Source organism: Streptosporangium sp. NPDC000563 (assembly GCF_040299985.1).
GTDB lineage: Bacteria > Actinomycetota > Actinomycetes > Streptosporangiales > Streptosporangiaceae > Streptosporangium.
Map to the genome: position 1 here is coordinate 1 of NZ_JBEPDA010000003.1, position 57671 is coordinate 57671.

Annotated in this window: 45 protein-coding genes (1 of these 45 running past the window's edge); 24 read left to right on the forward strand and 21 right to left on the reverse strand. The window is 71.0% G+C overall.

Going from position 1 to position 57671, the window contains the following annotated elements:
* Window positions 1–101: 101 nt before the first annotated feature.
* From araA to ABT352_RS10730, 4 genes are all read right to left on the reverse strand, one after another.
* A complete protein-coding gene (gene araA, locus ABT352_RS10715) occupies window positions 102–1598 on the reverse strand; it encodes an L-arabinose isomerase (RefSeq protein WP_350944264.1) in 1497 nt (498 codons plus the stop codon).
* Entirely contained in the window at window positions 1595–2263 is a 669-nt protein-coding gene (locus ABT352_RS10720; protein ID WP_350944266.1) for an L-ribulose-5-phosphate 4-epimerase, read from the reverse strand. The genes araA and ABT352_RS10720 overlap by 4 nt, the downstream gene beginning before the upstream one ends.
* A 109-nt stretch (window positions 2264–2372) precedes the next feature.
* Window positions 2373–4076 carry a ribulokinase gene (gene araB / locus ABT352_RS10725; RefSeq protein ID WP_350944268.1) on the reverse strand — a complete coding sequence of 568 codons (1704 nt, stop codon included), beginning with the start codon at window positions 4074–4076 and terminating at the stop codon, window positions 2373–2375.
* 170 nt (window positions 4077–4246) lie between these two features.
* Window positions 4247–5236 (reverse strand): LacI family DNA-binding transcriptional regulator, encoded by a 990-nt coding sequence (locus ABT352_RS10730; RefSeq protein ID WP_350944824.1) that lies wholly within the window; start codon window positions 5234–5236, stop codon window positions 4247–4249.
* Between the two features lie 688 nt (window positions 5237–5924).
* Between ABT352_RS10730 and chvE the strand changes: the two genes are divergently transcribed.
* From chvE to ABT352_RS10750, 4 genes are all read left to right on the forward strand, one after another.
* On the forward strand, window positions 5925–7067 hold the full coding sequence (gene chvE / locus ABT352_RS10735) for a multiple monosaccharide ABC transporter substrate-binding protein (RefSeq protein ID WP_350944270.1): 1143 nt from the start codon (window positions 5925–5927) through the stop codon (window positions 7065–7067).
* Between the two features lie 100 nt (window positions 7068–7167).
* Window positions 7168–8697 (forward strand): multiple monosaccharide ABC transporter ATP-binding protein, encoded by a 1530-nt coding sequence (gene mmsA / locus ABT352_RS10740; RefSeq protein WP_350944271.1) that lies wholly within the window; start codon window positions 7168–7170, stop codon window positions 8695–8697.
* A gap of 8 nt (window positions 8698–8705) precedes the next feature.
* On the forward strand, window positions 8706–9989 hold the full coding sequence (gene mmsB, locus ABT352_RS10745) for a multiple monosaccharide ABC transporter permease (RefSeq protein ID WP_350944273.1): 1284 nt from the start codon (window positions 8706–8708) through the stop codon (window positions 9987–9989).
* 144 nt (window positions 9990–10133) lie between these two features.
* Complete coding sequence (locus ABT352_RS10750; protein ID WP_350944274.1) at window positions 10134–11189, forward strand: TerC family protein; 1056 nt, start codon at window positions 10134–10136, stop codon at window positions 11187–11189.
* Window positions 11190–11277: 88 nt separating this feature from the next.
* Here the strand turns inward: ABT352_RS10750 and ABT352_RS10755 are convergent, their stop codons facing one another.
* From ABT352_RS10755 to ABT352_RS10770, 4 genes are all read right to left on the reverse strand, one after another.
* Window positions 11278–12006 carry a maleylpyruvate isomerase family mycothiol-dependent enzyme gene (locus tag ABT352_RS10755; protein WP_350944276.1) on the reverse strand — a complete coding sequence of 243 codons (729 nt, stop codon included), beginning with the start codon at window positions 12004–12006 and terminating at the stop codon, window positions 11278–11280.
* A 224-nt stretch (window positions 12007–12230) separates the two neighbouring features.
* A complete protein-coding gene (locus ABT352_RS10760) occupies window positions 12231–13865 on the reverse strand; it encodes a serine/threonine-protein kinase (RefSeq protein ID WP_350944278.1) in 1635 nt (544 codons plus the stop codon).
* 324 nt (window positions 13866–14189) lie between these two features.
* Window positions 14190–14759: a dihydrofolate reductase family protein gene (locus ABT352_RS10765; RefSeq protein ID WP_350944279.1), complete on the reverse strand. Its 570-nt coding sequence runs from the start codon at window positions 14757–14759 to the stop codon at window positions 14190–14192.
* A gap of 73 nt (window positions 14760–14832) precedes the next feature.
* Window positions 14833–15420 (reverse strand): NADPH-dependent FMN reductase, encoded by a 588-nt coding sequence (locus tag ABT352_RS10770; protein WP_350944280.1) that lies wholly within the window; start codon window positions 15418–15420, stop codon window positions 14833–14835.
* Window positions 15421–15582: 162 nt separating this feature from the next.
* Between ABT352_RS10770 and ABT352_RS10775 the strand changes: the two genes are divergently transcribed.
* The 3 genes from ABT352_RS10775 to ABT352_RS10785 all read left to right on the forward strand — a co-directional run bounded on the left by ABT352_RS10775 (window position 15583) and on the right by ABT352_RS10785 (window position 22120).
* Window positions 15583–18876, forward strand: a complete 3294-nt coding sequence (locus ABT352_RS10775) for an AfsR/SARP family transcriptional regulator (protein WP_350944281.1) — start codon at window positions 15583–15585, stop codon at window positions 18874–18876.
* A 68-nt stretch (window positions 18877–18944) separates the two neighbouring features.
* Window positions 18945–19694, forward strand: coding sequence for a TetR/AcrR family transcriptional regulator (locus tag ABT352_RS10780; protein WP_350944283.1), 750 nt, complete (start codon window positions 18945–18947; stop codon window positions 19692–19694).
* Between the two features lie 35 nt (window positions 19695–19729).
* Window positions 19730–22120, forward strand: coding sequence for an SDR family NAD(P)-dependent oxidoreductase (locus ABT352_RS10785; protein WP_350944285.1), 2391 nt, complete (start codon window positions 19730–19732; stop codon window positions 22118–22120).
* Window positions 22121–22242: 122 nt separating this feature from the next.
* Here ABT352_RS10785 and ABT352_RS10790 read toward each other — a convergent pair whose 3' ends face one another.
* Together ABT352_RS10790 and ABT352_RS10795 are read right to left on the reverse strand one after the other, a co-directional pair.
* On the reverse strand, window positions 22243–23340 hold the full coding sequence (locus tag ABT352_RS10790) for a glycoside hydrolase family 12 protein (RefSeq protein WP_350944286.1): 1098 nt from the start codon (window positions 23338–23340) through the stop codon (window positions 22243–22245).
* A 239-nt stretch (window positions 23341–23579) separates the two neighbouring features.
* Window positions 23580–24500, reverse strand: a complete 921-nt coding sequence (locus ABT352_RS10795; protein WP_350944287.1) for a nucleoside hydrolase — start codon at window positions 24498–24500, stop codon at window positions 23580–23582.
* Between the two features lie 214 nt (window positions 24501–24714).
* Here ABT352_RS10795 and ABT352_RS10800 point away from each other — a divergent pair, with 214 nt between their 5' ends.
* The 5 genes from ABT352_RS10800 to ABT352_RS10820 all read left to right on the forward strand — a co-directional run bounded on the left by ABT352_RS10800 (window position 24715) and on the right by ABT352_RS10820 (window position 28465).
* Window positions 24715–25242 carry an RNA polymerase sigma factor gene (locus ABT352_RS10800; protein WP_350944289.1) on the forward strand — a complete coding sequence of 176 codons (528 nt, stop codon included), beginning with the start codon at window positions 24715–24717 and terminating at the stop codon, window positions 25240–25242.
* A complete protein-coding gene (locus ABT352_RS10805) occupies window positions 25239–26042 on the forward strand; it encodes an anti-sigma factor family protein (protein WP_350944291.1) in 804 nt (267 codons plus the stop codon). Before ABT352_RS10800 ends, ABT352_RS10805 begins: the two co-directional genes overlap by 4 nt.
* Window positions 26039–26878 carry an ABC transporter ATP-binding protein gene (locus tag ABT352_RS10810; protein ID WP_350944293.1) on the forward strand — a complete coding sequence of 280 codons (840 nt, stop codon included), beginning with the start codon at window positions 26039–26041 and terminating at the stop codon, window positions 26876–26878. The genes ABT352_RS10805 and ABT352_RS10810 overlap by 4 nt, the downstream gene beginning before the upstream one ends.
* 130 nt (window positions 26879–27008) lie before the next feature.
* Window positions 27009–27812: a hypothetical protein gene (locus ABT352_RS10815; RefSeq protein WP_350944295.1), complete on the forward strand. Its 804-nt coding sequence runs from the start codon at window positions 27009–27011 to the stop codon at window positions 27810–27812.
* Complete coding sequence (locus ABT352_RS10820; protein WP_350944297.1) at window positions 27809–28465, forward strand: sensor histidine kinase; 657 nt, start codon at window positions 27809–27811, stop codon at window positions 28463–28465. The genes ABT352_RS10815 and ABT352_RS10820 overlap by 4 nt, the downstream gene beginning before the upstream one ends.
* Before the next feature lie 38 nt (window positions 28466–28503).
* On the opposite strand, the gene ABT352_RS10825 is transcribed toward ABT352_RS10820, so the two are convergent.
* The 3 genes from ABT352_RS10825 to ABT352_RS10835 all read right to left on the reverse strand — a co-directional run bounded on the left by ABT352_RS10825 (window position 28504) and on the right by ABT352_RS10835 (window position 29959).
* The gene (locus ABT352_RS10825) at window positions 28504–29181 is read right to left on the reverse strand and encodes an ArsR/SmtB family transcription factor (protein ID WP_350944299.1); all 678 of its coding nucleotides are present in this window, start codon (window positions 29179–29181) and stop codon (window positions 28504–28506) included.
* Window positions 29182–29186: 5 nt separating this feature from the next.
* Window positions 29187–29675 carry a cupin domain-containing protein gene (locus ABT352_RS10830; protein WP_350944300.1) on the reverse strand — a complete coding sequence of 163 codons (489 nt, stop codon included), beginning with the start codon at window positions 29673–29675 and terminating at the stop codon, window positions 29187–29189.
* Window positions 29676–29836: 161 nt separating this feature from the next.
* Entirely contained in the window at window positions 29837–29959 is a 123-nt protein-coding gene (locus tag ABT352_RS10835) for a hypothetical protein (protein WP_350944302.1), read from the reverse strand.
* Between the two features lie 173 nt (window positions 29960–30132).
* Here ABT352_RS10835 and ABT352_RS10840 point away from each other — a divergent pair, with 173 nt between their 5' ends.
* Both ABT352_RS10840 and ABT352_RS10845 read left to right on the forward strand, forming a co-directional pair.
* Window positions 30133–31086 carry an ATP-binding cassette domain-containing protein gene (locus ABT352_RS10840; protein ID WP_350944303.1) on the forward strand — a complete coding sequence of 318 codons (954 nt, stop codon included), beginning with the start codon at window positions 30133–30135 and terminating at the stop codon, window positions 31084–31086.
* Window positions 31083–31892: an ABC transporter permease gene (locus ABT352_RS10845; protein ID WP_350944305.1), complete on the forward strand. Its 810-nt coding sequence runs from the start codon at window positions 31083–31085 to the stop codon at window positions 31890–31892. Before ABT352_RS10840 ends, ABT352_RS10845 begins: the two co-directional genes overlap by 4 nt.
* On the opposite strand, the gene ABT352_RS10850 is transcribed toward ABT352_RS10845, so the two are convergent.
* The gene (locus ABT352_RS10850) at window positions 31874–35014 is read right to left on the reverse strand and encodes an AfsR/SARP family transcriptional regulator (protein WP_350944306.1); all 3141 of its coding nucleotides are present in this window, start codon (window positions 35012–35014) and stop codon (window positions 31874–31876) included. The two genes, ABT352_RS10845 and ABT352_RS10850, sit on opposite strands and share 19 nt — an antisense overlap.
* Window positions 35015–35216: 202 nt before the next feature.
* Here ABT352_RS10850 and ABT352_RS10855 point away from each other — a divergent pair, with 202 nt between their 5' ends.
* From ABT352_RS10855 to ABT352_RS10865, 3 genes are all read left to right on the forward strand, one after another.
* Window positions 35217–37424: a hypothetical protein gene (locus ABT352_RS10855; protein WP_350944308.1), complete on the forward strand. Its 2208-nt coding sequence runs from the start codon at window positions 35217–35219 to the stop codon at window positions 37422–37424.
* A 259-nt stretch (window positions 37425–37683) separates the two neighbouring features.
* Entirely contained in the window at window positions 37684–37944 is a 261-nt protein-coding gene (locus tag ABT352_RS10860) for a hypothetical protein (protein WP_350944309.1), read from the forward strand.
* A 5-nt stretch (window positions 37945–37949) separates the two neighbouring features.
* Complete coding sequence (locus ABT352_RS10865; protein WP_350944310.1) at window positions 37950–40268, forward strand: M64 family metallopeptidase; 2319 nt, start codon at window positions 37950–37952, stop codon at window positions 40266–40268.
* Window positions 40269–40486: 218 nt separating this feature from the next.
* Here the strand turns inward: ABT352_RS10865 and ABT352_RS10870 are convergent, their stop codons facing one another.
* From ABT352_RS10870 to ABT352_RS10880, 3 genes are all read right to left on the reverse strand, one after another.
* A complete protein-coding gene (locus tag ABT352_RS10870; RefSeq protein ID WP_350944312.1) occupies window positions 40487–41593 on the reverse strand; it encodes a CapA family protein in 1107 nt (368 codons plus the stop codon).
* Window positions 41594–41763: 170 nt separating this feature from the next.
* Window positions 41764–42738: a GNAT family N-acetyltransferase gene (locus ABT352_RS10875; RefSeq protein ID WP_350944313.1), complete on the reverse strand. Its 975-nt coding sequence runs from the start codon at window positions 42736–42738 to the stop codon at window positions 41764–41766.
* 138 nt (window positions 42739–42876) lie between these two features.
* The gene (locus ABT352_RS10880) at window positions 42877–43812 is read right to left on the reverse strand and encodes a LysR family transcriptional regulator (protein ID WP_502992861.1); all 936 of its coding nucleotides are present in this window, start codon (window positions 43810–43812) and stop codon (window positions 42877–42879) included.
* Between the two features lie 119 nt (window positions 43813–43931).
* Between ABT352_RS10880 and ABT352_RS10885 the strand changes: the two genes are divergently transcribed.
* From ABT352_RS10885 to ABT352_RS10900, 4 genes are all read left to right on the forward strand, one after another.
* Complete coding sequence (locus ABT352_RS10885; RefSeq protein WP_350944316.1) at window positions 43932–45203, forward strand: MFS transporter; 1272 nt, start codon at window positions 43932–43934, stop codon at window positions 45201–45203.
* A gap of 169 nt (window positions 45204–45372) precedes the next feature.
* Window positions 45373–46572 (forward strand): SMI1/KNR4 family protein, encoded by a 1200-nt coding sequence (locus tag ABT352_RS10890; protein WP_350944318.1) that lies wholly within the window; start codon window positions 45373–45375, stop codon window positions 46570–46572.
* 278 nt (window positions 46573–46850) lie between these two features.
* Complete coding sequence (locus ABT352_RS10895) at window positions 46851–47969, forward strand: hypothetical protein (protein ID WP_350944319.1); 1119 nt, start codon at window positions 46851–46853, stop codon at window positions 47967–47969.
* A gap of 104 nt (window positions 47970–48073) precedes the next feature.
* Window positions 48074–48229: a hypothetical protein gene (locus ABT352_RS10900; protein ID WP_350944321.1), complete on the forward strand. Its 156-nt coding sequence runs from the start codon at window positions 48074–48076 to the stop codon at window positions 48227–48229.
* Window positions 48230–48390: 161 nt separating this feature from the next.
* On the opposite strand, the gene ABT352_RS10905 is transcribed toward ABT352_RS10900, so the two are convergent.
* Window positions 48391–48936, reverse strand: a complete 546-nt coding sequence (locus ABT352_RS10905; RefSeq protein ID WP_350944322.1) for a helix-turn-helix domain-containing protein — start codon at window positions 48934–48936, stop codon at window positions 48391–48393.
* 56 nt (window positions 48937–48992) lie between these two features.
* Here ABT352_RS10905 and ABT352_RS10910 point away from each other — a divergent pair, with 56 nt between their 5' ends.
* On the forward strand, window positions 48993–50153 hold the full coding sequence (locus ABT352_RS10910; protein WP_350944324.1) for a pyridoxal phosphate-dependent aminotransferase: 1161 nt from the start codon (window positions 48993–48995) through the stop codon (window positions 50151–50153).
* Between the two features lie 81 nt (window positions 50154–50234).
* Here the strand turns inward: ABT352_RS10910 and ABT352_RS10915 are convergent, their stop codons facing one another.
* Together ABT352_RS10915 and ABT352_RS10920 are read right to left on the reverse strand one after the other, a co-directional pair.
* On the reverse strand, window positions 50235–53747 hold the full coding sequence (locus ABT352_RS10915; protein ID WP_350944325.1) for a S8 family serine peptidase: 3513 nt from the start codon (window positions 53745–53747) through the stop codon (window positions 50235–50237).
* Window positions 53748–54098: 351 nt separating this feature from the next.
* Window positions 54099–54386: a nucleoside triphosphate pyrophosphohydrolase gene (locus ABT352_RS10920; RefSeq protein ID WP_350944327.1), complete on the reverse strand. Its 288-nt coding sequence runs from the start codon at window positions 54384–54386 to the stop codon at window positions 54099–54101.
* A gap of 197 nt (window positions 54387–54583) precedes the next feature.
* Between ABT352_RS10920 and ABT352_RS10925 the strand changes: the two genes are divergently transcribed.
* Window positions 54584–55552 (forward strand): HNH endonuclease family protein, encoded by a 969-nt coding sequence (locus tag ABT352_RS10925; RefSeq protein ID WP_350944328.1) that lies wholly within the window; start codon window positions 54584–54586, stop codon window positions 55550–55552.
* Between the two features lie 66 nt (window positions 55553–55618).
* Here ABT352_RS10925 and ABT352_RS10930 read toward each other — a convergent pair whose 3' ends face one another.
* Window positions 55619–56194: an ATP-binding protein gene (locus ABT352_RS10930; protein ID WP_350944329.1), complete on the reverse strand. Its 576-nt coding sequence runs from the start codon at window positions 56192–56194 to the stop codon at window positions 55619–55621.
* A 219-nt stretch (window positions 56195–56413) separates the two neighbouring features.
* Between ABT352_RS10930 and ABT352_RS10935 the strand changes: the two genes are divergently transcribed.
* Window positions 56414–57671 carry the 5' portion of an NsdA family TPR-like regulatory protein gene (locus tag ABT352_RS10935; protein WP_350944330.1) on the forward strand. It continues 125 nt past the right edge of the window, so the window shows 1258 of its 1383 coding nt (coding positions 1–1258); its start codon is at window positions 56414–56416; the stop codon falls past the right edge of the window.

Here is a 57671-nt window from a genome sequence, read left to right on the forward strand (position 1 = left end):
ACCGAAGCGCAGCCCGCGCTTCGGTGACACCGTGACGGACCTTCCGGGCGGTAACGCCCGGATTGCTGATATCCGACTATGGAATCAGTAACGGTTCCGGATCAGAAACCGCGCGCCAGGTGGTAGTACGCCTGGTTCCAGCGGATCTCCTTGGCGAACTGGCGGGCGGTGGTGTCGGCGTCGATGACCAGCAACTCGACGCCGAGCATGTCGGAGAGGTCGGTGAGCTCCTCGGTGGTCAGGGCGGACGACAGCACGGTGTGGTGCGGGCCTCCCGCGGTGAGCCACGCCTCGGCCGAGGTGCTCAGGTTCGGGCGGGGCTTCCACACCGCGCGGGCGACGGGCAGGCTGGGCAGCGGCTCGACGGGGTTGACCACGTCGATCTCGTTCGCCACCAGCCTGAACCGGTCCCCCATGTCGGACAGGCCGATCACCACGGCGGGTCCGGGTTCCGCGTCGAAGACCAGCCGGACCGGGTCCTCGCGCCCGCCGATGCTCAGCGGGTGGATCTCGCACGAGGGCACGCCCGCGGCGATCGTCGGGCAGACCTCCAGCATGTGCGCGCCCAGGATCACCTCCTGGCCGGGGGTGAGATGGTAGGTGTAGTCCTCCATGAAGGAGGTGCCGCCCTCAAGGCCGGCCGACATCACCTTCAGGGTGCGCACCAGCACCGAGGTCTTCCAGTCGCCCTCGCCGCCGAAGCCGTAGCCGTCGGCCATCAGCCGCTGCACGGCGAGCCCCGGCAGCTGCCGCAGCCCGCCGAGGTCCTCGAAGTTGGTGGTGAACGCGCCGAAGCCCCCCTCGGTGAGGAAGTGACGCAGTCCCAGCTCGATGCGGGCGGCGTAGCGCAGCGAGTCGTTGCGCTCGCCTCCGGCGCGCAGCTCGGGGGCGACCTTGTAGGTGTCCTCGTACTCGGTGACCAGGGTGTCCACGTCGGAGTCCGCCGCGGCGTCGACGGCGGCGACCAGGTCGTTGACGCCGTAGGTGTTGACCGAGACGCCGAAACGCAGCTGCGCCTCCACCTTGTCACCCTCGGTGACCGCCACGTCGCGCATGTTGTCGCCGAAGCGGGCCAGCCGCAGCGAGCTCAGCTCCGCGCGTCCGGCCGCGGCCCGCGCCCACGCGCCGATGCGCGCCGCCACCGCCGGGTCGCTCACGTGTCCGGCGACGGTCTTGCGCGCCACGCCCAGCCGGGCCTGGATGTAGCCGAACTCGCGGTCGCCGTGCGCGGCCTGGTTGAGGTTCATGAAGTCCATGTCGATGGAACTCCACGGCAGCGCCATGTTGGCCTGGGTGTGCAGGTGCAGCAGCGGCGTGCGCAGCGCGTCCAGCCCGGCGATCCACATCTTGGCCGGGGAGAAGGTGTGCATCCAGGCGATCACCCCGACGCAGGCGTCCGAGGCGTTCGCCTCCAGGCAGACCCGGTGGATCGACGCGGCGTCGGTCAGCACCGGCTTCCACACCACCCGGAACGTCAGCGCGTCGTCGAGCCGCTCGGCGATGCTCCGGGACTGTTCCGCCACCTGGGCCAGCGTGTCCTCGCCGTACAGGCCCTGGCTTCCGGTGAGAAACCAGATCTCACGCTCGTGAAGGGTCACCGCGGACTCCTTTGCCCGTAGACGTTCTGGTAGCGGTCGTACAAACTGTCGATGTCTGCTGCCGCGATCGGCAGCGGCTCGCCCAGCTGGCGGGCCACGTGCACGGTACGGGCGACGTCCTCGCACATCACCGCGGCCTTGACGGCCGCGCGGGCGTCCGCGCCGATGGTGAAGACGCCGTGGTTGCGCATCAGCACCGCCGGGGAGCGGTGGCCCTCCAGGGTGGCGACGATTCCCTTGCCGATGTCGTCCCCGCCGATCAGCGCGAACGGCCCGACCGGGATCTCCCCGCCGAACTCGTCCGCCATCGCCGTCAGCACGCACGGGATGGACTCACCCCGCGCCGCCCAGGCGGAGGCGTACGTGGAGTGGGTGTGCACCACCCCGCCCACCCGCGGCATCGCCCGGTAGACGTACGCGTGCGCGGCGGTGTCGCTGGACGGCGACAGCTCGCCCTCGACCAGCTCGCCGTCCAGGTCGCACACCACGATCGACTCGGGGGTGAGTGCGTCGTAGGTCACCCCCGACGGCTTGATGACGAACAGGTTCTCGCCGGGGACCCGGCCCGAGACGTTGCCCGCGGTCCAGGCGACCAGGTTGTAGCGGACCAGCTCCTGGTGGAGCGCCGCCACCGTCTCCCGCAGCTTCCTGACGACGGCGCTCATCGGGCCACCGCCGTTTCGCACGTGGCCGGGTACCCGGCCGCCCGCGGGGCCGGACGTCCGGCCGCGCACGGGGGCGGAGACTGCCCGATCGGTTGTTCCTCGCGCCCGGTCACGCGTCCTCCTCGTTCGTCGACGTGTTCTTCTCGTTCTCGCCGGCCGGTGTGCTCGCCTCGTAGCGCAGGGCCCGCAGGCCGTGCAGCATCTTCCCGTCGGCGAAGTGGTCGTGCAGGCGGCGGTACTCGGCGTACAGACGGTCGTAGGCGTCCGCGCGACCGGCGTCGGGGATGTAGGCCGCCTCGGCGCGGCTGCCCATCACGGCCGAGGCGGAGGTGATGTCGGGGTAGGCCCCGGCGGCGACCGCCGCGTGGATGGCGGACCCCAGGGCGCAGCCCTGCTCGGAGCCGATCAGCGAGATCGGGCGGCGCAGCACGTCGGCGTAGACCTGCATCAGGAAGCGGTTCTTGATCAGGCCCCCCGCGGCGACGAACTCGGTCACCGGCACCCCGGAGCTCTCGAAGGTCTCCACGATCGTGCGGGCGCCGAACGCGGTGGCCTCGATCAGCGCCCGGTAGGTGTCCTCGGGTTTCGTGGCGAGCGTCTGGCCCACCACCACGGCGGAGAGGTTGTGGTCGACCAGCACCGAGCGGTTGCCGTTGTGCCAGTCGAGCGCCACCAGGCCGTGCTGTCCCACCCGCTGCGCCGCGGCCAGCTCGGTGAGGAGGTCGTGCACGCTGAGGCCGCGCTGTTCCGCCTCACGCTCGTAGGATCCGGGCACCGAGGTCTCGACGAACCACCCGAAGATGTCGCCGACACCCGACTGGCCCGCCTCGTACCCCCATAGTCCGGGCACGATGCCGTCGCGGACCACTCCGCACATGCCCGGCACCTCGGCGAGCGCGTCGGAGGACATGACGTGGCAGGTGGAGGTGCCCATGATGGCCACCATCTGGCCGGGCCGCACGGCGTCGGCTGCGGCGGCCGTGACGTGCGCGTCGACGTTGCCGATCGAGATCGCGATGCCCTCGGGCAGCTTCGTCCACCCGGCGGCGCGGGCGTCCAGCCGTCCGGCGAGACCCCCGAGGGGGGCCGGGTTCCGGCCGAGCTTGGCGGTGAAACCGGTGAAGCCGGGGTTGAGCTCGGCGAGGAACTCCTCGGACGGGTAGGCCCCGTCCTGGTAGACGGCCTTGTACCCGGCGGTGCACACGTTGCGCGTCTCCACGCCGGTGAGCTGCCAGACGATCCAGTCGGCGGCCTCGATCCAGCGCTCCGTCCGGTCGTAGATCTCCGGGTCCTCCTCCAGCACCTGCAGACCCTTGGCGAACGCCCACTCCGAGGAGATCTTCCCGCCGTAGCGGGGCAGCCACGTCTCTCCCCTGCGGGCGGCGACGGCGTTGATCCGGTCGGCGTGCGACTGCGCCGAGTGGTGCTTCCACAGCTTCGGCCACGCGTGGGGGCGGGAGGCGAACCCGTCGATCTCGCACAGCGGGGTGCCCTCGGCGGTGGCGGGAAGTATGGTGCAGGCCGTGAAGTCGGTCCCGAGGCCGATGACCTGCGACGGGGCGATCCCGGCCGCCGCCACCGCCTTGGGCACCGCCTGGCGGAGCACCTCCCGCCAGTCCTCAGGGGACTGCAGCGCCCAGTCGGGGCCCAGGCGTACGGCGGTGTCCGGCAGCCGCTCCTCGATCACCCGGTGGGCGTACTCGTGCACGGCGGTGCCCATCTCGGCGCCGTCGCCCACCCGTACCACCACGGCGCGGCCCGACAGTGTGCCGAAGTCGACACCGACCACGTAACGGTCGTTGTTAGCGTTCACATTCTCTCCAGGACATCAGGACGGCGGGACCTCGCTCGGGGGGGTTCTCAGGTACGGGTGGCCGTGCCGGATCCACGGGGCTCAGGCGTGGCGGGGCGGGCCGGGGCGTCGCGGATCCGGGCGCGGAACCACGCCCGGGTGCGGCCACCGGTGCGAAACGATACGCGGTCCTAGGCGCGGAACGGCGCGGTGCTGGTCCTCGCCACGAACCGTGGCGGGACGACATGTCGCTCTTGGGACCATTCCGCTCCCGCCTCCATCTGCCTGAGCAGGACCTCGATGCTGTATTTACCGACCGCCCCGAAGTCCTGCCTGATCGTGGTGAGCGGCGGAGTGAAGAACTCCGACTCGGGGATGTCGTCGAACCCCACGACGCTGATCTGCTCGGGGACTCGCACGCCCAGCTCGGCGAAGGCCCGCAGCATCCCGAGCGCCATCTGGTCGTTGGCGACGAACACGGCGGTGACGCCGGGTGTCCCCGCCAGGCGCAGCCCGGCCTCGTAGCCGGAGCGCGGGCTCCAGTCTCCGGACAGCAACTCGGGGGCCGTGCGGCCCGCGGCGCTCAGCACCTCGCGCCAGCCCTCGATCCGCCCGTCGGCCTCCAGCCAGTCCGAGGGGCCGGCGATGTGCCACACGGTCTCGTGGCCGAGGTCGAGCAGGTGCCGGGTGGCCAGGCGGGCGCCCTCGATCTGGTCGACGCTCACCACCGACACGTCGCCGGTGTGGCTGCCCTCGACGGCCACGACGGGGATGTCGGTGGGGGCACCGGCCAGCGCGGGGGCGGCCGAGCGCTGGGGCGCGACCACCACGATGCCGTCGACGGCCTGCTCGGCCAGATAGCCGAGCGCGTCGCGCACACCCGCGGTGTCGATGGTCTTGAGGCTGACCATGCTGACGAAGTAACCTGCCGCCCTGGCCGCCTGTTCGATGCCGTAGACCGTGCTCGCGGGCCCGTAGAGGGTCGTGTCGAAACTGACCACGCCCAGGGTGCGCGTGTGCCTGGTGACCAGGGCTCGGGCGACCATGTTGCGCCGGTAGCCGAGCTCACGGATCGCCGCCAAGACCCGCTCGCGGGTCTCGGCGCGGACGTTGGGGTGGTCGTTGAGCACGCGCGAGACCGTCTGGTGCGACACACCGGCCCTCGTGGCGACGTCCGCCATCACGGGCGGACGGCGTTCGAGGCTCGGACTCACTTGGTCGGCTCCTTCATGGTGGCTTGGGACAGACTGTGAGCGCTAACAACACCCCGCGTCAAGCACCCGTGAGATTACATTCTGATTACTCGGAGATCATCCGTTAACACCTACTTGACGTTGCCGTCATGACGCCCTTAACTGGCGCATACCTTGTTGTTAACGCTCACATCTCCTGCGAGAAGGACTCCATGACGCGAGGACTCCTGACCGCCCGGGGGTTGACAGTCGGCCGACCCGGGCATTTGATTGCTCGTCACACAGCCGAAGGGACCATCCGGTGGCCTCATGCCGCGGATGTGAGCGCTCACAACAGCGCTTACGCCGGTACCTACGGCAGTGCTTACGACGGTGCTCATCACAACGCTTACCACGATGCTCATGACGGTGTCCGCGGCGACGCCCACGGACACGTTCAAGGACACTCTCACCGACGCCGGAGCGGGCCGGTTCCCGACCGGCTCCGGTGTCGCCGTGGACCCGATTCGGACACAACACGCCCCGGCGGCACGCCGGAATCCGGGGCGTGCCGCCACGGCACCCGCTACTCCCGGGACGCACCGCGCCTCGCTGTGCCCCATCGGCCAAATCGGCCCAACCGTGTCCCCGGCTCACCCCGGACCGTAGGCACGGAACCCCACCCTGGAGGTAATCGATGAAGTTCGGGAAGCTGGCCACCGCCGCGGTGAGCCTGGCTCTCGCCATGGGAGTGACGGCCTGTGGCTCCAGCGTCAAGACCGTCGACGAGGGCGCGGGCGCGTCGGGGGCGGCCTCCGCGGCGCCCGCCGAGACCCTCGTCGGCGTCACCATGCCCACCAAGTCCTCCGAGCGCTGGATCCACGACGGCGACAACGTCAAGGGCGCCCTGGAGAAGCTGGGCTACAAGGTCGACCTGCAGTACGCGGAGAACGACATTCCCACCCAGGTCAACCAGATCGAGAACCAGATCACCAAGGGCGCCAAGCTGCTGATCATCGCCTCGATCGACGGCACCGCCATCACCACGCAGCTCCAGCAGGCCGCCGACAAGAAGATCCCGGTCATCGCCTACGACCGGCTCATCCGCAACTCGCCGAACGTCGACTACTACGCCACCTTCGACAACTACAAGGTGGGCGTGCAGCAGGCGACCTCGCTGCTGGTCGGCCTGAAGCTGCAGAAGGAGGACGGTTCCGAGGGCGACGCCAAGGGCCCGTTCAACATCGAGATCTTCGCCGGCTCCCCCGACGACAACAACGCCACCTTCTTCTACAACGGCGCGATGGACACCCTGAAGCCGTACATCGACAAGGGCACCCTCGTTGTCAAGAGCAAGGAGACCGACTTCAAGACCGTCGCGATCCTGCGCTGGGACCCGGCCACCGCGCAGAAGCGCATGGAGGACCTGATCACCAAGGCCTACTCCGGCGACACCAAGGTCCAGGGCGTGCTCTCCCCGTACGACGGCCTGTCCATCGGCATCCTGTCGGCGCTCAAGAGCAGCGGCTACGGCACCTCCGGCCAGCCCTACCCGATCGTGACCGGCCAGGACGCCGAGGTCGCCTCGGTGAAGTCGATCATCGGGGACGAGCAGTACGCGACGATCTACAAGGACACCCGTAAGCTCGCCGCGGTGACCGTCGAGATGGCCGACGCCGTGCTCAAGGGCGGCAAGCCCGAGGTCAACAACACCGAGGACTACGACAACGGCAACAAGGTCGTCCCGTCGAACCTGCTCGAGCCGGTGATCGTCTACAAGGACAACTACAAGCAGGTCCTCGTCGACTCCGGCTACTACACCGAGGACCAGCTCAAGTAAGCGGTGCCGGTGTCATGACGGACGGCACCCGGCCGGCGGCGCTCCACCCGCCGCCGGCCGGGCGTACACGGAGCGGGAAGGCAGTACGGAGGCGGACGGCATGACCGACGACATACTTCGGATGCGGGGGATCACCAAGACGTTCCCGGGCGTCAAAGCCCTGCAGGACGTCAACCTGGTGGTACGCAGAGGCGAGATACACGCGATCTGCGGGGAGAACGGCGCCGGCAAGTCGACGCTGATGAAGGTCCTGTCCGGCGTGTACCCGCACGGCTCGTACGAGGGCGAGATCCTCTTCGACGGCGAGCCGTGCCGCTTCTCCGACATCAGGGACAGCGAGAAGCGCGGCATCGTGATCATTCACCAGGAGCTCGCGCTCAGCCCCTACCTCTCGATCGCCGAGAACATCTTCCTCGGCAACGAGCGGACCACCCGCGGCCTGATCGACTGGAACCGGACGAACGCCGAGGCCGCCGAGCTGCTGGAGCGGGTCGGGCTGCGGGAGAACCCGGTGACGCTCTCGATGGACATCGGCGTCGGCAAGCAGCAGCTGGTGGAGATCGCCAAGGCGCTGTCCAAGCGGGTCAGGCTGCTCATCCTCGACGAGCCGACCGCCTCGCTCAACGACGAGGACTCCGCGCACCTGCTCGACCTGCTGCGCGGGCTGCGCGACGAGGGCATCACCTCGGTGATCATCTCGCACAAGCTGAACGAGATCCAGGCGATCGCCGACTCGACCACGATCCTGCGCGACGGCCGGACGATCGAGACCCTGGACATGAAGAACGACCGGGTCACCGAGGACCGCATCATCTCGGGCATGGTCGGCCGCGACCTGGAGCACCGCTTCCCGCCGCACGAGCCGAAGATCGGCGAGGAGGCGCTGCGGATCGAGGACTGGACGGTTCACAGCCCCAGCCAGCACGGCCGCGTCGTCGTCTCCGGCGCGAGCCTCACGCTGCGCCGCGGCGAGATCGTCGGCCTCGCCGGGCTGATGGGCGCCGGGCGCACCGAGCTCGCGATGAGCGTGTTCGGCCGCAGCTACGGGGTCGACATCTCCGGCCGCGTCTACAAGAACGGGCGGGAGATCCAGCTCCGCACGGTCGGCGAGGCGATCGGCCACGGGCTCGCGTACGCCACCGAGGACCGCAAGCGGTACGGGCTCAACCTGATCGAGGACATCAAGCGGAACGTCTCGGCCGCGGCGCTGGGGAAGCTGGCGAAACGCGGCTGGGTCGACGACAACAAGGAGTACCAGGTCGCCGACGGCTTCCGGGAGAGCATGAACATCAAGGCTCCCAGCGTGCTGTCGGTCACCGGCAAGCTCAGCGGCGGCAACCAGCAGAAGGTGGTGCTGTCGAAATGGATCTTCACCGACGCCGACGTGCTCATCCTCGACGAGCCCACCCGGGGCATCGACGTGGGTGCCAAGTACGAGATCTACTCGATCATCAACCAGCTCGCCGACCAGGGAAAGGCCATCCTGGTCATCTCCTCGGAGCTTCCCGAGCTGCTCGGCGTCTGCGACCGCATCTACGCCATGTCGGCCGGTCGCATCACCGGTGAGGTCTCGCGGGCGGAGGCCACCCCTGAGCGGCTCATGCAGTTCATGACCAAGGAAAAGGATTAGGGAGCACGATGAGCAGCGGCCAGGTCCCGGCGCACGGAGTCGCCGAACCCGCAGGAAAGACCGGAGCACCACCACCGGACGGCGACCTGTTGTCGGTGCCCGCGAAGGCACCCGGCAGCCGTTTCTCGATGAACCTGCGGCAGAGCGGCATCTACATCGCCTTCGCGCTGATCATCCTGCTGTTCTCCATCCTGACCGACGGTGAGCTGCTCAGCCCGCAGAACATCTCGAACATCATGGTGCAGAACTCCTACGTTCTCATCCTCGCGATCGGCATGATCCTGATCATCATCGCCGGGCACATCGATCTGTCCGTGGGCTCCGTGGTGGGGCTCACCGGCGCCATCGCGGCCGTGCTGATGGTCGACATGGACGTGGCGTGGCCGCTCGCGATCCTCATCACGCTGATCGCCGGCGCGCTGATCGGGGCCTGGCAGGGCTACTGGATCGCCTACTTCGGCATCCCGGCGTTCATCGTCACCCTCGCCGGAATGCTGATCTTCAGGGCGCTCACCCTCACCGTGCTCGGCAACCAGGGCATCGGCCCCTTCCCCGACGAGGTACGGACCCTCGCCAACGGCTTCGTGCCCGGCTTCTTCGGCAACATCGGCCTCGGCCCGCTCGGCGGCGCCGACCTGCTCACGCTGCTCGTCGGCCTGGCCGCGGTGGCCGGGATCGCCGGTACGCAGTGGCGTGCCCGCCAGGCGCGGCTGGGCTACCGGCAGAAGGTCGACGCGCTGCCCCTGTTCCTCCTGAAGATCGGCGCCGCCTCCGTGGTGGTGATGGTCGTGATCGTGCAGCTGGCCAGGTTCAAGAACCTGCCCTGGGTGCTGGTGCTCCTCGCGCTCCTCGTCCTGGGCTACACGCTCCTGACCAACCGCGCCGTCTTCGGCCGCCACATCTACGCCATCGGCGGCAACCTGAACGCGGCGAGCCTGTCGGGCATCAAGGTCAAGTCCGTCACCTTCTGGATCTTCGTCAACATGGGCGTGCTCGCCGCGCTCGCCGGCATCATCTTCGCCGGCCGCCTGAACCAGGCCGGCCCGACGGCGGGCAACGGCTTCGAGCTGGACGCCATCGCCGCCGCGTTCATCGGCGGGGCCGCCGTCCAGGGCGGCGTGGGCAAGGTCGTCGGCGCGCTCACCGGCGGTCTCATCATGGCCGTGATCAACAACGGCATGTCCCTCATCGGCGCGCCCAGCGAGCGGGTGATGCTCTTCAAGGGCCTGGTCCTGCTCGCCGCGGTCGCCCTCGACGTGTGGACCAAGCGCCGCGCGGGCGCGGGCCGCTGACCCCTCCCCCTCTCCCACCGAATACGCCCTCGGCCCGCCGGGACACCCCGGCGGGCCGAGGGCGTACTCGGCCGATGATCACCGGGTGTGGAGGTCCCCGCCCTGGGTAAGGCGAATGATCTCGACCGGTAAGAGGGGACAGCGATGGCGATCGACTCGTTGGGCATGTGGATCGCGGTCATCGCAGTGGTGGTGGCGCTGCTCACCCTCGACTTCGTGGTGGCGGCACGCCGGCCGCACGTCGTGGGCATGCGCGAGGCGGCCGCCTGGACGATCTTCTACATCGGCGTCGCCATCGCCTTCGGCCTGGTCCTGCTGTGGCTGGCCGGGGCGGGACTCGCGACGGAGTACTTCGCCGGATGGATCGTCGAGAAGAGCCTCTCCGTCGACAACCTCTTCGTCTTCGTCATCATCATGGCGCGGTTCTCGGTGCCCGAGGAACACCAGCAGAAGGTGCTGCTCTTCGGCATCGCCACCGCGCTGGTGCTGCGGGCCATCCTCATCGCGGTCGGCGCGGCGGCCATCTCCCTCTTCTCCTTCACGTTCCTCATCTTCGGCCTGCTCCTGATCTGGACGGCGATCCAGCTCGTACGGCACCGCAACCAGGACCCCGACGTCGAGAACAACCCGCTGATCCGCCACGCGGGCAAGGTGCTGCCGGTCAGCGACGACATGCACGGCGGCAGGCTCGTCGCCCGCGAGAACGGCAGGCGGGTGGTCACGCCGCTGTTCCTGGTCTTCCTCGCCATCGGAAGCACCGACCTGCTGTTCGCCCTCGACTCCATTCCCGCCGTCTTCGGCGTCACCCGGCATCCGCTCATCGTCTTCGCCGCCAACGCCTTCGCGCTGCTGGGGCTGCGTGCCCTGTACTTCCTGATCGAAGGGCTGCTGGAGCGCCTCGTCTACCTGTCGATCGGCCTCGCGGTCATCCTCGGCTTCATCGGCCTCAAGCTCATCCTGTCGTTCCTGCACGAGGACATCTCGAAGTCCTTCCCCGAGGTCCCGACCCCGGTCTCCCTCGGAGTGATCTTCCTGGTGCTGCTCGTCACCGTCGTCGCCAGCCTGCGCAGGGTGCGCGCGCACCCGGAGGAGCGCGCCCACGCGGGCACCCTGCACCGGATGCGCCGCAAGGACAGAACCGGCAAGGGCAGCAAGGACAGCAGGGGCGGCAAGGGCGGTGAGGACAGGACCGACGACTGAGGTCCCGGCCGCGGATCACCGGCCGGACGGACGGACGCGCAGAAAAGCGCCCGGAACCGAGGAGCGCCGGAAAGCACAGCGGAGAAGCTCAGGCCAGACAGCGCAGGGCGGCCCTGAGCCTGCGGTCGAGAGGATGGTCGACGGGGTGGCCGTCCGGCAGGCGCCCGACGGTCGCCGCCACGAACGCCGCGGGCGCCAGTTGCGCGCTCGCGTCGTAGGCGTGCACCCAGATCCCGTCGGCGGTCAGCTCGACCTCGACCTTCGCCCCCTGCTCCGCGAGCGCGAACGCGCCCACCCTCACCCGCCACCAGACCCGCTCGTCCTCCTCGCCCTCCGCCACGGGCGCGCCGACGTCATCGGCGTGGGTGGCGTACTCCGAGTCGTAGTGGAAGGTCTGCGACCCCACCGGGTACGGCCCCGCGAGGGTCGGCAGCAGGGCGTCACGGCCGAGTTCGCGCATCCGCTCGCGCGTCTCCCCGTTCTCGCGCCGCCACTCCTGGAGCACCTCCTCGACCGGAACGTCACGGCGGCGCTCCACGCACCAGGCGTTGAAGGCGTCGAAGCCGCCCTCCACACCCTCGCTCCCGAGCATCGCGGCGAACCCGTCGACGTCGTCGTCCAGACAGGCGTGGTTGTACAGCTCCTCCCCCGCCAGGTGCCCGAGCACGTCGCGCACCGACCAGCCCGGCAGCCGTGAGGGGCGTCGCCAGTCCTCCGCGTCGAGCCCGGAGAAGAAACGGTCGAGGCGACGGGCCTCGGTGTCGAATATGTCGAACGGGTTGAGATCCGCCAGCGGATCCTTCGATTCAGCGGTCATACCTCAGCGGTACCCGGAAACGACGAACATCCCCGTGCTCCCTGCACCTGCAGATATTCAAGATCGCGAGGTTTCGCCCGCGCCGGTCTTTCCCGTCGGCGAACCGTCGTCACGGCACCCGGCCGGACAGTGGCGCACCGGTCCGGCAGCCGGTAGCGCCGGAGACCGTCTCACCCGGACACGGGAAGGAGCGGCCGAGGCAGTCTCGACCACGTACCGGCGGCCTAGTCCTCGTTCTCGGGGTCGTCATCGTTCTCGTCGTCACTGTCGCCGCCGCGATGACGTGACCCCGGCTCCCGGCCCTCCTCCTGGAAGGCGAACCCGGATTTGCGCAGGAAGTCGTAGAGCGGTCCGTCGGAGGCGAGCCTGCCCTTCCTGCGCGCCTCGGACAGGTCCCGGCCGAACTTGCGCAGTTCGTCGCGCGCCTTACGCTCATCGCCCTTCCACAGGGCCTCGCCCGCTTTGGTGACCCTCTTACGGATCTCGCGGGCCGTCCTGGGGTCGATCTTCCCCTGGAGCTCCTGTTCGGTGATCGCCCGGTGAAGGATCGGCAGCTGCACCTGCCATCCGGTCCCCGCCGGCGGTGACAGGACCGGATCCGGGGACGGCGCCGCCGCGCTCCGCGAGACGGACGGTGACGGTGTGGGGGTGGGTGACGGCGACGCGGGCGGCGTGGGCTGCTCGGGAGAGGGCGTCTCGGACGGCACTCCGGCCGTGCTCGCCTGCCCGGTCGGCTCCGACGGCGTCAGCGCCCAGACGGTCGCCGCCACCAGCACGGCCACCGCGCCCAGGGCGATCGCGAGGGTCCGCCCGGACAGCCGCCCCCGCGTGAGCGCGGAGATGCCGCCGGGCACGGGCACCGGCCCGGAGACCGGCGGCCCCGGCGTGACCTTCGTCGGCGCGGGTGCCTGCATCGGTGCCTGTGCCGGTATCGGTGTCCCGATGTCGTGCGTGGCCGTCGGTGCCGTCGGTGCCGTCGGTGCCGCGGGGACCGGGGAGACCGGGGAGACGCTGTCGCGGGCGGCTGACGTGTGGTGGGCCGTCGCGGTGACCTGGCGGATCACCTCTCCCCCGGTCGGCCGCGCGGCGGGATCCTTCTCCAGCAGGGCCATGACCAGCCCCTCAAGCTCCGGCGGGACATCGGGCCGGTAGCGCCTGAGCGGATCCGGCCGGTCGCGGACGTGCTGGGAGATCACCTCCGCGTCGGGGCCGACGAACGGGGGCCGTCCGCACAGCAGCTCGTAACAGACGCAGCCGAGCGCGTACAGGTCGGAGGCCGTGTTCCCCGGCGTGCCGAGGATCTGCTCGGGAGACAGGTAGGCGGCCGTGCCGATGACGCTTCCCGCCGAGGTCAGCCGCATCGCGGCCTCGCTCGCGACCCTGGCGGTGCCGAAGTCGACGACCTTGAGCACGCCCCCCGTGCCCAGGTGCAGGTTCGCGGGTTTGACGTCGCGGTGCACGACCCCGGCCCGGTGCGCGGCGTCCAGCCCGAGCGCGGCCTGCCTGACCAGGTGGCACGTCTCGGACACGCTCAGCGGTCCCCGCTCGGCCAGCTCGGCGGCGAGATCCCGGCCGGTCAGCGACTCCATCACCAGGTACGGCCGACCCTCGTGCTCGCCCATGTCGAGCACCGTCACCACGTTGGGATGGACGACGCGCGCGGCGGTCCTCGCCTCCCCGGCGAACCTCTCACGCACCGCGGCGTCGGCGACCTGCGGCGACAGGATTTTGATCGCCACCGCCCAGCCGGGGCGCAGGTCGTACCCGCGCCAGACCTCGCCCGTGCCGCCACGGCCGATCAGCTCGTCCAGCCGGTACCGCCCGGCGAGCACGGCCCCCGCCCCCTCCTGAACGCTCACGATCCTCGCCATCGATTCCGAGCCCGACAATTGGCACCCAACTATATGAGGGGACTTCTCCGACTTATGGATCTACGCCCCAAGTGCTGCGACGAACCGAGGCTTCTCGTCCCGTCGAATCCCGTCGGCTCGTGGGCGATCCCGGCCTGCGGCGCCCTCCCCCGGAGAAGGGTCTCCGCTGCTCGGCGGCGGCGCGGGACGGGGCCCGTGGCCGGCCTCCGGTGACTCGGGCGGCACCGGAAACGAACCGGAGAACGCGGGAAAACCCGGAAGTCCCGGAGACGGCGTGCGCCTCCGGGACTCCTGGACTCCGGCCCGTGTCGCTCAGCCCGCGTTCGCCGGGCCTTCCGCCGCGTTCACCGGGCGGTAGGCGAGGGCGACAAGACCGGTGTCGAACGTCGTGCTGTCGACGAGTTCCAGGGTCGCCGTGACGTCCTCCCCCCGGAACAGCCGCTGCCCCTTGCCGAGGATGACCGGCGAGACCAGGAGCCGGTACTCGTCGAGCAGGCCGTTCTCCATGAGCGCGTCGGTGAGCCGGCCACAGCCCCAGATCATGATGTTCCCGCCGGGCCGCTTCTTCAGTTCGGTCACCGTGGGGACGAGGTCGTCGCCGTGGACGATGGTCGAGTTCGCCCACTCGGCCTTCTCCAGGGTCGAGGAGACCACGTACTTCTCGGTGCCGTTCACGTGGTCGGCGTAGGGGTTGCTCATACCGGGCCATGCCTGGGCCATGCCCACGTAGGTGACCCGCCCCAGCAGCAGGGTGTCGCAGCCGAGCGTGAGGTTCAGGGCGTACGCCATCGACTCCTCGTTCGAGTACGGCATGGACCACAGGTGGGGGTTGTCGATGTAGCCGTCGACCGTGGTGTGGGTCATGGCAATGATCTTCCGCATGATTCTCTCCGTGTCGTTCGCGCCGGATGAAGCCCGTTGGAGCCGGGCTGGACGAGGTCGGATGTGAGGACGGTCAGGGGACGTACGGGCTCCTGGCTCGGGCGTCGCGCAGGGCGCGGGCCCACCAGGTCAGCCGGTCGAGCGTGCTCTTCGCCGCGCTGTTGCACTCCGAGCCGGCCTTCGGCCAGGTGCCGTCGGTCGCGAAGAGGTCCCAGTAGCGGGGAAGGATGACGGCGTCGCGGATGGCGACGGCGTGCAGTTCGGTGAAGACCTGACGGAGCTGGTCGACCGCGTGCAGGCCACCGGAGTCCCTGCCGTAGGCGACGAAGGCGACGGGCTTGGCCTGCCACTCCTCGTAGTACCAGTCGATCGCGGTCTTCAGCGGAGCGGGGAAGCTCCGGTTGTACTCGGGGGTGACCACGACGAAGGCGTCGGCGGCGGCGAGCCTCGGCGCCAGAGCGGCCACCTCCACGGGTGCGGGCTCCTCCTGGTCGGTGAGGGTCTGCGGCAGACCGGTCTCGGCCAGGTCGATCAGGTCGACGTCCAGGTCTCCGCGCCTGCGGGCCCGGGAGGTGAACCAGTCCGCCACGGTGGGCCCGAACCGGCCGTCGCGGGTGCTTCCGACGATGACCGCCAGTCGCAGCCTGCCCTCCTCCGGCATCTCCGTACCTCCCTCGTGTCCCGCTCCGTTCGATGTGCCCTCAGCATCTCCGACCCCCTTTACGGAAAAGCTCCCGTCGCTTTACGGCCGACCCGGGGAGCACGGGAATCCGCCGTAGGACGAGTGGTGAAGCGATGAGTGCCCGGGGTTATCGTGGCCTTCATGCGTTTCGGGGTTCTTGGGCCGCTCGCCGTGTGGACGACCGCCGGTGAGCCGGTGGCGATCCCCGGGCTGAAGGTCCGGACCCTGCTCGCCGACCTCCTCGCGCACGAGGGACGCCCGGTGCCCGCCGACCGGCTGGTCGACGACCTGTGGGGCGACGATCCGCCGGGCAACCCGACCGGCGCCCTCTCGGCCAAGGTCTCGCAGCTGCGCAGGGTGCTGGAGGACGCCGAACCCGGCTGCCGGGACCTGGTCGTCCGTCATCCGGCGGGCTACGTGCTGAGGGCCGACACCGACGTGGCCGACTTCCTGCGCCTGCTCGACGAGGCGGCCCTCGCGGGGGATCCACGGGTCAGGGCGGCGCTGCTGGCCGACGCGCTGGCGTCGTGGCGCGGCCCCGCGTTCGCCGACTTCGGCGACGAGCCGTTCGCGCGCCCCGCGATCACGCGGCTGCTGGAACGGTGGCTCACCGCGCAGGAGGAGCACGCGGAGACACGGCTGGAGCTGGGCGAGCACGTCCGGCTCGCGGGAGAGCTCGGCGACCTGCTCGCCGCCCACCCCTTCAGGGAGCGGCTGCGCGCCGCGCACATGCGTGCCCTGTACCGCTCGGGACGGCAGAGCGAGGCGCTGGACAGCTACGAGGAGCTGCGCGTCCTGCTCGCCGACGAGCTGGGCCTGGATCCGGGTGCCGACCTGGTCACCCTGCACCGGGCCGTCCTCACCCAGGACCCGGCGCTCGCCGCGTCCGCCCCTCTCCCCGACAGGCCTGGCACCAATCTCCCCGCGCCGCTCACCGACCTGATCGGCAGAGAGGAGGCCGTCGCCGAGATCCGCACCCTGCTGGAGACGGAACGGCTGGTGACGCTCACCGGTCCCGGCGGCGTGGGCAAGACGCGCCTCGCGATCGAGACCGCCAGACATCTGACCGCCCCGGGTCCTTCCGGCACCGTCGCTCCCGGCCTCGTACGTGACGGGGTGTGGCTGGTCGAACTCGCCGCGCTCGACCGTCCCGGCGACGAGGACGCGGTCCACCGGCTGGCTGAGACGATCATGACGGTGCTGGACGTCCAGGACGCCGCGGGTGGCGCGGGGCCGGTGACCGCCGCCGACCGGCTCACCGAGGCGCTGCGCCCCCGGAGGCTGCTGCTGGTGCTGGACAACTGCGAGCACGTCGTCGATCCGGTCGCCGAGCTGGCCGGATCGCTGCTGCGCGCCGCCCCCGGCCTGCGGATCCTCGCGACCAGCCAGGAGTCGCTCGCCCTGCCCGGCGAGGTGGTCTGGAGCGTCCCACCGCTGGAGGTGCCCGGCCGGGCCTTCGACGACATCCCCGAGCTGGAACGAACCGGGTCCGTGCGGCTGTTCGTGGCACGCGCGTCCGCCGCGGCCAGGGGGTTCACCCTCGACACGGACACCGCTCCGGCGGTCGCGGCGCTGTGCCGCAGGCTGGACGGCATCCCGCTCGCGCTTGAGCTGGCCGCGACGAGGGTCCCCGCCCTCGGCGTGCACGGTCTCGTCGCCCGCCTCGATGACCGGTTCAGGTTGCTGGCCACCGGGCATCGGGGCGTCCCACCGCGCCAGCAGACCCTGACGGCGATGATCGACTGGAGCTGGGAGCTGCTGACCGGAGCCGAGCGCGCCGTCCTGCGCCGCCTCGCCGTACACGCGGACGGCTGCGACCTGGAGGCCGCCGAGGCCGTCTGCGCGGATGACGACGTCCCCGCAGCGGACGTACTCGACCTGGTGGCACGGCTGGTGAACCGGTCGCTGGTGGTGATGGTGGACGGTGCCGACGGGCCGAGATACCGGCTGCTGGAGTCGGTGGCGGCGTACTGCGTCGAGCGCCTCCAGCGGGCCGGGGAGTACGAGCGGGTGCGGTTGCGGCACCTGCGCCACTACACCGACCTGGTCGAACGGGCCGAGCCGCGTCTCTACCGGGCGGACCAGCGGCACTGGCTGCGGCGTCTCGACTCCGACGCCGCGAACCTCCGCGCCGCGCTGAACGCGGCCGTCAGGAACGGCGACGCGGAGGGCGCGCTGCGCCTCGTCGGCGCGATGGGCTGGTACTGGTTCCTGCGCGGCCGGCTGACCGAGGCCCACCGATCCCTGGCGGCGGCGCTCGCCGTCCCCTGCGGATCCCCCGCCGCCTCGTTCGCCGCCCTCCGGGCCAAGGCTCTCACCTGGAAGGCCGTGATCGCGCTCCTCCGAGGTGACGTCGCCGCCGCCGACCGGGAGCGGCTTCGCGGGGCCGCCCTGGAGGCGTACGAGAAGGCGGACGATCCGGGCGGGCGTGCCAGGGCGTGGTGGATCCTCGCCTACGCGGGGGTCGACCTCGGTGACCTGTCCGCCGCCGCGGACCTTCTGGACCGGGCGCTCCCCGCCTTCGAGGCGCTCGGTGACCGCTGGGGAACGGCCGCCGCCCTCGCCCTGCGGGCCAAACTCGCCCACGTACGCGGTGACCTGGACGGGCTCGGACGCGACGGCGAGCACAGCGCGCGGATCTTCGGCGAGCTCGGGGAGCGCTGGGGGCAGCTGGAGTCCGGCGGCTGGCTCGGCGCGCTGGCCGAGATGACCGGCGACCTCGACCGGGCCGAACGGCTGCAGCGTGACGGCATGCGCCTCGCCGAGGAGCTCGGGCTGTGGACGGAGCTCGCCGGGCGGCTGGGCTGGCTGGGCTGGATCGCACTGCAGCGCGGCGACTACGCGCGGGCGGCGGAGTGGAGCGAGAGGTCGCTGCGGCTCACCCTGGAGCAGGGGCACCGGGCCGGGCAGACCTTCGCCCGGATGGGTCTCGCCTTCGCCGCGCGCAGGGACGGCCGCCTCGACGTCGCCGAGACCCACCTGCGCGACGTGCTGGACCACACCCCTCCCGACTCCGGGGAGCCGCCGCCCTACCTTCCGATGATCATGACCGAGCTCGGCTTCGTCGCCGAGGGGCGCGGCGACGCGGCGGCGGCCCTCGACATGCACCTGGTCGCCCTCGATCTGATGGCCAGGTTCGACGGGACCAGGGAGATGACGGTCGCCGTGTACGGCCTGGCCGGTGCGCTCGCCGTCGCCGGACTCCACGACCGGGCCGCCCGGCTCCTGGGCGCGGGCGCCGCGGCCCTCGCGTCCGGCCCCATGCCCCTCACCTCCGTGGAGAGCGGCGACGTCGACCGGATCACCGCGCGGGTCCGTGACGCGCTGGGTGAGGAGCGCTTCGCCGCGGAACGCGAACGCGGCACCGCGCTCACCCCCGAGCAGATCAGGTCCCTCGCCGTCATACCGGAAGGCGCCGTGTCCTCGCCGGCCTGAACCCCCGGGCGGCGAAATCAATCTCGCGATGGATTACGAAGACCGACGGTCCTGGCAGACTGTCCGGCATGAGGAAGAGCACGGAGAACGGGGAGAACAGGGGAGACGGGGGCGACGGAGAGCGGGGGGAAGACGTCTCCGCGCCCCGGCCGCGCCGCAGGGGGCGCCCGCCCAGGGACCGCTCGGCCCCCACCACGCGCGACCGCGTGCTCACCGAGGCGACCGCCCTCTTCGCCAGGCACGGGGCCGACGGCGTCTCCATGCGCGACATCGCCGCCCGGGTCGGGATCGACGTCTCCAGCGTGCACCACCACTTCCCTTCGAAGTCGTCCCTGTACGACGCCTGCTTCGCCCGCGTCTTCGAGCTGGAGCAGGCGACGCTCACGCCGCCGGTGCGCGCCTTCCTCGCCGCCGTGCGCTCGGAACGCGCGGGCGACGTCGTGGACGCGATACACGACCTGGTGGACGCGTTCGTCGACTTCCTCGACGACCACCCCCAGACCACGTTCCTGTGGCTGCGGCGGTGGCTGGACCCCACCCTCCACCTCTCCCTGGACGAGGCGTACTCGCTGCCGATCTACGGGGAGATCGAGCGCGCCCTGCTGGAGGCGGCCACCCGCGGTCTCGTCGTCGAGCCGACGCCGCACGTCACCGTGCGCAGCCTGGTCTGGGCGGCCCACGGCCACGTGACCGCCCTGAGCGCCCGCGGCGGCGACGCCGTGACCGCCGATCGCGAGAGGCGCGAGTTCCGCGCCTACGCCCACCGTTTCGTCGACCGGCTCTACGCACCCCCTGGCGCCGGCGGCTCAGACGGTTAATATTCCATCATCCGATGGAATATGGGAGGCGACGGATGAGTGCAGGGGAAGCGACCGCCGACGACATGCCGGGCACGGAGACGACCGTCGGCGGCGAGGCCGGAGCGGCCCCTGGGACGGCCCCTGGGACAGCCACCCGCGAAGGCACCCACGACGTGAGGGTGACCACCGCCCGCGAAGACGCACGCGGCGTGAGGGTGACCGCCGACCACGAAGGCGTCACCGGCCGAGGAGTGAACGCCCTTGACGACGTACCCGGTCAAGGGGTGCCCCCCGGCCGCGACGGCGTCCCCGGCCGGGGGACGACGGCCGTCGTCGGCGGCGGCGCGGCGGGTATAGCGGCGGCGAAGGCCCTCATCGAGGCCGGTCTGCCCGTCCTCGGCATCGAACGCGCCACCTCCCTCGGCGGCCTGTGGCGGCTGGAGGCCGACACCGCGTCCTACGAGGGCCTGCGCCTCAACACGAGCAGGCCGCGCACCGAGTTCTCCGACTTCCCGATGCCCGCCGAGTGGCCCGACTATCCGACCCGCGCCCAGATGCTCGAATACCTGCGCTCGTACGCCGACCGTTTCGGGGTCGGCGAGCGCTTCCGGTTCGGCACGACGCTGGAATCGGCCCGGCGCACCGAGGGCGGCTGGGAGCTGGAGCTGACCGGTCCCGGCGGGCCGTACCGCGAGACGGTGGAGCACCTGGTGGTGGCGAACGGCCACAACCACGAGCCCCGGCTGCCCGAACCGCCCTACCCGGGGACGTTCACCGGCACCGAGTCGCACGCGCACGACTACGTCACCCCCGCCGAGCTGGCGGGCAGGCGTGTGCTCGTCGTGGGCACCGGCAACTCCGCGATGGACATCGCCGCCGAACTGACCGACCACGCGTCCGCCGTGCTGCTGTCGGCGAGACGAGGCGTCTGGGTGCTGCCCAAGCGGCTGCTGGGCCGGCCCTCCGACCAGCTCAACGGCGCCCTCGCGGCCCTCCTGCCCTGGCGGGTGCGGCAGGTGGTCTCCCAGGCGGTGCTCAGGGTCGCCGACAGGAAACCCGCGGGGCCGCGTCTGCCCGCTCCCCGCCAGGGTGTGCTCCAGGACCACCCCACCTTGAGCGACTCCGTTCCCCGCCTGGTCGCGGAGGGAAGGGTGCTCGCGCGCCAGGGCATCGCGCGCCTGGACGGCTCGCGGGTCCATTTCACCGACGGGCAGGTGGACGAGGTCGACCACATCGTCTGGTGCACCGGCTACCGGGCCGTGACCCCGTTCCTCGACACCTCCGCCACCGCCACCGCCGCCGCCACCGGCACCGGCACCGGCACGGCGCCCGACCCGGCGAGCACGCTGCTCTACCGCCACGTCTTCCCCATCGGCGACGACTCGATCAGCTACGTCGGGCTGATGCAGTCGACCGGTTCGGCGCTGCCCGTCGTCGAGGCGCAGGGCCGCCTCCTCGCCGCCGTACGCGCAGGAACCCACCGGCTGCCCGACCCCGAGACCGCGCGCAGGATCGCCTCCGCCGAACTCGACGCCGCCCGAGAGCGTTGGGGGCAGCGCAGGCCCCACATGCGGATCGACGTCGACCAGTATCTCCGCGTCATGCGGCGCGAGCTGCGCGCCTCCCCCTCCCGTGCGCTCGCCGGGCGCCGGATCCTGGTCACCGGCGCGGCCGGCACCTTCGGCAGGGCGATGAGCGCACGGTTCACCGCCCAGGGCGCGCACGTGGTCGGCCTGGACATCGCCCGCCCCGACGACTCCGACATCCCGATCATCGCGTGCGACATCACCTCCTCCGAATCCGTCGACGCGGCGGTGGCCGAGGCGGCGGCCCTGCTGGGCGGCATCGACCTGCTGGTCAACAACGCCGGCCGGGGCGGGCCGGCACCGGCCGAACTCGCCCCGGGCGACGAGGTGGAGGCGCAGCTGCGGCTGAACCTGCTCGGTGCCTGGCGGGTGACGGCGGCGGTCATGCCCCACCTGGTGCGTGCGCGCGGGCAGGTGGTCTTCATCGCCTCACGGATGGCGGTCCTGCCCCTGCCGCTGGCGGCGGCGTACGGTGTCTCCAAGCGCGCCCTCGCCGCCTACGCCGACGCGCTCCGGCTGGAGGTCGGCACGCACGTCGGCGTGACGACCGTCTACCCGAGCATGGTCCGCAGCCCGATCCACGACAGTACGCGCCAGGCCGGGCTCTCCCTGGACGCGGTGTCCCGGCCCGAGCCCGTCGAGGGCGTGGTCGACGCGATCGTCCGCGCCGTCACCGCCCGCCGCGCCCCGCGCGACGTGGCGACCACCGTCCGGGGACGTGTGGAGATGATGGTCGGCAGGCACGCCCCCTCCCTCGCCGACCGTCTCGTCCGCCGCACCGTCGCCGCCCGCGTGGCGGCCGGTGACTTCGCGAACGCCCCCCTCGCGGCGGGAATGGTGAGCAGGCACCGCGGCTAGCCCTCGTCGCGGCGTACGCCCTCCCGGCCCGGGACATCCTCCGGATGGCCCGGTGACGGGTCCGGTAACCTCCTCGACCTGTTCGAGCACGCCTTGAGGCAGCGCGCGAAACCGAGCCGAGGTCAGGAAAGGGTGGTGCAGACATAGGGCGAGGGCCACTGGGAAACGCCGGGTGGGCGGACGGCCTGGAAGCCGAAGTTCGCACTGGCCCCGGGCGTGAGGGAGCCGTTGTAGCTCAGGTTGCGAGCGGTGACGGTCTGCCCCTTGGTGGTCACGGTCGCACCCCAGGAGCCGATGAGGCTGTGCCCGGCCGGCAGCGTGACGGTGACGGTCCAGTCGTGGATCGTGGAGGGACCGGTGTTGGTCACTCTGACCGGATCGACCGTGTATATGTTGTTCCCCCCGTACAACACGGTGGCTGTGGCCGAGCAGCTTCCGGCGGCGATGATGCCGTAGGAGAAGTTGTTCACCGCCAGGCCGGTCTGGCCGACCCACGGCTCGAAGCCCGCCTGGACGCTGGTGAGATACCACGACCGCTGGACATGGCCGCGACTGATCGCGTCGTCGACGAAGGTACTGACGGCGAAGCCGATCGACGCGGTCGCCGAGGAGCGGACGTAGGAGATCACGTTCCAGCCGACGTTGCCGTACCAGACCTCCCAGCTCGCCCCGGCGAGGCTGACCGTACCCACTCGGGAGCCGATCGGCTGGATCGGCCCCACCCGGTTCAGCCAGACCGTGATCTCCGCACCGGTGTTCTGGCCGTCCGTCCGGGGAGCCGGGTCGAGCCAGATGTCGTAGGACGCGTTGTACACGCCGCCGCTCGGATAGGTCATGTGGACGCTGGTCTGGATGCCGTTGAACCGGCTGTCACTGATCCGCATGGGCAGGCCGCTGCCGGAGGTGCACCGGCCGCGGTGACAACCGGCGAAGATCGACGGGTAGGAGCCCGGCGCGCCGTCGGTCGCTCTGTCGTGGCTCGCCTCCGTCACCGAGAAACCGAGGCCCGTGACGTTGACGCACTGCTCGGTGTCGTCGCTCCAGTTGTTGTTCTGGACGTGGTACTTCCCGTTCTGGATGACGGTGGCGCCGTCCTTCTCGCAGATCGTCGTGTCGGCACGCGCCGGAGCGGCGACCGCTCCGGACCCGAGGACCAGGCCGAGGACGGCCAGGACCGTCACGATGACCCGCCTCACTCCACGTTCTCTCGTACGCCTCATGCTGACACCGCTTCCGGTCGCGGATTGGTGGGGAGCGCCCGCATAGTTCGCACCATAGAACTGTTCCTCCCCATCGCAAGCTCCCCCGGCCCGCCGCCACGGTCCCCATGGGGCCACCAGGCCCGATTGGCTCCGGCACGTTCCCCGTCAGGTGAAAGTTCCACCCGCGCTCTCTGCTCACGGCGCGTCCAACCTTCCGGTGGACGTCAGGGGTCGGGCGTCCCGGCGGCTCGAACCCCTCAGCTCGACGGCCTGGCCGAGCCGATCCGCGTGACGTAGAGGTCCCAGAACCGGTCCGGGTCCACCTCCAGCACGGTGCGGCCGTCCGAATCGGAGACGATCTCGGGACGGAGGAAGACCGCCGCGGCCACGGCGTCCCAGACGAACGCCCGATGTCCCGGGTCACCGGCGAAGAGCGGCCCCTGCAGTTCCTTGAAGAGCCTCCTGACCGGGGTCTCCTCGCCCGCGACCACCCGCTCGTAGGTCCGCCTGTCCAAGGTGAGCCGCTGCGCCGCCTCCAGTGTGACGACCAGTTCGCGCCGGAACGGGGCCTCGAACACGACCCGGGACGCCTCGGGGTCGAACCAGCGGTTGAACTCCTCCCCCTCGGTGTCGGCTCCCAGATGGACGACCTCCCTGACCAGGGGGACCATGTCGGGGTGCTCCCGTACGGCGCGTGCCAGGTTGGTGGCCGGGCCGAGCGCGAAGACGGTCACCTCGCCGGGGTGGCGCCGCACCTGGTCGGCGATGAAGTCGGAGGCGCTGCCCGCCGCGGGCCGGGTCGTCGCGTAGCCACCGTGCGGTGGAGTCGCCAGCGCGCGGTGGGACGCCGGTCGCGGCCGGTCCAGGGCTCCGTCGTAGTCGTCCCTCGGCTCCGGCGTATTGCTCTCGCCGGTCACCACCGGGATGTCGGCCCTGCCGATGAGCTCCAGCTGGCGCAGCGCGTACGCGGTGCCCTCCTCCGGCCAGGTGTTGCCGCCCACGGTGGTGACCCCGAGCACCTCCACCCCTTCGGCGGCGGCCAGCAGGAACATGGCCTGGGCGTCGTCGTTCAGCTCGCCCATGTCCGCGTCGATGATGATCTTCCCGGTACCGGGGGGCCCGTCGAGCGGCACCCCCGGCGAGCACGACGCCGTGGCGCACACCGTGGACAGCACCACCAGCGAAAATAGTATTTTCCTTCTCATGCCTCACTTGTCGGGCGTAACACCGCATTCGGTTCGTTCCATGCGGTGAACCGCCGGGGCCGCCGAACACGACAGCCCCCGGATCCCCGGACACGGCGAACCCGTACGGCACCGGACACCACGAAACCGTGAACCGCCGGAGCGGCCGGATGCGACAGAGAGGCATGACACCGTTGAAGGGGCTCCCATGAGTGAGCACGAGAGCTGGACGGACGCTCGACTGCTCGAGGCCGTCGCCGACGGGGACCGCCGGGCCCTGGAGGTCCTTTACGCCCGGCACGCACCCTGGCTCGTCATCCGGCTCACCCGGCGGTGCGCCGATCCGGCGCTGGTGGACGAGGCGCTCCAGGACACCTTCGTGGCCGTCTGGCGCACGGCACGCACCTGGAAGGGCAAGGGAGAGGTGGCCGCGTGGATCTGGGGCATCGGCATCCGCCGCCTGCTGGACCAGCTCCGCCGTCGTCCGGCGGTGCCACTGCCCGCCTACGAGCAGGTAATGGTCTCGGCCGAGGAGCAGGTGCTGCTCGGCATCGAGTACGGCGAGCTCGGCCAGGCGATGGGCCGGCTCTCCCCCGAGCTGCGCGCGGTGGTCCAGGCGACGGTCCTGGACGGCCTGACCACCCGTGAGGCCGGGCGGCTGCTCGGTATCCCCGCCGGGACCGTCAAGACCCGGATGATGCGCGCGAAGGCACTGCTGAGGGAGGAACTGGTATGAGCACCTGGCACATGGACGACGGCCTGGCCGTCAGGTACGCCGACGGGGAGCTGAACCCGACCCTGGCCGCCTCGGTCGAGGCCCACCTGCTGGCCTGCGATCAATGCCGGAGCCTGCTCGCGCCCCAGGTACCGCGCCCTCGGCTGGACCGGGTCTGGGCGGAGGTGGCCGACGCGGTGGACGCGCCCGTACCGGGACCGTTCGAGCGGCTGCTGCGGGCGATCGGTGTCCACGAGCACACGGCCCGCCTGCTGGGCGCCGCCCACTCGCTACGCCTGCCGTGGATCGCGGCCAGCGCCGTGGCGCTCCTGTTCGCCGCGTTGGCCTCGGGAGAGATGACGCGGCAGGGGCTGCTCGTCTATCTCACGCTGGCCCCGATCCTGCCGGTCGCCGGGGTCGCCGTGGCCTTCGGCAGGGACGGTGATCCGGCCCACGAGATCGGCCTGGCGGCTCCGTACTCGATGTTCCGGCTGATGCTGATCCGCGCCGCCGCGGTGCTGACGTCCTCGTCGGCGCTGGCGTTGGTGACGGGCCTCGGCCTGCTGGACCACGACTGGACCGCGGCCGCGTGGCTGCTGCCCTCGCTCGCCCTGACCTCGCTGACCCTCGCCCTGTCCAGCCGGTTCGATCCGCGCCACTGCGGGGCCGCCGTGGCGGCGACCTGGCTGGTCGTGGTCGTCTCCGTCAACCTTCGCGAGCCGAGCCTGGCGATGTTCGGCGGCGTCGGCCAGGCGGGCTACCTGGTCGTCACCTTCGTGTCCGTCGCGCTTCTCTTCTTTCGCCGCAGGGAGTTCTCATGATCGAGGCAGTCGGCCTGGTGAAGGCCTACGGCCGCGACCGGGTCCTGGACGGGCTCACCTTCACCGTGGGCAAGGGGGTGACCGGCCTGCTCGGGCCGAACGGCGCGGGCAAGACCACGCTCGTCAGGATGCTGGCGACGGTGCTCGCACCGGACGGGGGCGAGCTGAGACTGCTCGGCCGGAACCCGGCCGGGGACCTGCTGGAGATCCGGCGGCGGCTGGGGTACCTGCCGCAGGAGCCGGGATACCAGCGGGGGTTCACCGTCTTCGAGTTCGTCGACTACGTGGCGATCCTGAAGGAGATGGTGGAGCGGCGGGCACGGCACGACGAGGTGCGCCGGGTGATCGAGGAGGTCGGGCTGACCTCCGTGAGCGGTAAGCGGATCCGGACGCTGTCGGGCGGGATGCGGCGGCGGCTGGGCATCGCGCAGGCGCTGCTCGGCGACCCCGAGCTGATCCTGCTGGACGAGCCGACCGTCGGTCTGGACGCCGAACAGCGGCTCCGGTTCCGCGAGCTGATCTCGCACATCGGACAGGACCGCACCGTCGTGCTCTCCACCCACCAGACCGAGGACGTTTCCGCCCTGTGCAACCGGGTGGTCGTGCTCAAGGCGGGACGGTGCGCGTTCGAGGGCACACCCGAGCAGCTCCGGACCCTGGCCGAGGGCAGGGTCTGGCTGTCCACGGAGAAGTCGGGGGTGCTCTCCTGGCGTACCGGTGAAGGACTGTTCCGCAACATCGGGCCCGCTCCCGAGGGGGCCCGGCCGGCCGAACCGACCGTGGAGGACGGCTACCTGCTGCTGCTCGGCGACAAGGCGACGGCGGCGACGGCATGACCTGCGACCACGATCCCCGTCCCCGGCCCGCGGGCCGGGGACGGACGACGGCACGGACACCAGCCCGGGCAGGCGCGCCGCCCCGGGTACGGACACGCGGACCGGCCGTCCGTCCGCGGAAAGGACTGTCATGACAGGCTCGTCGTCGCTCGCCGGCCGGTGGCCCGCCACCACGCGTCACGCGGTGCCCGCGCTGGCCTACGCCGAGCTCCGGCGGCTGCTCCGCCACCCGCTCACCCTGCTCGGGCCCGCGCTGATGACGGCGGGGCTGCTCGGCCACACCTGGGAGTGGCCGCAGGACTCCTTCAGGATGATCACCGCTCAGATGGTGATGATATGGGGCGTACCTGCGTTCTTCGCCGCGAACCTCACCGGTACCGCGGCACACCGGGCGGGCACGGACGAGTTGCTGTCCACCGCCCCGGTCGACCGCGCGCACCGTACGGCCGCCGCCTGCCTGGCCGCCCTCGGACCGTTCGTGCTGGCCTGCCTGTTCCAGGCGGTGCTGCTGCGCCTCTGCCAGATGTTCCAGGTGGACCTGGGACATGCTCCCACGGTGTGGGAGATGGCCGCCGCACCGCTGTGCGTGCTCGGAGCCACGCTCCTGGGGACCGCGACCGCCCGCTGGGCACCCCGGCAGGGCGTGCCGTTCGCGGTCATGTCCGTACTGGTCGGTTTCAACTACATCGTCTATCAGGGCTCCGAGCGTTTCCTCGGCTTCCTCGTGGAGTTCGTGCTGTGGACCTCCCCCATGTGGACGTTCCAGAAGGCCGAGGGGTCGGCGCTCTGGCACGCGGTCTACCTGCTGGCGCTGAGCCTGGGAGCGGCGGCGCTGGCGATGCTGCGCGACTCGGCCCGGCGTGGGTTCTGGCTCGGGATCGGCGCGACGCTGCTCCTGACCGCGGCGCTCTCCGGCATCTGGCAGCTGCCGTGACCGCCGTCACCGATCAGGAGGGCACGCCGACGACCGTGCTGGCCCGTGTCCGTGAAGAGGAGCGCCGCCGACTGTGCCGGGATCTGCACGACGGGCTCGGCCACGCGCTGACCGAGATGGCGATGGTCGTCAACATGGCCAGGATCAGCCTGCGCACCGCCCCCGCCTCGACCGACCGCCTGCTGGCGGAACTGCGCGACGGCATGGACGCGGTCGGCCAGGAGATCAGAGAGCTGGTACACGGCCTGTACCCGCCCGCCCTGGACGCGCTCGGCCTGGCCGGAGCCGTGCGGGCACTGGCGGACAACGGACCCTCGGTGATCGTCGAGACCGAGGGCGACCTGTCCGGCCTGCCCTCGGCCGTCGAGGTGGCCGCGTACCGCATCGCGCAGGAGGCGCTCACCAACGTCCGCCGGCACGCCGGGGCCCGCTCGGCGACGATCTCGCTCCGGCGTGACGACTCCTTCCTCACGGTCCGGGTCCGCGACGACGGGAGCGGGCCGCCCCCGGCTCCCCGTCCGGGGATCGGTCTCGCCTCGATGCGTGAGCGCGCCCGCGAACTCGGCGGAACCTGCGTGATGGGCCCCGCACCGGGCGGCGGCGCACTCGTGAAGGCCGTGCTCCCCCTGTCGGCCGGTGTCTCCGCGCCGTGAGGACCTCGGATCGCCGCCCCCGCGGTTCCCCGGATCCGTCACGGGCCCGAGAGGGGGGAACCGGTCTGCAGCCGGTTGCCCGTACGACGCCAGCGGGCGAGTCCGCCGTCCAGCGGGCGTGCCCGGAAGCCGTGGTCGCGCAGCAGCCGCACCGCCTCCGGGGAGACCACGCAGTAGGGGCCGCCGCAGTAGGCCACGATCTCGACGTCCCCGGGCAGCTCGTCGAGACGGTCCCGCAGCTCGGCCAGCGGAACCGAGACCGCCCCCGGCACATGGCCGAGGGCGTGGTCGGCGGCCGAACGGACGTCGACGATCACGATGTCGGGGTCGGTGAGACGTCCGGCGAGTTCCTCGGCGGTCACCGCCTCCAGGACGGCGACCTCGCCGAGGTGTTCGGAGACCGCCTCACGCAGGTCGGCGAGTCTTTCGGCGGCGAAGTCCTGCAGCTCGCCCAGAAACCGGGAGACCTGCTCGTCGGCGAGCCGGTAGTAGATCCGCGTACCGTCCCTGCGGCTCGTCACCAGGTGGGCGGCGCGCAGCTGCTGCAGCTGGGCCGAGGTGTTCTTCAGCGGGATGTCGGCCGCCTCCGACAGCTGCTCGACGGTGCGCTCCCGCTGGTCGAGCACGTCGAGCAGCCTGAGCCGGACGGGACTGGCCAGCGTCCTGCCGATCCGCGCCAGCTGCCGGTAGATCGGCTCCTCGCGAAACTCCGTCATGGCCGTCAGACCATGTACTGGTCGTGGCGCAGGTAGACGTCCGTCCACTCCTCGTCGGTGAGTCGGCGCCCGCTGCTCGCGATCTCGGCGAGTTCCTCGAAGTACGCCTCGCGCGGCGCGCCCGGGGCGAAGAGCAGGAGCATCGAGGCCGGTTCGCCGGACTCGTTGCGGAAGCTGTGCACCCCGCCCTCGGGGACGTACAGGAAGTCTCCCGCCGTCGCGTCGGTCCAGGACTTCCCGTCGAACAGCCGCACCGTCCCCGAGAGCACGAAGAAGGACTCGGAGATCGTCCGGTGGAAGTGGGGCGCCGGACCGGAGGGTTTTGGCCCCATGTCCCAGCGGTACAGGCCGAACTGCCCGTTCGTCGAGGCACCGGTGCCCAGATAGCGCACCGTCGTGCCACCGATCACCAGATCCGGCCCCGCGCTCGCCGGCCTGAACACCCCGCTGCTCTCGCCCGCCTCGTCCAGGTAACGAGCTTCCGGATACGACATCGCACTCCCCGTCCTATGAGGAAATATTCTAAAAGACTATAGAACACGGGGATAAAGGAATGAAAGGTGTCACACGAGGCGGGGAGCACCGATGCGAACGGTCCCGCCGACTCCGGTCGGCGGATCACCCGGCGCGACGTCCACCACGGACGCCGGGCGGGTCAGCGGAGAAACAGGTTCAGCACGACCGTGAGGAGGATCGAGAGCAGCACGGAGACGAGGATCATGGTCAGGCAGCCGGCCCAGCCGCCCAGGATCCTGACCTCCGTGTTTCCGATGCGCATGTCCACGCGTTACCCGGTGACGACCTCGGAAAACCGGCCCCCGACGCGGGGCCGTCCGAGGAACGCGCCTCCCGCGTGTCATGCCGACCGGCTCGCCGACACGGATCTGTGCCGTCGCCGACACGCGGCTCCTCCAGTGTGCGCGGGGTGAAGACACCACCGGGAAGAACCTCATGACCCTCGCCTTCGAGACGCGAGGACTCGTCAAACGCTTCGGAAAGACGACCGCGCTCGCCGGGGTCGACCTGGCCGCCCCGCAGGGCACGGTCCTCGGCGTACTCGGGCCGAACGGCGCGGGAAAGACCACCGCCGTGCGCGTGCTGGCCACCCTGCTCAGACCCGACGAGGGACACGCCACGGTCGGCGGGCTCGACGTCGTACGGCACGCCGCCCGGGTGCGCCGCCTGATCGGCCTGACCGGGCAGTACGCGTCGGTCGACGACGACCTCACCGGCACGGAGAACCTCGTGCTCATCGGGGAACTGCTCGACCTGCGCCGCGGGGAGGCCAAGGCGAGGGCCGCGGAACTGCTGAAGGAGTTCGGGCTCGCCGAGGCGGCGGGGCGGGCGGCCAAGACGTACTCGGGCGGCATGCGTCGCCGCCTCGACCTCGCCGCCGGTCTCGTCGGCCGCCCCTCCGTCGTCTATCTGGACGAGCCGACGACCGGTCTGGACCCGGCCAAACGTGACGACATGTGGAGCGTCATCCGCTCGCTGGCCGCCGACGGGGTCACCGTGCTGCTCACCACGCAGTATCTGGAGGAGGCCGACGCCCTCGCCGACAACATCTCGGTCATCGACCACGGACGGGTCATCGCGAACGGCACCCCGGCCGAACTCAAGCACGTCGTGGGCGGGCAGACGATCCTCGTCCGGCCCGCGGACCCGGCCCGGCTGGCGGATGCCGCCGCGCTCGTCGGCGCGGTGGTCGGCCGCACCCCGGAATCACCGGGCCGGGGCGTGATCACCGTTCCGGTCGAGAGCGACACCGCGTTCACCGAGGTCGTACGGCGGCTCGACCAGGAGCGGATCTCGGTCACCGAGCTCAGCCTCCGGCTGCCCAGCCTGGACGAGGTCTTCTTCACGCTCACCGGACGTCACGCCGAGGAAGAGGAGAACGCGGCATGACCCTCACCGTGGAACGCGCGCAGGCGCCGGCGCCACTCAGGAAGCGGCCCTTCGGGCTGGTACGGCACAGCCTCGCGCTCGGCAGGAGGAGCCTGACCAAGACGCTGCGCACCCCCGAGCAGCTGCTCGACGTGACGCTGCAGCCGATCGTCTTCGTGCTGATCTACGTCTATCTGCTCGGCGGGGCGGTGGCCGGCTCCACCCAGGACTACCTGCAGTTCCTGCTTCCCGCCATCCTGGTGCAGACGGTGATGTTCGCCGGGATGGCCACCGGGGTGAACCTCAACACCGACATCGACAAGGGGGTCTTCGACCGGTTCCGCAGCCTGCCGATCGGCCGGTCCGCACCGCTGATCGGCTCGGTGCTCGGCGACCTGGCGCGCTATCTGGTGGCCGTCGTCTCCCTGCTCGCCTGCGGCCTCCTGCTGGGGTTCCGTATCCAGACCGACCCGCTCTCCGCGCTCGCCGCGTGCCTGCTCACCGTCTTCTTCGCGTTCAGCCTGAGCTGGGCGTTCGTCCTGATCGGGATGCTCATGCGCAGTCCGGGCGGGGTGCAGGGGACGGCCTTCCTGGTGCTGTTCCCGCTCACCTTCGGCACGAGCATGATCACACCGAAGGAGACCCTGCCCGGCTGGCTGCAGACCTGGGTGGAGCTCAACCCGGTCGCGCACGCGATGGACGCCTCGCGCGCCCTGATGCTGGGCGGACCGGCGACGGGCCCGGTGATGTGGACCCTGCTGTCCTCTGTGCTCTTCCTCGCGGTGTTCGCGCCGCTCGCGGTCCGCGCCTACCGCCGCCGTACCTGATCGAGCGCGGCGGCCCGGTCGAGCGCCATGCCCCGCGCGTGGGCGGCGTCGTAGGCGGCGTCGCCCAGCTCGTCCCTGAGCCGCCGGACCAGCCCGGCGATCTCCAGGTTGAACCGGTCGGGGGCGCCGCGGAGCCGCTCGGCGACGCCGAGGGTCTCCGCGGCCCCCGCCAGGTCGCCCTCGTGGGCGCGCATGGCCGCCGCGGCGACGCCGACGTGGGCCAGGACCGGCATGTCCTTGCCCTCGACCGCCCAGTCCGTCGCCTCGGTGACCCACCGTTCCGCGGCCACGAGGTCACCGCGGTCCACCGCCAGATGCGCCATCGCCCGCAGGATCAGCGCGCGGAACTGCGGGGCGACGAACCCGATCTCCTCGATGCCGGTCGCCGCCGCCTCGTAGTGCCGCTCCGCCACGTCCAGGTCACCCGCACGACGGTCGAGGTCCCCCAGCGCGAGGTGGGCGAACGCGATGTTCCGCTGTGACCAGCGCCTCTCGTCGGGCCGCGTCATCGCCAGGAGTTCGGCGCGTGCCCTGTCCACGTCGCCCTGCTGTGCCCGCGCGCCGGCGAGCGTGATCCGCTGGTGCACGGCGTGGTCGTCGGGGTTGAGCTCCCCCAGCAACCGGATCGCCTCCTCCATCGTCTCGACGGCCTCGTCGAAGTCGCCGAAGACCAGGTGTGCCTCCGCCAGCGAGCTCAGCACCTGGGCGAGCCCCCAGCGGTCTCCCAGCTCGCGGAACCCGGCGGCGGCGGCGAGCAGGTCGCGGCGCCTTCCCACCTGGTCCCCCTCGTTCTCCAGGAGCGCCGACCTGATCATGAAGAGCATCGCGCGGGTCCACGGGTGGGGGTGCGACATCTGCCGCTCGACGGCGGCCACGCCCCGGACGACGTCGTCGGTGAAGATCGCGAAGATGGGATCGATCAGGGCGAGGAACGGGTCCCCGGTGTCGGGGCCGACGGTCTCGGCCAGCGCCCCGAACCGCTCGACGACGTCCTCCACGTTCTCGTGCTCACCGGAGAGCATCCTGTTGATCAGGTGGAAGGCGGTCGCGACCGACCGGCGCTCCGAGGAGACCTCACCGGGAACGTCGAGGGCGAGACGGAGCCGGACCACGGCCTCGGCGTGGTTCTCGCGCATCATCCAGAAGGTGCTCAGCGCGGCGGCCAGCCGCACCGCCGTGTCCGCGTCGCCCGCGTCGGCGGCGAAGTGCAGGGCGGCGAGCAGGTTGTCGTGCTCGGTCTCCAGCACGGCGAGCCAGACCAGCTGCCGCTCCTCGCGCAGAAAGGGCTCGGCCGTCTCGGCGAGGTCCAGGAAGTACGCCGCGTGCGCGGCCCGCACCCGGGCGACCTCCCCGTTCTCCGCGAGCCGTTCCAGCCCGTACTCCCGGATCGTCTCCAGCATGCGGTAGCGCGGCTGCGGCGCCTCGACCACCTGCAGCAGCGACCTGTCCACCAGCGCGCCGAGCAGGTCCAGGGCCGTACCCGGCTCCGCGCACACCCGCTCGGCCGCCTCCACCGAGATCCCGCCGGGAAACACCGCGAGCCGCTCGGCGAACCGGCGTTCTTCACCGAGCAGGTCCCAGCTCCAGTCGACGACCGCGCGCAACGTCCGATGGCGGGGCAGCGCGGTACGGCTGCCACCGGTCAGCAGCCGGAACCTGTCGCCGAGACGCTCGGCCACCTGCGGCGCGGTCAGGGAACGCATCCGCGCCGCGGCCAGCTCGATCGCGAGAGGCAACCCGTCCAGCCGCCGGCAGATCTCCACCACGGCCGCGACGTTCTCCTCGGTGACCGCGAAGCCGGGCCGTACGGCGGCGGCCCGCTCGGCGAGCAGCCGCACCGCCGGGCTGGTCACCGCCTGCCGCACCGAGGCGTCCGGCTCGGGCAGCCCGAGCGGGGTGACCGGGCACAGCACCTCGCCGAGTATCCCGAGGGGCTCCCTGCTGGTGGCGAGGATCCGCAGCCCGGGGCAGCGCCCCAGCAGGTCTTCCGCCAGGTGGGCCACGGCCTCGACCAGGTGCTCGCAGTTGTCCAGCACGATCAGGGTCTCGGCGCGCGAGAGCGCCTCGACCAGGCGGCTCGTCGTGTCCCTGGGCACCCCCTGAGGATCGAGCACCCGGGTGCCGAGCGCGCCGAACACCGCCTGGGGCACGTCGGCCGGGTCGGTCACCGCCGCGAGTTCCACCAGCCAGGCACCACCGGGCCACCGCTCGGCGAGCCCTCCGGCGACGGTGGTCGCGAGCCGGGTCTTGCCCGCCCCGCCGGGACCGACCAGCGTGACCAGCCGCCCCTCCGCCAGCGACGCGCCGACCCGCCGCACCTCGGCCGTACGCCCGACGAAGCTGGTCAGCGCGGTCCGCAGGTTGCCCTTCTGCCGGCGGGCGGGCTCCGCCTCGCCCTCCCGGAGCAGCGCGAGGTGGATCTCCCGCAGCTCGGGCCCCGGGTCGGCCCCCAGCTCCTCCGCCAGACGGAGCCTGATCCTCTCGTAGCCGGCCAGCGCCTCGGCCTGACGCCCCTGGGCGTGCAGCGCCCGCAGCAGCAGTCCCTGCAGCCGCTCTCTCAGCGGATGACGGGTCGCCGCCTCGGAGAGCTCGGCCACCAGGTGAGCGTGCCGCCCGGCCGCCAGGTCCGCCTCCGCCCGGTCCTCGATCGCGGCCAGCCGCGCCTCCTCCAGACCGGCCGCGTACGCCGTGGCGAAGGAGGCTCCGGCCGCGTCCGCCAGCGCGGGACCTCGCCAGAGCCCGAGCGCCTCACCGAGCAGGGATCCGGCGGCCTGCGCGTCCCCGCCGTTCAGCGCGCGCCTCCCCGCCCGCGCCAGCCGCTCGAACCGGTGCGCGTCGACGGCCTCAGGCGGCAGGTCGAGCCGGTAACCGCCGCGATCCGACCGCAGCACCGAGGCGTCCGGCAGGCTGCGGCGCAGCCTGGCGACGAGCGACCGTACCGCGTTCGCGCGGTCGGCGGGCTGCTCCTGGGGCCAGAGCGCGTCCGACAGCTCGTCGGCGGTGACGACCCGCCCCGCTCCCAGTGCCAGCCGGATCAGCAGCACGCGGAGCCGGACACCCCCGATCTCGACGCTCTCACCGGCCGCCGTCACCTCCAGCGGACCCAGGATGCCCACACGCATGCGGCCAACTGTGCCACGCCCCGGCACGACACGGCTCCTGCGTTTCCACGACGCCGCGCACGCCCACCGACCCGCACCTTTACTCTCCGTACCATCGAGATCACGATCTGTCGGCGATAATGGCACGATCGACGGCGCGAAGCCGCGAGCCCGGTCCTTTCACGAGCGGGAGGCCGACGGCAACGGGAGTAGGGGGTTCACGGTGCGGACGCATTTCGATCCGGAGGAGACCGAGGAGTTCGAGTCGGCGAAGGACCTGCTGGTCCGTCGCTGTCTCGCCTGGGCGGACGAGCGCGGCACGCGGGCCGACGAGGCGATGCTCGCCGCGGTCCTGGACGCGCGCCACCGCAGCCGTGACGGGCGGCTCGCCTACTGGGACACGCGACAGGTGCGGCGTTTCCTCCTGGAATGGATCCCCAGGCACCTCGCGGCCGAGCGCGAGACCCTCGCCTCCGCGCCGGAGAACCTGCTCACGCTCCTGCGCTACCTCACCGCGTCCGGCCTGCGCGACCCCCGGGGCGCCTCCCTCACCGAACTGGAGGCGGCCGTGGCCGAGGCGGAGGCGGAGTTTCCCGCGGCGCTCGCCGACCCGGCGCGGCAGGGCATCGGGAGGCTCTGGGCGCAGACCGCCCTCGACAACGGCTTCGTCCTCGACGACGAAGAGGACATGGCCCGCTTCCAGCACGACGTCAGCAGCGGCCGGATACAGTTCGACGCCGACGTGGTCGAAGCGCTTCTCCAGGCCGAGTTCGGTGGCGCGGGACCCGACGACGACCGGGCCTTCTCCCAGTGCCCCATCGCCCTCCCCACCGCCGCCGAACTCGCCGCCGACGCCGCGAGAAGCGAGATCGTACGGCAGCTGACCGCCCTGACCGGCTGGGTGGGGAAGGACGGGCGTCCTCTCACCAAGGCCGGAGACCTGCGGGCGGCCGACGCCCGCGAGCTGGCGGAGCTGCTGGACATCGGGGAGCCGGATCAGCGGGCACGCGCGTCCGGCACCCGCGAAGCGACGGAGCCGCCGAACGCGCAGAAGCGCGATCCGGAGGCGCTGCCGGGCACCGGGGAGGGAGATCCGGCGCGGCCGACGGACACCGGGGAGGGGGATCCGGCGCACCTGCCCGGCACCGGGGAACGGGATCAGTGGGCGCGCGGCTCCACGGAGACGCCCCGGTTGGACCTCCTGCTGGCCTGGGCGAAGAAGGCGGGCCTGGTGCGGGTGCTCAAGGGACGCCTGGTCCCGGTGGCCAAGGCCGCCCCGCTGCTGCGCGACCCGGAGGCGCTGTGGCGGCGCGCGTTCGAGGCCGTCTTCGAGCTGGGCGCCGCGATCTGCGCGCCCGCCTCCGGGAGGGTCGGCTTCTCGATGCTCGTCACGGCGTTCGACGAGCTGCTGCCCGACGTGCTGAACACGATGTACAGCCTGCCGGCCCCGATCCCCGTCGCCCGGCTGCAGGAGACCGTGTGGCTCGCCTGCCAGGAATACTTCCTGCTCGACTTCGCGGAGAACGGCTCCCGCCAGGACGTCTGGCGCCGACGGGTCGACGAGGATCTCCTGGTGGTGTTCGACGTCCTCTCCCGCCTCGGTGCCGTCGAGACGAGCCACGGCGTGCCCGACGAGCTGTACTCCAGCGACCTGCGTCCCGGCTTCGTCGAGGGGATCGGCGAGCTCACCCAGGACGACCTGCCGTTGCCGCCCGAGGCGTGCGCCCGGCTCCTGACGCGCCTCGCGGAGCCCGGCCCGCTGGTATCGCTAACGCCCCTGGGCACCCGAGCCGTCCGCGAGCGGCTGCTCGCCGACGGGCGGGACGCCCCGCTGATCGGGGAGCTGGCGGACGCCGAGGCCGGCGAGCTGCTGGGAGTGATCGCCCAGCACTACACCCAGGAGACGGCGGTCGCCGAGCTCGAAGGCTGGCTCGCGGCGCACGGAGGTGACATCGAGCCGCTCCTGGACGCCATCCGCGCCTGTCCCTTCCGCACCCGCGCCTCCGCCATGCTCTCCGCCCTGACCGAGTCGCTCCCCGACGGCCGGTCGATGCGGGCGAGACTCCGGCACGACCCGGCGCTGGGATCCCTCGTCCTCACCGCCCTCCTGGAGGAGGGAGAGCTGGGCCCCGAGGATCTCACCGCCCGCGAGCACTCGCTGCTCCTCGCCGAGGGGATGGTCATCCTGCTGGAGCTGGGCGGTCCCGAGGCCATCGTGGAGCAGCTCCGCGAGTCGGCGGGCAGGGACGCGCCGGAGTTCGTCGCGGAGGTGCTGGATTCCGGGCATCCCGCGCGGGAGGCGCTGGAGGAGCTGCGCGTGCTGGTGTACGAACCGATGCTGGCCAGGAGCGCCCGGCTACGGCTCGTGCCCAGCCCGGCGCCCGGCTCACGGGGCCGTCCCAACGGCCGCGGCGGGAAACGCCGACGCTGACGTCTCCGCCGCCGCCACCGGTGACGGCCGGTCGCCGGAGGTCATGACCGGCCGTGCGTCCCTGACGGGGTCGCGACATGCGACCGGGGCCGGAGAGCCGCGCCTCCGCTGTGGAGCACCGTGTTCAGGGGATCGGCGCCACCGCTTCGGGGGCATCGCCCCTTCCACAACGCCAGAATTGCGAAAATTAGGACTATCGCCAACAAAACATGATCGATAGCCTCCTTCGACACTTTGTGTGTCAGAAGGAGATATATCCGTGCAAGTACCTCGTGCCCTCATGCCGGCGATCCTCACCTCCGGATCGATCGGCATGGTCGGCGTCGCCCCCGCGGCGGCGGACCCCACCCCCGCGTCCTCCACCGCGGCGGTCGAGGACGAGCTCCTCGGCAAGCTCACGGCCATCCCCGGGCTGACCGTGGTCTCGGAGACCCGGCCGACCGGCTACCGGTTCTCCGTCGGTCGCGCGTCGGAGTCCCTCCCCCACGACGACATGCTCCCCACCCGCGGAAAGCGCTGACCCCCATGCGTATCACCAGGCCACTCACCGCCCTCGCGGCCGTCTCGATGACCGCCGCCCTGCTCACCGTGCCCGCCGTACCCGCCGGCGCCACCTCCGACGGCGCCGTCGGCAGTGCCACCGTGGTGCCGCTCCAGGTCACCGGAGCCCCGGCCAAACGGTTCAACCTGATCATCATGGGTGACGGCTACACCGCGGGCGAGCAGTCCACGTTCGCCGCCGACACCGACCAGCAGCTCAACGTGATGTGGTCCATCGAGCCGTACAAGTCCTACCGCAACTACTTCAACGTCTACCGGGTGGACATCGTCTCCGGCGAGTCCGGCATCGGCTGCGACCCCGACCTGTCCGCGGGGAGGAAGAACACCCCGCTGAGCATGGCCTTCTGGGGCGGCTGCAACCCCTCCAGCGTCCAGCGGCTGATCACCATGAGCAACTCGGCCGCCAACACCTACGCCAACCTGGTGGCCGGGACCAGCAGCGCCAACCGGCAGATCCTGGCCCTGGGCAACAGCGGCACCTACGGCGGGGCGGGCGGCGCCTACGCCACCTCCTCCGGCCACAACTCGATGTCGGCCCTCATCGCGCCGCACGAGATCGGCCACTCGCTGGGCGGCCTGCAGGACGAGTACACCTACTACACGCGCGGCGTGGAGGGCGGCGCCTACACCGGAGCCGAACCCAGCTCCGCGCACCACACCCTGCTCACCGAGCAGCAGATCGCCGACCAGCGCAGGAAGTGGTGGCGCTGGCTGGGCGAACCCAGCGAGGCCGGCGGCACCATCGGCCGCCACGAGGGCGGCCTGTACTTCGGCACAGGGGTCTGGCGGCCCAGCGAGCACTCCATCATGAGGACGCTCGGCTACTACTACGACCAGGTCAGCCGCGAGATCATGACCCAGAGGATCTCCGCCAAGACCGGCCTCATCCAGGACGGCACGCCGGCCACGTCGCCGGTCGGCGCCGACCGGGTGCTCTGGGTGGAGCCGCTGCACCCCAACAGCCACTCGCTGACCACCGTCTGGAGCGTCAACGGCACCGACCTGGCGGGCGATCGCACCACCCTCGACCTCCGCACGCTGAACCTGCCGGCCGGCACCCACACGGTCAAGGCGACCGTCACCGACCCGACCGACTTCGTACGAGACCCGGCCATCCGCTCCGGCGCCCTCACCGCCACCCGCACCTGGACGGTGGACACCACCGTGACCACCGTCCCCGCCGAGGTCGGCCCCGGCCTGCTCTCCTCCACGCCCACCAACCAGGCGGTCGGCCACGACGAGGTCGTCTACGTCGAGACCACCCACCCCGACGACAACGTCCCGACCGTCACCTGGACGCTGGACGGCAGGCGGCTCGACGACAACGACGGGGACCTGGACCTGGGAGAGCTCACGCTCACCCCCGGCAACCACACCCTCACCGCCACCTCCGGCGGCGACAGCCGAACCTGGACCGTCGACAACACGCCGCCCACCACCGGCTACCGGCTCTCCGAACCCCTGGTCTCCTCCGGTGACACCTACGTCTACAACGGCCCCTTCACCATGAGGCTCACCGGCGACGACGACCAGGACGGGTACGTCGTCAGCGAGTCCCGGGTGGACGGCGACGGCTGGTTCAACTACTTCGGCTGGCCGACCTCCGCCGACCTGCCGTGGACGTTCAGCGAGAGCGGCACCGTCATCGACAGCCTCACCTTCGGCAAGCTGCCCCGGGGCAGGCACACCGTCGAGTACCGCTCGATCGACCCCAGCGGCAACCACGGCACGGCCGAGAACTTCACGGTCACCACCCTCGCGCCGCCGCCCGCCTGCACCACCACGGTCACCGGCACCAGGAACGGGACGCTCCCCGTCCGTTCCGGCGTCACCTGCCTGAACGACGCCCGGATCAACGGCGGGGTGACCGTCTCGGCGGGCGCGTCCCTGGTGGTGACCGGCGGCACGATCAACGGAGCGGTCACCGCGACCGGCGCCGCCGAGGTGCACCTGCTCAAGGCACAGGTCAACGGCGCGGTCTCGATCTCCGGCACCACCGGCCGGCTGATCATCGCCGGTGCCGAGCTCAGGGGCGCGGCGGTGCTGAACGGCAACACCACCGCCGACGCGCTCGTGATGGCGGGCAGCAGCGTCCGCGGCGCGCTGGCCTGCACCGGCAACACGCCCGCGCCGTCCAACGCCGGGGTGGCCAACCAGATCACCGGCAGCGGCCAGTGCGCCGGCCTCGTCGACCCCCGCCCCAACCCCCGCGGCAAGACCTACGAGGCCGTGGTCTCCAGCACCATCCCCGAGAGGGGCATGTACGAGCACAACCACAACTGATCCACTCGACCGGCGGGGCGGCCCCACCAACGGGCCGAACGGGGCGGCCAAGTCGCCCCGACCCCACAACCGAGACGTGTGAACGGCGGGACGTCCCCACAGGGGCGTCCCGCCTCCGTGTTCTCAGAGACCGTCCCGACCGCACGACCGGACACCGTCCACGGTCACCCCAGGCACCACCCCAGGCACCCGGGGCACTCCCGAAGTCTCGCTCACGTTCACCGCAGCACGAGCGCGCCGTCCGGTTCGAGGTCGACGCGTGACCCGAAGTTCCGGCCGACCCGGTCGAGAACCCTCCGCAGCCATTCGGAGTCCTCCTCCGAGGCGTGCTGGAGCCGCATCCGGCGGGCCCGCAGGGGCACCATCCGCAGACCGGTCAGGTGGCCCGAACCGGGCTCCACCGACGCGAAGTACAGCAGCCGCAGATCGTCCCGGTACTCCTCGTAGCCGGGGATGCCCTCGTAGTCGTCGACGAGGTCACCGCAGCCGTACAGGACGAGCCGATCCCGGTAGACCTCGACGGGCCGGGGGTGGTGCGAAGAGTGCCCGTGCACCACGTCGACCCCGCCGTCGACCAGCCGGTGCGCGAAGCGCGTCTGCTTCCGAGGGACGTGGTAGCCCCAGTTGGAACCCCAGTGGATGGAGACCACCGCGACGTCACCGGGACGCCTGGCCCGCCGTACCCGGTCGGCCAGCTCGGCCGCGGCGGCCTCCGACAGCTCGGGCACGAAATCGACCCCGGCCCGGTCCGGCGCCGCCGCCCATTCCGGCGGGACACCGCTGGACTCCGTCCCGCAGGCGAAGACCAGGACCCGCCCTCCCCCCGCCACGGGGACGACCGCCGGTCGCCTCGCCTCGCCCACCTCCCGGCCGGCCCCCACCGACCGCAGCCCCGCCCCGGCAAGGACGTCGAGCGTCTCCTCCAGCCCTCGTCGGCCGAAGTCCATGACGTGATTGTTCGCCAGCACGCAGGCATCGGGCCGGGCGACCGCCAGGCAGGGAAGGTTGGCCGGACTCATCCGGTAGTTCACGGCCTTCCCCGCCGCGAAGTCGTCGCTCCGGGTGACGCTCGTCTCCAGGTTCACCACCCGGACCTCCGGCGCGGCCTCCGCCAGCACCCGCAGGGCATCCCCCCACGGCCAGGAGAAGCCGACCGGCCAGGGAATCCGGCCGTTCGCCGCCTCCGCGAGATCAACGTAGGTCATGGCGTCCTGGACATGCTCCTCCCGCAGCGTCGGGTCACCCGGATGAGGAAGGATCTGATCGACGCCGCGGCCGAGCATGACGTCCCCACAGAGGAACAACGTCACCGGATCGGTACGCACACCTCCAGGCTAGGCGGCCCGCGTCCGCCGGTCACGGACGTACCGCCGACTCGCACACCGTTCCGGCGGAAAAGGACGGCCGGGACGTGCCAGGCCCCGCACCCGGCTCACGGGGCCGCCCCAGCTGCCGCGGCGGGAAACGCGGGCACCGACAAAGGCCCGCATGCGGATCACGTCACCGCCGGACCCAGCGGAAGCGTGTACTCGATCGAACGACGTTCGATCCCGAACCCGGCGCGGGTGTAGATGCCGAAGGCCCCGGTCGGATTGTCGGCGTCCACCCCCAGCCCGGCCTTGTCGTACCCCTGCGCGCGGAAGGCGTGCAGCGCGTGCGCGAGCAGGGCGCTCGCCACCCCGCGGCCCCGCCACTCACGCAGGGTGCCGATGATCTGAATCCATGCCTCGCGGATCCCGGTCGCCTCGGTGTCGGCGTCGAAACAGTGGGTGAGCAGGATGCCCACGCTCTCCCCCGATGCGTCCAGCGCGACGAAGGACCCTTCCGCCCGGAACGCCCGCACCCCGACGATGGTGCGGCGCCAGGACTCCGGGGTGTGCCGAACGCTCCCCCAGTGGTCGACGAACGAGCGGTTACGCACCTCCCTGACGGCATCCTCAAGATCGTCCCGATAGGTGGCGATTGTGAGCCCGTCCGGCGGCGAGACCTTCGGCAGCTCGGCGCCCAGGTCGAGGGTCATCCCGTAGAACCACCGGACCGGCGTCATCCCCGCCCTCGCGACCAGCGCGAGCAGGCCCTCGTTGCGGCTGTCCACCTGGACGTGGAGTTCGAGCGGCCTCCCGGGAAAACGGCGCTCGTGCAGCACCGGGGTGTTGCCGATCGCCCACTCCAGCAGGTGTCCTCCCAGCCCTCGGCGCCGAGACTCCGGACGCACCCCACCCCACAGGTGCATCCGATGGACCGGCTCGGCCGAGGCCCGGACCATCGTCACCCCGTACCCGACCAGCCGGCCGGACTCCCACGCCCCCAGCGTGCCCTCGGCGGGATCGAGCCGCGGATCGGCGAGAAGCTCGGCGAGGTCGTCCTCGGACTCCCTCCCCCCGACCTGATCGACCTCGTCGATCGCCGCCAGCAACTCCGCCCACGCCCCGACGTCGCCCTTGGACAGCGGAGCCCACTCGAAGGTCATGGCCACCGAGCGTAGAAGCAGGCCACTTTCTCCGGCCACCCGTTTTCCTTCCGTTTCCCGCCGCCGAGTGCCGTCCTCCACACCCGGGATTCTCCGGATGAGGGCGGCCGGCGTGACGGGTGCAGGTGTGGCGGCGTCTCAGCGTGAAATCACCCAGGCGGGTGTCCATGTCTCGGCGGTGTCGTGGCCGGCTGTGGTGGCGGCGAAGTGGGCGCGGAGCGCGGCCAGTGCCGGGTGGGGGTTGATGTGGTGCCACAGGAGGGAGTGCGGGTAGACGGGCGTCGGGTCGGTTACCGGGATACGGCGCAGGCCGTGGCCGGTGGGCCAGACCAGGCGGGTGTGTTCGCCCATGAAGGTGGCCAGGGCCGGGGTGTCGGCGATGGTGTCGAGAAGCGCGTCGGAGCCGAAGTTGGGGCCGGTCGCCTCGATGGTGAGGCCGAACTCGGCGACAAGGTCGTCGTAGTAGGCGGCCCACTCGGTCCCGGGGACGATGCCGGGCATCCAGATCCGGTGCCCGGCGAGCTGGGCGACGGTCACCGACCGGGCGTCGGCCAGCGCGTGGGCGGGCCCGGTGAGGAGCTGGAGCGGCTCGTCGAGCACCCGGACGGACTCGATGCCCGCGGGGAGAGGCCGGCCGGGCATGGCGACGGCGCGGAAGGACGCGTCGATCGCCTCGGCGGCGAGGGCGGCGACGGCCGCCTCGACATCGGACAGCGTCACCACGTCGAGCTCGATGTCGGGGTGCGCGCGGTGGAAGTCGCGCATCAGACCCGACGGCGCGGTGCGCGAGGCGATCACATCCACGCGCAGCGGACGGCTGCCGGGGCGTACGGAGGCGACCGCGCGCTCGGTGACGCGCAGCAGCTCCCGGGCGTGGGGCAGGAACGCCTGCCCGTCGATGGTGAGCCGGGCTCCGCGCGCGGTGCGGGTGAACAGCCGCACCGCGAGGTCCTTCTCCAGCCCGGCGACGCGCTTGGAGACGGCCTGCTGGGTGATCGACAGATCCGCGGCGGCGTCCTGGAACCGGCCGGTGTCCACGACGGCGACGAACGTGCGCACGGCATCGAAATCCAACACCCGCCTGACCATATCCAACAACCGGCTGTTGTGCGGTTCCGGCCAGACAGTTGTTTGACCTGCCCTCCTGCTCCCCGCTTTGATCCCACGAGTCAACAGATGGTTGCCCTCAGGAGATGGCGAGGCGCGCGGTGGGAAGGTCGCCCGGTCGGCGGTTCGGATGGTTCTGGGCCGCGTACGCGGCGAGCACGTTCGGTACATGGCTTGCGTTCGACGCGTTCGCCCTGATCGCGATTCTCGCCCTGGACGCGGGGCCCGCCGAGGTGTCGGCGCTGGCCGCGGCGGGACTCGCGGTCGGGGCGGTGGTCGCGGTGCCGCTCGGGCCGTGGGTGGAGTTCCGGCGCAAACGGCCGGTGATGATCGCGATGGACCTGATCCGGTTCGCGGCGCTGATGAGCGTTCCCACCGCCTACCTCCTCGACCGGCTGAGCCTCGCCCAGCTCCTGGTCGTGGCGGTCGTCGTCGGTGCCGCCGACATCGCCTTCACCGCCGCGAGCGGAGCGTGTCTGAAGGCGCTCGTCCGCCCCGAGGACCTGCTCGTCGCGAACGGCCGGCTGGAGGCGACGACCTGGACCGCCACCGCGCTCGGGCCACCGCTCGGTACCGCCGCGATCGGGCTGGTGGGCCCGGTGGCGAGCGTCGCGGCCAACGCGGTCAGCTTCCTGCTGTCGGCCGCCGGGATCCGCGCCATCGGCGGGCAGGAGCCACGCCCCGCGCGAACCGCCACCTCCTCCCGCCCCGGAGCCGGTGACCTACTGGAGGGCTGGCGCCACATCCTCGCCGACCCGGCGCTGCGCCCGTTGTTCTTCAACACCGTCCTGGTCAACGGCCTGATCATGGCGACCTCACCGCTGCTCGCCGTCCTCATGCTCGGCGACCTCGCCTTCACCCCCTGGCAGTACGGCCTCGCCTTCGGCCTCCCCTGCGTCGGCGGCCTCGTCGGCTCGCGACTGGCCCGCCCGCTCCTCGCCCGGTTCGGACACCACAGGGTCATGCTCACCACCGGGACGCTGCGCGCGTGCTGGCCGCTGGGACTGGCCTTCGTCCGCCCCGGCCCCACCGGACTCCTCCTCGTCATCACCGTCGAACTCGGACTGATCACCTGCATGGGCGTGTTCAACCCGGTCTTCGCCACCTACCGGCTCCAACAGCTCCCGCCGGACCGGGTCGCCCGCACCCTGGCCGCCTGGTCGATCACGAGTAAGGCCACCATCGCGGCCATGACCGGCGCATGGGGCCTGCTGGCCGGCCTCACCGGCCCCCGCACCGCGATCGCGATCGCCGGTCTCCTCCTCCTGACGACCTCGCTCCTGCTGCCCAGAAACGACCGCACACCCCACCCCAACGACACCGGCCGGACTCCCCAGAAAAGGCGGACACTCGCATGAGCACCATCCCCGCGCTCGACCCCGCACGCACCGCCCTGCTCGTCATGGACTATCAGCGCTGCTCCCGGAGAGCGAGAGCGAAGCCCTGCTGGGACGCATGGAAAAGGCCATCGCCGCCGTTCGTACCGGCGGCAACCTCCGCCGGAGGAGGGCCGGATAGGGTGCCGTTGTGGATCTGGACGTCATCCGGCGCGGCATCGACGCGCTCCGCGAGTACGACACGGACCTCGACCTCTTCGGCGCCCGCGAGCACCGCTACCGGTTCCAGCCACCGCTCGACGAGGCCACACTGGAGGACGTCGAGACGCGGATCGGGGTCCGCTTCCCCGCCGACTACCGCGCGTTCCTGACCCGGCTCGGCAACGGCGGCGCCGGCCCGTACTACGGGGTGCACGGGGTGCGGCCGGACGCCTCCTGGACGCGGTTCGGCCCGTTCCCCTTCACGGAGGAATGGGAGCCGCCCACGGACGACGAAGGCTACGACGAGGCCATGGAGGCCGCCTTCGAGGGACTGCTGCCGGTCTCCGAGCACGGCTGCGGCTACCGCTCCCACCTCGTCGTCAACGGCCCCGCGGCGGGCCAGGTCTGGGGCGACTGGACATGCGTCGGCGAGGCACTCGCCCCGCAGGCCGAGTCGTTCGGCGCGTGGTACCACGGCTGGCTGGAGGCTTCACTGCGCGAGGTGCTGAGCGAGCGGATCGAGGCCACCGTACGCGACGAGACCGGCTGGAACGTCGACCGGCGGTTGCTCGGCCTCCTCCCGCCACCGCTCGTCGGCGGTGACGAGAAGCCGGAGGTGCAGGTCCCGCGACTGGTCCGCCGCGCCTACCTCGCCCTCTACGAACGCCGCACCGACGACGCCCGCGACCTCCTCGCCCAGGCCCGCGCGGTCGGCGCCGAGGGCGACCACGAAGCGGCGCGCCTCGCGCTCGCGCGGGCCGTGCTCCTGCGCGAGGAAGGCAGGATCACCGACGCCCTGACCACCGTGGAACACGCGATCCCGCGAAACGGCTGGTGGTACGACAGGGCGTGGCTGCACCGCCTGCGCGTCGAGCTGCTGCTGACGCAGAATCGGCTGGACGACGCGCACGCGGCGACCGAGGAGCACATCGCCCGCTGTCCCAACGACGACTTCGGCTACGTACGCCGCGCTCTCCTTCGGGTGCTGACCGACTCCCCCTCTGCCGCCGAGGAGGTCCTGCGCGCCGACGCCCCACTCGGAAGGGGAGTCCGATCGGCGGGCCACCCCCGTCCCGCCGACCGCACCCCCGTCGCGCTACGGCTCCGCGCCCGGCGCCTGGCCTGGGAGTGCCGCCGCTGGGGACACGCCGCTGACGCCCCCCGCTTCGACGCGATCGCCGCTCACTGACCGAGCGACTGAAGACTTGACCCGGCCATGCGCCCCCGGCGCGGAGCCGAACTGTGCCAGGCCGTCGCGTGAGCCTGCCGTCTCGGTGATGTTCGTCAGTGGAACCGATGGCGATGATCTGCCTCAGGCTCGAATCGCCGTCACCGATAGTGACGATCTACAAGGCGACGACGTCTGCGACAATCACCACCCCTCAATCACTCTTCGCTTTCGAATGACGACTCACTGAAATGTCGTAGCGGCCCGGCACACTGACGTCCGACACGGGAGGTGGAGCCATGGCACGGGGCCTGGGCAGGAACACGGTCCGGCAGACGCTCGGGCTCAGCGTCTGGGAGATCGAGCTCGCGGCCACGACAGGCCTGCTCCGGCGCCTTCCCGACCGGACTTTCGACCCCGTCTCCGTCAGGGCGGCCGAAGCCGACATCGAGCACTTCCGGCAACTACTCGCCGCGGAGCGCCGCTGCACCGTCACCGAGGCATCGGCCAGGCTCGGTGTCTCGTCCGACCGCTTCAAACGGATCATCGCCGCTACCGGTCTGGCACCCGTGGCCACCGAGGAGATCAGGAAGTACGGCCGGATCCTCACCGTCCGCTACTACCGCGCCGCCGACGTGGACGCTCTGGCCGACCACGTCCACGCGGACACCGAGCTACGCGCCGCCGCGCGAGCGGTCTCCCGTTCCGATGCCGCGAGAAAGGCCGCCCAGACCCGCAAGCTGAACCTCGAACGCGCCGTCGCGGCCCGCGCGGAGCTAGAGACGATCAAACCCGCCTTCGACGCGGACTGCGTGCGGGTCCTCCTGTGGACCGCTGCGCTGATGACCGTCGCCGACATCTGGCCAGGACCGCTCAGCCCCATTCGTCGTATGACGGACTCCCGCATCCCACCGCTCACCGAGATCCTGCGCGATGCCCGCCTCTCTCGCACCGACCTGGAGGCGATGCTCGCCGAATTCACCCCGAGATCAGCGGAGCTCGTACCCCTCCTGGTCTCTCCCAAGGACGCGGAACGGGAGCTGGGCGTGCCCGTTGAGATGATCCCGGCCGAACTGTTCGGCATACCCGCCGACGTGCTCCGGCGGCTCCGCCCGGCCGGCGGCCGTTGGACGGCCGACCACGTCGCGAGGCTGCTCAGGAAAACCCCGCCGTGGCTGCGAGACGAGTCCGCCGCCCGAGCGGAGGCCGACCGCCGTCATCACCGCGAGGCCGACCGCCGCCGTCACCGCGCCGAACGGAAAGCCGCCCGGCGGCTCTCCTGGCGCGTTCTCTGGGCCGAGGCGCTCGGTGTCTCCCTCGACCGGGTCCCCGGTTCGGTCGGCCGCCCCACCCGCGCGGCGATCGAAGCCGCCAGACGAGAGCCGCCCCGCTGGGCGCGCGAGACACCACCCGACTGAAACCTCCGTTCTCATGAGCCGCCGTAGCCTCCCGAAGCGATCGAGAACCATCGCCGAACCCGGCTCCATGGTCGGAAGTCGGCTGCCCCGAGTCCACCGGGGCCGTGCACTCCGGATCCTGGGTCGTCGAACCCGAACACCACGAACGAACCTGCCTGGAGACCTACCTCTTCCTCACCGGACGCATGAGCGGCCGGTTCATCGACCACCAGTGGCTCGCCGAGGACAGAACCCTCTACACCATCCCGCTCAGCGGGTAACGACGCTCTCGCCGATGCCGCACATCGACATCAGGGTTCAACTCGACGGTTCTGTGCCAAGCGGGTATCTGCCCTTTCACGGCGAGGACTGGAAAACGATCATGCGTCGGCGGGCCGGTGAAGATGACTCTTCTTGTGGCTTTTGCCGGCCGATGCTCGGGTCAGCTCTCCGGGTGCACCATGAGAAGGACGGCGCGATTGTGCACGGCGTGACCTAGGTACAGGTGCGAGCGAGCGGCATCGAACCGGATCGAATCGCCTTCGGCCAGATCGGTGGGGGAATCGGCGGGGCCGATGGTGACGCGTCCGTGGGTGAGAACGAGGCATTCCTCGACACCGGGCAGGTGAGCCTCGGAGTGCTGGGTGCTCCGCCCGATGGCGATGTCGTAGACCTCCACGGTGCCGCGCAGCCTGATGCGGTGGAGAAGGCGCGCGCTGACCGCGTCGCCCTCGACCTGCGGCCGCCTGTCACCGGCGCGTACCACCTCGACCGCCGAGGCGGGCGTTTCCAGCAACTCGCCGAGGGACGCCTTCAGCTCGGTGGCCAAGGCCCACAGGGTGCTCAGGGTCGGGTTGCCCTGGCCCTGTTCGATGCCGTGCAGCGTGGTCTTGCTGATGCCGCTGGCGGACGCCAGGTCGGCCAGCGACATCCCGGCCGCCGTGCGCAGCCGGTGCACGTTCTGCCCAACCACGTGCGTAAGATCCATGCGTATCAGCTTAGTGGTATGTCTGTACCAGTAAAGTGGTCGAACTCGGAGGCGACATGACGGTGACGCGGCTGCGTGACATCCCAGGTATCGGTGTGGACACCGTTGGTGACGCGGCCGACGCCGCAGGCGACCCGGAGTTCTTGCGACTGGAGAATCTCGACACCGACCTGCGTCCGCCCGCCGTTGCCATCGCCGCCACGCATGCCGCCGTCGACGACGACGCGGCCAACAGCTATCTGCCGTTCCAGGGGCATCGCTCCCTTCGTACGGCTGCCGCGGCGCACGTCGGGCGCATCTCAGGGCGCCGCTATGACGCCGACACCGAGTGCGTCAGCGTGGCCGGCGGGCTCAACGGCATCCTCAACACGCTGCTCGCAACCGTGGAACCCGGGCAGGAGGTCGTGCTGTGCGACCCCATCTACGCCGGCCTGGTCAATCGGATCCGGCTCGCCGGCGGCATCCCCCGCTTCGTCCCCGCACAGCCCACCGCGGACGGCTGGACCATCGACGCCGAACGACTCGCCGACGCCGTCGGCCCCAACACGGCGGCGGTCCTGATGATGGGACCGGCGATGCCGACCGGCCTCGTCCTGGACGACCACCACTGGTCCGCCCTCGCTGCCGCCTGCGAACGCCACAACGCTTGGTTGATCTACGACGCGGCCATGGAACGGATCCGCTTCGACGGCCGCCCGCCCAGCCACCCGGCGGCCCACGAGGGCCTGGTACAGCGCACCATCACCGTCGGTTCGGCCTCCAAGGAACTGCGGCTCATCGGCTGGCGCGTCGGGTGGGTCGTCGGCCCCGCCCCCATCATGGCCGACATCCGCCTCGTCGGCTTGACCAACGTCGTCTGCCAGGTCGGCCTGGCCCAGGAAGCCGTGGCCGCCGCACTGGACGCACCCGACGCCGACGCCGACATCGCCGCCGCCACCGCCGAATGGCAACGGCGCTGCGAGACGGTCCTGGACCAGCTCGCCGCCTACCCTGCCATCCGGCCGCACGGCGGCTGGTCACTCCTCATCGACACCAGACCCCTGGAGCTGACCGCCCTCGAACTGTCCCAGCACCTGTTCGACCGGGCGAAGATCGCAGCCACCCCCATGGACGGCTGGGGCCCCAGCGGGGGGCACTACCTGCGGCTCGTGTTCGCCAACGAACCCGTCGAACGCCTCACCGACCTCGGCGATCGATTCCGCCGGGCCCTCCGATGACAGGCCGGAAGGCGCCCCCGAAAACGGAGCACGGCCCGTCCCGCCACGGAGGCGGGACGGGCCGTGCGGTGGTCAGGGCCGTTACGGAGTGGCCTTGTCGGGGCGCTCGGAGATGCGGATGGCGTTGACGATGGGGTCACCGATCCGCTTGGCGAACCGTAGGTTGAGCTGGCCGTCGGTGACCTTCACCGTGTACTGCCGGGTGACGGCGGTGTAGGTGCCGGACTCCAGGGCCAGGTCCAGCGCGGGGATCGCGAGCTCGCCCTCGACGATGACGTCGAAGACGCGCTTGCCCGGGGCGGTGTTCCGGGTGTCGGCGAAGCCCAGTTCGACGGTGTAGGTACCGTTGGGCACCTGGTCGAACCGGTACTCCAGCATCGCCTCGCGGGCACTCTTGAACAGTGTCTGCTCGGTGGTGCCCGTGATCGTCTTATTGGCCGTGCTCGTCTTCGTGCCGCTGCCGACATAGCCGTAGCCGCCGGTGGCGTGCTTCCGGTCGGCGCTCCAGCGGTCCCCGGCGGCGTCGACGACGTCCTTGGTCCCGCCCACCTCGACGGCGACCTGGAGCTTGGGCACCACAACCACCACGGTGATCTCCAGCTGCGGGTTACGGCCGCTCGCCGAGCGCACCAGCAGCTTGCCGGTGCGGACGGTGCCCGGCTGGACCCCCGAACTGGAGGCGGTGACCTTCAACGTCGCCGCCTGGCCCGAGCCGAGCTGTCCTGCGGCGGGCGTCACGGCCAGCCAGCCCTGGGCGGGATCGGTCACCACGGTGTAGGCCGTGGCGCCCCCCAGATTGGTCAGCTCGACCGTGCCGGTCCTGGTGGCCCCGGCCGGCATCACCAGGGTCAGCTCGCCGACCGAGGCCGTCACCTGGCCGGTGGCCAGGGCCGTGTCGACCCGGGTCAGGGCTCCGGAGGTGACGGTGACCTCCTGGGTGAAGGTCCCGTAGTTCTCCTTGGAGACCTCGACCGGGTAGTCCCCCACCAGGACCTGCCCGAGGAACGTGCCGTCGGCCCCGGTGGTGAAGGTCGCCACATCGCCCACCTTCACCGTCGCACCCGCCAGCGGCTTGCCGTCGTTGGCGTCGGTGACGGTGCCGGCCAGCATCCCGTGCCGGCTCGCGACGAAGGTCAGGCTCTGACCGTCGGCGAGGGCGGCGCTGTTCGTGGAGTACTGCAGCGCGTCGGTGCCACTGGCGTTCTCAATGCCCACCGTGGCACTGTTCCCGGCGGCCCGCTCGCTGCTGATCCCCTTGTAGCGGAACCCGATGGAACCGTCCTCGCCGAGCAGCGCCGAGAACGAGATGCGCAGGCCTGCGTCGGAGTAGAACCGGGCGTCGCGCCATTCGATGACGAAGGTGCGCTTCGGCGCGGTCCCGACGGTGGCGGTGTAGACCCCGGCCTGGGCGTCCAGCACCAGGTCGTCCCAGTAGGGGTAGATCGCCGCGTTGGGCGCCGCGGTGGAGGGCAACGATCCGTTGCTCGCCGCGGTGCTGCTGGCCGCGAAGCTCAGGAGCCCGTTGCTGCTGATCCAGCCGGCCGTCTGGCCGGCGCCGTAGAAGGGGAAGGTGAACGGCAGCGTGATCGGCTGGGCCACGTCGTCGCCGGTGATCGTCTGCTTGACGGTGCCCGCGACGTACGCCTCGCTCCCGCTGGTGCAGGTGTAGCCGAAGGAGTCGGTGCGGCGCGGCAGTTCGATGTCCTTGGTCAGGTCGCCGTTCAGCGTGATCGCCACGGTGAGGCCGCTCGCGCACCGGGAGAGCGGAGTGGTCTTGAGCTCGTAGCCACCGTTCGGCAGCGTGAGCTCGTACCGCCCCGCGGCGTCGGTGACCGCGCTGACCGGGGTGCCCACCGCGACGACGGTGGCGCCCACCTCGGGGGCTCCCCCGGCGGTGACCGTTCCGGACACCGTACCCAGGGGCTGCTGTGTCAGCGCCACGTCCTTGGTGGTCGTCTGGTCGGCCACGACGGTGGCCGTCGCGGTGGCGTCGCCGTACCCGAACTTCTTGACGGTGATCTGGTAGTCGCCCTCCAGCAGGCGGGGCAGTGTGTACGTCCCGTCCTGCGCGGTGGTGACCGTACGGCTCAGCGGCCCGGTGACGGTGAGGGTCGCCGAGGCCACCGGTGAGTCGCCGGCGGTGACGGTGCCCCGCAGCGCGCCGAGCGCCCCGGCGGGAGCGGCCTGGACCGCCGCGAACGTGTCGAGCCGGCCCTCCCCCCAGATGTTGTTGTCCTCGGCGGTGCCGCCGCACCGCGTGTCGTTGACGTCGATCGCGGTCCGGTCGAGCAGTTCCCGGGTGGAGGCGATGTCGCCCTGCAGGGCGGGAGAGGCCGACCACATCAGCGCCACGGTGGCCGCCACGTGCGGGCTGGCCATCGAGGTGCCGGAGAAGGCGCCGTACCCGCCGGGTACGGACGAGCGCACGTTGACGCCGGGCGCGGCGAGGTTGGGCTTGATCTCGCCGTTCTCGCCGGTGCCCCGGGTGGAGAAGCTCGCGATGGCGTTGCCGACGTCGAACGCGCCGGCGCTGTAGCTGGAGCCGTACTGTCCGGGCGAGCCGCTGGAGTTGCATCCCGCGCCGGTGACGTTGCCGTTGGAGAAGGCGGGGAAGATGCCCGCCGCGACCCACGCCTCGACGACCTCCTTGTACCAGGGGTCGAATCCGGCGCCGCCCCAGGAGTTGTTGACGATGTCGGGTGCGAGGTCGGGGCGCGGGTTGGCGCCGTTCAGGTCGGTGGGCGCGAGCACCCACTGCCCGGCGGCCAGCAGCGAGGCGTCGGAGCAGTTGTTGGTCTCACAGCCCTTGGCGGCGATCCACTTCGCACCGGGAGCTACGCCGATGGTGTTGGCGGCCTCACTCCCGACCATGGTCCCCATGGTGTGGGTGCCGTGGTCGTTGTTGTCGCACGGCGCGTCGCTCGGGCATACCCCCGCCGGGTCGAACCAGTTGTAGTCGTGGTCGACGCCGCCGTCGGCCCTCTTGCCGCGATACTGGGCGGCCAGCGCGGGATGGTCGAACTGCACACCACTGTCGATGTTGGCCACGACGATGCCCTCGCCGCGGGTGTCCAGCTCGCTCCAGACCCTGGGTGCGTTGACCCGGTCGATGTTCCACTCGACCGCGTCGACCTTCGCCACGTCCCTGCCCGGCAGCGGCTCGGGCAGTTTGACGACGCGGCCGGGCTCGATCCGCTCCACTTCGGGCAGGTCGGCGATCTCCGCGGCCAGTTTGGCGTCGCCGGTCACCTGGACGGCGTTGGCGATCCAGAACGGGGTGAAGTCGGCGTGCTGGGCGGTGAGGAGCTTACGCAGGCCCGCCTGCGACCTCGCGGCGAGGTCGGTCTTGGCCTGGAATACCTGCTTGGCCTTTTCGATCTTGGTCTTCGCCCGACGAGCGGCACTGAGGTCCGCGTTGCTCTTCAGACGTACCCAGAAGGTGGCCTTGTCGTCCGCGGAAAGGTCCGCCAGGACCGACTCCTCGATCTTCTGGGGTACGGGCGCGGCCTGGGCCGCCCCCTGAGGGAGCATGAGCGTAAGGGCGACGACGGTCCCGGTCAGGACCGTCCGCCAGTGCCGGGGGGTGTTTGACACACGATCTCCTTCACGCCGGGCGGGGTTGCCCCGCCGGGGAAAGTGACATGGCATGTGCATGATCTTTACAGACCATGTCAAGAATCGTGAATGGATCTTGTTGTTTTTTCAAGTACTTGACACGCTAAAAGGGGATATGTCAGAAGAATTGGCGTGGGAAGCCGATGCCCACCTACCGGGAGGCCACCTGGCCGGGGAGAACGTCGAGACGGCGCGCCGGGAGCAGCTCCGCGAGCTGCTCGGCCTCGACGCGGACGGGCCGGCGCTCCCGGCCCTGACGGCTACCGCGGCTCCCCCCTCCAGCACCTCGCCTGTCTCCGCTGAGATCAGTAGGCCGACTCGGCGGCACTCTCAGCCAAGGTGGAGCCGTTCGACAAAGGCACCCCGCTCGGCTCGCTTGGCCTCGGCGACCTTCTCGATGTCCGACCATTCGCGCCCGTGCACCGTGGCGATGGCCCGTAGCACTTCGAGCACGTCGGCGATCTCCTCCGCCACCTCGGCCGCCGGAGCCTCGCGCAGCTCCGCCGCCTCCTCGAACAGCTTCTCCAACAGGGCCGCCCGGTAGTCGGCGTCCCCGAGCACGGTCACCACCGGTTCTCTGCCGTGTGCGCGAATGATCTCCGGGATCCGGTCCCGCACGAGTTTCCCCACCTCAGAGCACCCCTTCGCGCACGTACGGCTCCCTTCGGAAAGCCCAGAGACTACCCGGCCTTCTCTGTCGTGCGCACCCGCCCACCCGCGCTGTGAAAATAGCCTGTATTTCGGCAAATACACACCAAGGGTGACGGCGCATGGATTTATCCCATTGGGAACAGAGCCCACGCTCCTCATGGCGCATGGCCGTACTGATAGGGGCGAACAGTCGCACCTACAAATTCGCCCTCGGCTTCGCGCTCCTGGAGGCCGCCGCCGAAGGCCGGTCGGAGATCCTGCTCCGGGACCTGGCGGTGCCGTACGCGATGGAGTTGGTACAGCACCTCGGCCAGGCCCCGCAGGGACCTGAGAAGGGCGCACGGGGAGAGAAGGACTTCCTCTCGGTGGCCGAGCGAGAAGCCGCGGAGTCGCTCAGACTCGGGAGTCCCACCGAAGAACTACTGGCGGCGGCCATCAAGTCCATGCCCGAGATGGTGATGCAGAAGTTCCACAACCTGCGTGGCGAAAGAGCGGAGATACCGCATCGCTTCTACGAGGTGACCGGCCGCTCCCACGAACGGGTCGTCCGGTTGAGCAAGGAACTGCGCGACATCGCCCAGTCGGAGCAGGCCCTGACCCTGCGGGGCGAGTTGTCAGCCCGCTGGAGCATCGTGGAGACGTCCTTCGCCACCGGGATCGGCCAGAGCCTGGTCAAAGAGGGTGTCGTCGTGGACCTGACCACCCTGCAGATCACCGACCGGCAGCGCCGCCGATCGGTCGCCGGCGTCGCGGACGCGGTCATCGGCTTCCAACGCGGCCTCTGCCTGATCTGCGCGTACCCCATCGCGTTGGGCATCGACGACATCGCCGTCGACCACGTGTTCCCCTTCTCGTTCAAGAGGCTCCTTCCCTCCGGCGGCAGAGGGACGGTACCTGACCTGGACGCGATCTGGAACCTGGCTCCCACCCACGCGGGGTGCAACGGCCGCAAGAGCAACCGAACCCCTACGGAACAGGAGATGTTCAGACTCGCGCAGCGGAACGCGGCCATCATGCAGTCACCTCACCCACTCAGAAAGACCTTGGAGCTGACCTTGAAGCGCAGCGGATACAAAACCCCCGGGCCAGGCGAGTGGTTCACGTTCATTCGGCAGGTACGCGACCTTTTTTGACGCACTACCTTCCGTGGAGCCGGGACCGGCGGTGTGAGTCCTGGTCATCGCCGCCGGTCCCGGGAATCAGGAGGGCAGGTGGTGGTCAGGGAAGGCTGGGGCCCACGGTTGCGTGGGAAGGTGGGCACCGGCCTTCGGGGACGGTCCGTCGTCCTGCACGGGGGAACTCGGACGCGGACCGGTCTTGGTGGGCAGCGCGAACCCGACGGCCTTGCCGGGAGTACCGGTGGCACGCATCCGGGTCACGTACGCCCGGCAGCGGCCCTTGGACAGGGCATGCACCAGTAGCAGCCCCCGGCCGCACTCGGCGAGCAGGCCCAGATCGGGTTCCTCGCCACAGGCGTTCAGCCGATCGAGGACGGCGAGGATACCGTCAAGGTCTCGGTCCGCGTCGATGACCTCGCACCAGGACGGCTCACCGTCCACGAAGACGACCCGCAGCTCGAAGGGCTGCCAGCCGTGTTCCTCCGCGTTGGCGGCCAGTTCGGCGACGGCGCTCTCGGCATCGCTGAGTTCCTCGCCGTCGAAACCCGCGTCCTGGAGCACCTGCCTGACGACGGCTCGGGCCCTGCGGGCCGCGGAGCCCGGCGGCAGGGTCTTCACCAGCACGCGGTAGTCGTGGAGCCTGGTCGAGGGGGCCACGCCGTACCTCCCGGGTCTCGTCGACGGGTCGATACCGCCCCGCCTTTCCGTCACCCAGTGGACCAGTAGCGCAACGCAGAGTGACAATGTTTGCGATGTGAAGGTCGTGAACCTCCCGGCCACCCCGTGAAGGTCGTGAAGGTTCACCGTTCTGATCCACAGGGTCATTCACACCACGTAGTCATCGGGCTACCGTTCGCCTGAGACAGGGAGGCCCGGATGACGCACACGCCCACGGCGCTGGCCGAGATCCTGCAACGCGCTGAGATGAACCCGCGCCAGCTCGCCGCCGCGATCAACTCCTGGCTGCAAGGACGTGGCCTCGGCAACCGACGCATCGATCCCACCGCCCCCTACGCCTGGGTTCGGCACGGCTACAAGCCCTACGACCCCATCCCCTCGGTGGCGGCCATCGTGCTCTCCGAACACCTCGGCCACACGATCCGGGTCGAGCAGCTCTGGCCGTCCCGGCAGCCCTCACCTCTGCCCGCCGTCTCCACTCTCGGCCCCTCGGCGAACGTCGAGGACATCCTCCGGTCGCTCAACGACCTGACGAGTCTCAGCACCGGGAAACACACCGATGTCGCCGCCGCCTCCGGCCCCGACCTCGCCGCCGCCGTACTCGACGGCCTGCACGCGACCGTGTCACAGCCCCACCGGAACGCGGGTCGCGACCGGGTCCTGCCGTCCCAGGTACGACTGATCGGCGCGCACGTCGAAGCACTGCGCAAGCTCGACGACCAGCACGGCGGCGGTGCGCTCAGCCTGCGCTACATCACCAGTGAGCTGCGCAATGTCCTGGATCTGGTCCAGTGCGCCGATTACGAGCCCGCAGTCGGGCAGCAGCTCCTGACCATCGTCGCCGACCTCGCCCAACTCGTCGGCTGGGTCCACTTCGACGCCCAACGCCCCGGCGCCGCCGAACGCTATCTCCTGCTCAGCGAACGTGTCGCCCGAGGGCTGGGCGAGCTGGGCCGGGCCGCGAACGCCATCGGCATGCTTGCCTACATCTCCGCCTTCGCCGGCCACGGCCAGGAAGCCGTCCACATCGCCTCGTCGGCCGAACGCTACTGTCCGGCCGACGCCGTCACGCGAGCCCGGATCACCGGCCGCATCGCCACCGCCGCAGCCGCCGCCGGAGACCTCTCCGCATTCCGCCGAGCTTCAGAGAAGGCCAGGGAGCTGCTGGATTCAGCCGACATCGCCCCGACCTACCTCTATTACCTGGAGCCCGAGCAACTGACCGCCGAGACCGGACAGGCCCTCGTCGTCCTGGGTGAGCAGATGACCGTCTACCGCGAACCCCTGCTCAACGAGGCCATCGGCCTGCTCGCCCCGATCTCCATAGTCGGTGCCCGACCCGACTACCCGCGCTCCGCGCTCCTGCACTGCACCTTCCTCACCCACGCTCACCTACTGCGCGGCGACGTGGAAGCGGCGGTCGACGCGGGCCAGGCCGCGCTCACCCGACTCGACG

What these genes read in the sequence shown, in the direction of transcription:
- ABT352_RS10825 (WP_350944299.1), bottom strand. Translation starts at nt 29,181, where the DNA reads ATGACGGAGTTTCGCGAGGAGCCGATCTACCGGCAGCTGGCGCGGATC.
- ABT352_RS10815 (WP_350944295.1), top strand. Translation starts at nt 27,009, where the DNA reads ATGACAGGCTCGTCGTCGCTCGCCGGCCGGTGGCCCGCCACCACGCGT.
- ABT352_RS10775 (WP_350944281.1), top strand. Translation starts at nt 15,583, where the DNA reads ATGCGTTTCGGGGTTCTTGGGCCGCTCGCCGTGTGGACGACCGCCGGT.
- ABT352_RS10850 (WP_350944306.1), bottom strand. Translation starts at nt 35,014, where the DNA reads ATGCGTGTGGGCATCCTGGGTCCGCTGGAGGTGACGGCGGCCGGTGAG.
- ABT352_RS10840 (WP_350944303.1), top strand. Translation starts at nt 30,133, where the DNA reads ATGACCCTCGCCTTCGAGACGCGAGGACTCGTCAAACGCTTCGGAAAG.
- mmsB (WP_350944273.1), top strand. Translation starts at nt 8,706, where the DNA reads ATGAGCAGCGGCCAGGTCCCGGCGCACGGAGTCGCCGAACCCGCAGGA.
- ABT352_RS10895 (WP_350944319.1), top strand. Translation starts at nt 46,851, where the DNA reads ATGGCACGGGGCCTGGGCAGGAACACGGTCCGGCAGACGCTCGGGCTC.
- ABT352_RS10805 (WP_350944291.1), top strand. Translation starts at nt 25,239, where the DNA reads ATGAGCACCTGGCACATGGACGACGGCCTGGCCGTCAGGTACGCCGAC.
- ABT352_RS10755 (WP_350944276.1), bottom strand. Translation starts at nt 12,006, where the DNA reads ATGACCGCTGAATCGAAGGATCCGCTGGCGGATCTCAACCCGTTCGAC.
- ABT352_RS10790 (WP_350944286.1), bottom strand. Translation starts at nt 23,340, where the DNA reads ATGAGGCGTACGAGAGAACGTGGAGTGAGGCGGGTCATCGTGACGGTC.
- ABT352_RS10785 (WP_350944285.1), top strand. Translation starts at nt 19,730, where the DNA reads ATGAGTGCAGGGGAAGCGACCGCCGACGACATGCCGGGCACGGAGACG.
- mmsA (WP_350944271.1), top strand. Translation starts at nt 7,168, where the DNA reads ATGACCGACGACATACTTCGGATGCGGGGGATCACCAAGACGTTCCCG.
- ABT352_RS10830 (WP_350944300.1), bottom strand. Translation starts at nt 29,675, where the DNA reads ATGTCGTATCCGGAAGCTCGTTACCTGGACGAGGCGGGCGAGAGCAGC.
- ABT352_RS10925 (WP_350944328.1), top strand. Translation starts at nt 54,584, where the DNA reads ATGGCCGTACTGATAGGGGCGAACAGTCGCACCTACAAATTCGCCCTC.
- chvE (WP_350944270.1), top strand. Translation starts at nt 5,925, where the DNA reads ATGAAGTTCGGGAAGCTGGCCACCGCCGCGGTGAGCCTGGCTCTCGCC.
- ABT352_RS10780 (WP_350944283.1), top strand. Translation starts at nt 18,945, where the DNA reads ATGAGGAAGAGCACGGAGAACGGGGAGAACAGGGGAGACGGGGGCGAC.
- ABT352_RS10720 (WP_350944266.1), bottom strand. Translation starts at nt 2,263, where the DNA reads ATGAGCGCCGTCGTCAGGAAGCTGCGGGAGACGGTGGCGGCGCTCCAC.
- ABT352_RS10730 (WP_350944824.1), bottom strand. Translation starts at nt 5,236, where the DNA reads ATGGCGGACGTCGCCACGAGGGCCGGTGTGTCGCACCAGACGGTCTCG.
- ABT352_RS10770 (WP_350944280.1), bottom strand. Translation starts at nt 15,420, where the DNA reads ATGCCGGAGGAGGGCAGGCTGCGACTGGCGGTCATCGTCGGAAGCACC.
- ABT352_RS10905 (WP_350944322.1), bottom strand. Translation starts at nt 48,936, where the DNA reads ATGGATCTTACGCACGTGGTTGGGCAGAACGTGCACCGGCTGCGCACG.
- ABT352_RS10750 (WP_350944274.1), top strand. Translation starts at nt 10,134, where the DNA reads ATGGCGATCGACTCGTTGGGCATGTGGATCGCGGTCATCGCAGTGGTG.
- ABT352_RS10800 (WP_350944289.1), top strand. Translation starts at nt 24,715, where the DNA reads ATGAGTGAGCACGAGAGCTGGACGGACGCTCGACTGCTCGAGGCCGTC.
- ABT352_RS10765 (WP_350944279.1), bottom strand. Translation starts at nt 14,759, where the DNA reads ATGCGGAAGATCATTGCCATGACCCACACCACGGTCGACGGCTACATC.
- ABT352_RS10865 (WP_350944310.1), top strand. Translation starts at nt 37,950, where the DNA reads ATGCGTATCACCAGGCCACTCACCGCCCTCGCGGCCGTCTCGATGACC.
- ABT352_RS10875 (WP_350944313.1), bottom strand. Translation starts at nt 42,738, where the DNA reads ATGACCTTCGAGTGGGCTCCGCTGTCCAAGGGCGACGTCGGGGCGTGG.
- ABT352_RS10845 (WP_350944305.1), top strand. Translation starts at nt 31,083, where the DNA reads ATGACCCTCACCGTGGAACGCGCGCAGGCGCCGGCGCCACTCAGGAAG.
- ABT352_RS10835 (WP_350944302.1), bottom strand. Translation starts at nt 29,959, where the DNA reads ATGCGCATCGGAAACACGGAGGTCAGGATCCTGGGCGGCTGGGCCGGC.
- ABT352_RS10910 (WP_350944324.1), top strand. Translation starts at nt 48,993, where the DNA reads ATGACGGTGACGCGGCTGCGTGACATCCCAGGTATCGGTGTGGACACC.
- ABT352_RS10810 (WP_350944293.1), top strand. Translation starts at nt 26,039, where the DNA reads ATGATCGAGGCAGTCGGCCTGGTGAAGGCCTACGGCCGCGACCGGGTC.
- ABT352_RS10885 (WP_350944316.1), top strand. Translation starts at nt 43,932, where the DNA reads ATGGCGAGGCGCGCGGTGGGAAGGTCGCCCGGTCGGCGGTTCGGATGG.